This window comes from Methanoculleus sp. (genome assembly GCF_030019085.1).
GTDB lineage: Archaea > Halobacteriota > Methanomicrobia > Methanomicrobiales > Methanoculleaceae > Methanoculleus.
In genome coordinates this window covers 57,672-112,239 of the sequence record NZ_JASEFJ010000005.1, presented here as the reverse complement: position 1 = coordinate 112,239, position 54,568 = coordinate 57,672, and the positions used below count along the sequence as shown (strand labels likewise).

60 protein-coding genes and 2 tRNA genes (2 of these 62 only partly in view) are annotated in these 54,568 nt (G+C 58.9%); 26 read left to right on the top strand and 36 right to left on the bottom strand.

The window, feature by feature from the left end; all coding sequences use genetic code 11:
• The 11 genes from lon to QMC91_RS04210 form a co-directional block, all read right to left on the bottom strand.
• Positions 1–2,046 carry the 5' portion of an endopeptidase La gene (gene lon, locus QMC91_RS04260; RefSeq protein ID WP_300235798.1) on the bottom strand. Its footprint begins 336 nt before the window's first position, so the window shows 2,046 of its 2,382 coding nt (coding positions 1–2,046); its start codon is at positions 2,044–2,046; the stop codon falls past the left edge of the window.
• 55 nt (positions 2,047–2,101) lie between these two features.
• A complete protein-coding gene (locus tag QMC91_RS04255) occupies positions 2,102–2,521 on the bottom strand; it encodes a MarR family winged helix-turn-helix transcriptional regulator (RefSeq protein WP_300235795.1) in 420 nt (139 codons plus the stop codon).
• A gap of 333 nt (positions 2,522–2,854) precedes the next feature.
• Positions 2,855–3,958, bottom strand: coding sequence for an ATP-NAD kinase family protein (locus tag QMC91_RS04250; RefSeq protein WP_366944370.1), 1,104 nt, complete (start codon positions 3,956–3,958; stop codon positions 2,855–2,857).
• Positions 3,959–3,985: 27 nt separating this feature from the next.
• On the bottom strand, positions 3,986–4,792 hold the full coding sequence (trpA, locus tag QMC91_RS04245; RefSeq protein ID WP_300235792.1) for a tryptophan synthase subunit alpha: 807 nt from the start codon (positions 4,790–4,792) through the stop codon (positions 3,986–3,988).
• Positions 4,789–5,964, bottom strand: a complete 1,176-nt coding sequence (gene trpB, locus QMC91_RS04240) for a tryptophan synthase subunit beta (RefSeq protein WP_300235789.1) — start codon at positions 5,962–5,964, stop codon at positions 4,789–4,791. The genes trpA and trpB overlap by 4 nt, the downstream gene beginning before the upstream one ends.
• A complete protein-coding gene (locus QMC91_RS04235) occupies positions 5,961–6,518 on the bottom strand; it encodes a phosphoribosylanthranilate isomerase (RefSeq protein ID WP_300235786.1) in 558 nt (185 codons plus the stop codon). Before QMC91_RS04235 ends, trpB begins: the two co-directional genes overlap by 4 nt.
• 11 nt (positions 6,519–6,529) lie before the next feature.
• Complete coding sequence (locus tag QMC91_RS04230) at positions 6,530–7,288, bottom strand: indole-3-glycerol-phosphate synthase (RefSeq protein WP_300235783.1); 759 nt, start codon at positions 7,286–7,288, stop codon at positions 6,530–6,532.
• Positions 7,285–8,301, bottom strand: a complete 1,017-nt coding sequence (gene trpD / locus QMC91_RS04225; protein ID WP_300235780.1) for an anthranilate phosphoribosyltransferase — start codon at positions 8,299–8,301, stop codon at positions 7,285–7,287. The genes QMC91_RS04230 and trpD overlap by 4 nt, the downstream gene beginning before the upstream one ends.
• Positions 8,298–8,879, bottom strand: coding sequence for an aminodeoxychorismate/anthranilate synthase component II (locus QMC91_RS04220; protein ID WP_300235777.1), 582 nt, complete (start codon positions 8,877–8,879; stop codon positions 8,298–8,300). The genes trpD and QMC91_RS04220 overlap by 4 nt, the downstream gene beginning before the upstream one ends.
• Entirely contained in the window at positions 8,879–10,300 is a 1,422-nt protein-coding gene (locus tag QMC91_RS04215; protein WP_300235774.1) for a chorismate-binding protein, read from the bottom strand. Before QMC91_RS04215 ends, QMC91_RS04220 begins: the two co-directional genes overlap by 1 nt.
• Positions 10,301–10,379: 79 nt before the next feature.
• Complete coding sequence (locus QMC91_RS04210; protein WP_300235772.1) at positions 10,380–11,738, bottom strand: TrpB-like pyridoxal phosphate-dependent enzyme; 1,359 nt, start codon at positions 11,736–11,738, stop codon at positions 10,380–10,382.
• 255 nt (positions 11,739–11,993) lie between these two features.
• On the opposite strand from QMC91_RS04210, the gene QMC91_RS04205 reads away from it, so the two are divergent.
• From QMC91_RS04205 to QMC91_RS04195, 3 genes are read left to right on the top strand one after another with little or no spacing between them, the layout of a single operon-like run.
• A complete protein-coding gene (locus QMC91_RS04205; protein WP_300235769.1) occupies positions 11,994–12,437 on the top strand; it encodes a spore germination protein GerW family protein in 444 nt (147 codons plus the stop codon).
• 20 nt (positions 12,438–12,457) lie between these two features.
• Positions 12,458–13,132 (top strand): DUF2953 domain-containing protein, encoded by a 675-nt coding sequence (locus tag QMC91_RS04200; protein ID WP_300235766.1) that lies wholly within the window; start codon positions 12,458–12,460, stop codon positions 13,130–13,132.
• On the top strand, positions 13,125–13,379 hold the full coding sequence (locus QMC91_RS04195; RefSeq protein ID WP_300235763.1) for a hypothetical protein: 255 nt from the start codon (positions 13,125–13,127) through the stop codon (positions 13,377–13,379). Before QMC91_RS04200 ends, QMC91_RS04195 begins: the two co-directional genes overlap by 8 nt.
• Before the next feature lie 4 nt (positions 13,380–13,383).
• Here QMC91_RS04195 and QMC91_RS04190 read toward each other — a convergent pair whose 3' ends face one another.
• The 5 genes from QMC91_RS04190 to radC all read right to left on the bottom strand — a co-directional run bounded on the left by QMC91_RS04190 (position 13,384) and on the right by radC (position 17,879).
• Positions 13,384–14,529: an ABC transporter permease gene (locus QMC91_RS04190; RefSeq protein WP_300235760.1), complete on the bottom strand. Its 1,146-nt coding sequence runs from the start codon at positions 14,527–14,529 to the stop codon at positions 13,384–13,386.
• Complete coding sequence (locus QMC91_RS04185) at positions 14,526–15,197, bottom strand: ABC transporter ATP-binding protein (RefSeq protein WP_300235758.1); 672 nt, start codon at positions 15,195–15,197, stop codon at positions 14,526–14,528. The genes QMC91_RS04190 and QMC91_RS04185 overlap by 4 nt, the downstream gene beginning before the upstream one ends.
• A 5-nt stretch (positions 15,198–15,202) precedes the next feature.
• Entirely contained in the window at positions 15,203–16,339 is a 1,137-nt protein-coding gene (locus QMC91_RS04180) for a hypothetical protein (RefSeq protein WP_300235755.1), read from the bottom strand.
• Between the two features lie 2 nt (positions 16,340–16,341).
• Positions 16,342–16,998, bottom strand: coding sequence for a Yip1 family protein (locus QMC91_RS04175; RefSeq protein ID WP_300235752.1), 657 nt, complete (start codon positions 16,996–16,998; stop codon positions 16,342–16,344).
• A 209-nt stretch (positions 16,999–17,207) separates the two neighbouring features.
• A complete protein-coding gene (radC, locus tag QMC91_RS04170; protein WP_300235750.1) occupies positions 17,208–17,879 on the bottom strand; it encodes a DNA repair protein RadC in 672 nt (223 codons plus the stop codon).
• A 192-nt stretch (positions 17,880–18,071) separates the two neighbouring features.
• On the opposite strand from radC, the gene QMC91_RS04165 reads away from it, so the two are divergent.
• Positions 18,072–19,724, top strand: coding sequence for a tetratricopeptide repeat protein (locus QMC91_RS04165; protein WP_300235746.1), 1,653 nt, complete (start codon positions 18,072–18,074; stop codon positions 19,722–19,724).
• A 125-nt stretch (positions 19,725–19,849) separates the two neighbouring features.
• Here QMC91_RS04165 and QMC91_RS04160 read toward each other — a convergent pair whose 3' ends face one another.
• Genes QMC91_RS04160 through QMC91_RS04145 form a run of 4 tightly spaced genes read right to left on the bottom strand, consistent with a single transcriptional unit; the run spans position 19,850 to position 23,029 of the window.
• On the bottom strand, positions 19,850–20,980 hold the full coding sequence (locus tag QMC91_RS04160) for a pyridoxal phosphate-dependent aminotransferase (protein ID WP_300235743.1): 1,131 nt from the start codon (positions 20,978–20,980) through the stop codon (positions 19,850–19,852).
• Complete coding sequence (ribH, locus tag QMC91_RS04155; protein ID WP_300235740.1) at positions 20,977–21,384, bottom strand: 6,7-dimethyl-8-ribityllumazine synthase; 408 nt, start codon at positions 21,382–21,384, stop codon at positions 20,977–20,979. The genes QMC91_RS04160 and ribH overlap by 4 nt, the downstream gene beginning before the upstream one ends.
• A 56-nt stretch (positions 21,385–21,440) precedes the next feature.
• Positions 21,441–21,902 (bottom strand): riboflavin synthase, encoded by a 462-nt coding sequence (gene ribC, locus QMC91_RS04150; RefSeq protein WP_300235737.1) that lies wholly within the window; start codon positions 21,900–21,902, stop codon positions 21,441–21,443.
• Positions 21,899–23,029, bottom strand: a complete 1,131-nt coding sequence (locus tag QMC91_RS04145) for an alanine--glyoxylate aminotransferase family protein (RefSeq protein WP_300235734.1) — start codon at positions 23,027–23,029, stop codon at positions 21,899–21,901. The genes ribC and QMC91_RS04145 overlap by 4 nt, the downstream gene beginning before the upstream one ends.
• A gap of 134 nt (positions 23,030–23,163) precedes the next feature.
• On the opposite strand from QMC91_RS04145, the gene purE reads away from it, so the two are divergent.
• Positions 23,164–23,556, top strand: coding sequence for a 5-(carboxyamino)imidazole ribonucleotide mutase (gene purE, locus QMC91_RS04140; RefSeq protein WP_300235731.1), 393 nt, complete (start codon positions 23,164–23,166; stop codon positions 23,554–23,556).
• A 103-nt stretch (positions 23,557–23,659) separates the two neighbouring features.
• On the opposite strand, the gene QMC91_RS04135 is transcribed toward purE, so the two are convergent.
• The gene (locus QMC91_RS04135) at positions 23,660–23,854 is read right to left on the bottom strand and encodes a CxxC-x17-CxxC domain-containing protein (RefSeq protein ID WP_300235728.1); all 195 of its coding nucleotides are present in this window, start codon (positions 23,852–23,854) and stop codon (positions 23,660–23,662) included.
• A 636-nt stretch (positions 23,855–24,490) separates the two neighbouring features.
• Positions 24,491–25,783, bottom strand: coding sequence for a response regulator (locus QMC91_RS04130; protein ID WP_300235725.1), 1,293 nt, complete (start codon positions 25,781–25,783; stop codon positions 24,491–24,493).
• A gap of 413 nt (positions 25,784–26,196) precedes the next feature.
• Here QMC91_RS04130 and QMC91_RS04125 point away from each other — a divergent pair, with 413 nt between their 5' ends.
• The 3 genes from QMC91_RS04125 to QMC91_RS04115 all read left to right on the top strand — a co-directional run bounded on the left by QMC91_RS04125 (position 26,197) and on the right by QMC91_RS04115 (position 28,292).
• The gene (locus QMC91_RS04125) at positions 26,197–27,300 is read left to right on the top strand and encodes a DUF362 domain-containing protein (RefSeq protein WP_300235722.1); all 1,104 of its coding nucleotides are present in this window, start codon (positions 26,197–26,199) and stop codon (positions 27,298–27,300) included.
• A gap of 2 nt (positions 27,301–27,302) precedes the next feature.
• The gene (locus QMC91_RS04120) at positions 27,303–27,872 is read left to right on the top strand and encodes a flavodoxin family protein (RefSeq protein WP_300235719.1); all 570 of its coding nucleotides are present in this window, start codon (positions 27,303–27,305) and stop codon (positions 27,870–27,872) included.
• 72 nt (positions 27,873–27,944) lie between these two features.
• On the top strand, positions 27,945–28,292 hold the full coding sequence (locus QMC91_RS04115; protein ID WP_300235716.1) for a 4a-hydroxytetrahydrobiopterin dehydratase: 348 nt from the start codon (positions 27,945–27,947) through the stop codon (positions 28,290–28,292).
• Here QMC91_RS04115 and trxA read toward each other — a convergent pair.
• The gene (gene trxA, locus QMC91_RS04110) at positions 28,289–28,705 is read right to left on the bottom strand and encodes a thioredoxin (protein ID WP_300235713.1); all 417 of its coding nucleotides are present in this window, start codon (positions 28,703–28,705) and stop codon (positions 28,289–28,291) included. The two genes, QMC91_RS04115 and trxA, sit on opposite strands and share 4 nt — an antisense overlap.
• Positions 28,706–28,828: 123 nt before the next feature.
• On the opposite strand from trxA, the gene QMC91_RS04105 reads away from it, so the two are divergent.
• Positions 28,829–28,903, top strand: a tRNA-Met gene (locus tag QMC91_RS04105).
• Between the two features lie 125 nt (positions 28,904–29,028).
• Here the strand turns inward: QMC91_RS04105 and purF are convergent.
• Genes purF through QMC91_RS04090 form a run of 3 tightly spaced genes read right to left on the bottom strand, consistent with a single transcriptional unit; the run spans position 29,029 to position 30,900 of the window.
• Positions 29,029–30,465 carry an amidophosphoribosyltransferase gene (gene purF / locus QMC91_RS04100; RefSeq protein WP_300235710.1) on the bottom strand — a complete coding sequence of 479 codons (1,437 nt, stop codon included), beginning with the start codon at positions 30,463–30,465 and terminating at the stop codon, positions 29,029–29,031.
• A 9-nt stretch (positions 30,466–30,474) separates the two neighbouring features.
• Positions 30,475–30,657, bottom strand: a complete 183-nt coding sequence (locus QMC91_RS04095; RefSeq protein ID WP_214022822.1) for a 50S ribosomal protein L37e — start codon at positions 30,655–30,657, stop codon at positions 30,475–30,477.
• A 15-nt stretch (positions 30,658–30,672) separates the two neighbouring features.
• Complete coding sequence (locus tag QMC91_RS04090) at positions 30,673–30,900, bottom strand: LSM domain-containing protein (RefSeq protein WP_214022823.1); 228 nt, start codon at positions 30,898–30,900, stop codon at positions 30,673–30,675.
• Between the two features lie 99 nt (positions 30,901–30,999).
• Here QMC91_RS04090 and QMC91_RS04085 point away from each other — a divergent pair, with 99 nt between their 5' ends.
• The 3 genes from QMC91_RS04085 to QMC91_RS04075 are packed head-to-tail and all read left to right on the top strand — an operon-like array spanning position 31,000 to position 32,454.
• Entirely contained in the window at positions 31,000–31,497 is a 498-nt protein-coding gene (locus QMC91_RS04085; protein ID WP_300235811.1) for an RNA-binding protein, read from the top strand.
• 51 nt (positions 31,498–31,548) lie between these two features.
• Positions 31,549–31,926, top strand: a complete 378-nt coding sequence (gene sepF, locus QMC91_RS04080; RefSeq protein WP_300235704.1) for a cell division protein SepF — start codon at positions 31,549–31,551, stop codon at positions 31,924–31,926.
• Positions 31,927–32,454: a ZPR1 zinc finger domain-containing protein gene (locus tag QMC91_RS04075; RefSeq protein WP_300235701.1), complete on the top strand. Its 528-nt coding sequence runs from the start codon at positions 31,927–31,929 to the stop codon at positions 32,452–32,454.
• 164 nt (positions 32,455–32,618) lie between these two features.
• On the opposite strand, the gene purM is transcribed toward QMC91_RS04075, so the two are convergent.
• Positions 32,619–33,611, bottom strand: a complete 993-nt coding sequence (gene purM / locus QMC91_RS04070) for a phosphoribosylformylglycinamidine cyclo-ligase (RefSeq protein ID WP_300235698.1) — start codon at positions 33,609–33,611, stop codon at positions 32,619–32,621.
• The gene (locus tag QMC91_RS04065; RefSeq protein ID WP_300235695.1) at positions 33,589–35,049 is read right to left on the bottom strand and encodes an aspartate kinase; all 1,461 of its coding nucleotides are present in this window, start codon (positions 35,047–35,049) and stop codon (positions 33,589–33,591) included. Before QMC91_RS04065 ends, purM begins: the two co-directional genes overlap by 23 nt.
• A 72-nt stretch (positions 35,050–35,121) precedes the next feature.
• Here QMC91_RS04065 and tfrA point away from each other — a divergent pair, with 72 nt between their 5' ends.
• The gene (gene tfrA, locus QMC91_RS04060) at positions 35,122–36,753 is read left to right on the top strand and encodes a fumarate reductase (CoM/CoB) subunit TfrA (RefSeq protein WP_300235693.1); all 1,632 of its coding nucleotides are present in this window, start codon (positions 35,122–35,124) and stop codon (positions 36,751–36,753) included.
• A complete protein-coding gene (gene tfrB / locus QMC91_RS04055; RefSeq protein WP_300235690.1) occupies positions 36,750–38,213 on the top strand; it encodes a fumarate reductase (CoM/CoB) subunit TfrB in 1,464 nt (487 codons plus the stop codon). Before tfrA ends, tfrB begins: the two co-directional genes overlap by 4 nt.
• A 436-nt stretch (positions 38,214–38,649) precedes the next feature.
• On the opposite strand, the gene QMC91_RS04050 is transcribed toward tfrB, so the two are convergent.
• Positions 38,650–38,724: transfer RNA gene (locus QMC91_RS04050), tRNA-Ile, on the bottom strand.
• A gap of 105 nt (positions 38,725–38,829) precedes the next feature.
• Between QMC91_RS04050 and QMC91_RS04045 the strand changes: the two genes are divergently transcribed.
• The gene (locus tag QMC91_RS04045; RefSeq protein ID WP_300235687.1) at positions 38,830–39,669 is read left to right on the top strand and encodes a class I SAM-dependent methyltransferase; all 840 of its coding nucleotides are present in this window, start codon (positions 38,830–38,832) and stop codon (positions 39,667–39,669) included.
• Between the two features lie 12 nt (positions 39,670–39,681).
• On the opposite strand, the gene QMC91_RS04040 is transcribed toward QMC91_RS04045, so the two are convergent.
• The gene (locus tag QMC91_RS04040) at positions 39,682–40,683 is read right to left on the bottom strand and encodes a phosphate uptake regulator PhoU (RefSeq protein ID WP_300235684.1); all 1,002 of its coding nucleotides are present in this window, start codon (positions 40,681–40,683) and stop codon (positions 39,682–39,684) included.
• A gap of 133 nt (positions 40,684–40,816) precedes the next feature.
• Here QMC91_RS04040 and QMC91_RS04035 point away from each other — a divergent pair, with 133 nt between their 5' ends.
• From QMC91_RS04035 to QMC91_RS04010, 6 genes are read left to right on the top strand one after another with little or no spacing between them, the layout of a single operon-like run.
• A complete protein-coding gene (locus tag QMC91_RS04035) occupies positions 40,817–41,680 on the top strand; it encodes a phosphate ABC transporter substrate-binding protein (RefSeq protein WP_300235681.1) in 864 nt (287 codons plus the stop codon).
• A 38-nt stretch (positions 41,681–41,718) separates the two neighbouring features.
• Entirely contained in the window at positions 41,719–43,620 is a 1,902-nt protein-coding gene (pstA, locus tag QMC91_RS04030) for a phosphate ABC transporter permease PstA (RefSeq protein WP_300235678.1), read from the top strand.
• A gap of 2 nt (positions 43,621–43,622) precedes the next feature.
• Positions 43,623–44,384 carry a phosphate ABC transporter ATP-binding protein PstB gene (gene pstB / locus QMC91_RS04025; RefSeq protein ID WP_300235676.1) on the top strand — a complete coding sequence of 254 codons (762 nt, stop codon included), beginning with the start codon at positions 43,623–43,625 and terminating at the stop codon, positions 44,382–44,384.
• Between the two features lie 7 nt (positions 44,385–44,391).
• Positions 44,392–45,042: a phosphate signaling complex protein PhoU gene (gene phoU / locus QMC91_RS04020; protein ID WP_300235673.1), complete on the top strand. Its 651-nt coding sequence runs from the start codon at positions 44,392–44,394 to the stop codon at positions 45,040–45,042.
• A 40-nt stretch (positions 45,043–45,082) separates the two neighbouring features.
• Positions 45,083–45,412, top strand: coding sequence for a hypothetical protein (locus tag QMC91_RS04015; protein ID WP_300235670.1), 330 nt, complete (start codon positions 45,083–45,085; stop codon positions 45,410–45,412).
• An 18-nt stretch (positions 45,413–45,430) separates the two neighbouring features.
• Complete coding sequence (locus tag QMC91_RS04010; RefSeq protein WP_300235667.1) at positions 45,431–46,900, top strand: RNB domain-containing ribonuclease; 1,470 nt, start codon at positions 45,431–45,433, stop codon at positions 46,898–46,900.
• Positions 46,901–47,074: 174 nt separating this feature from the next.
• On the opposite strand, the gene QMC91_RS04005 is transcribed toward QMC91_RS04010, so the two are convergent.
• The gene (locus tag QMC91_RS04005; protein ID WP_300235664.1) at positions 47,075–47,428 is read right to left on the bottom strand and encodes a glutamine synthetase; all 354 of its coding nucleotides are present in this window, start codon (positions 47,426–47,428) and stop codon (positions 47,075–47,077) included.
• A gap of 330 nt (positions 47,429–47,758) precedes the next feature.
• Between QMC91_RS04005 and QMC91_RS04000 the strand changes: the two genes are divergently transcribed.
• Positions 47,759–48,199, top strand: a complete 441-nt coding sequence (locus QMC91_RS04000; protein WP_300235662.1) for a DUF61 family protein — start codon at positions 47,759–47,761, stop codon at positions 48,197–48,199.
• 37 nt (positions 48,200–48,236) lie between these two features.
• Here QMC91_RS04000 and QMC91_RS03995 read toward each other — a convergent pair whose 3' ends face one another.
• On the bottom strand, positions 48,237–48,812 hold the full coding sequence (locus tag QMC91_RS03995; RefSeq protein ID WP_300235659.1) for a hypothetical protein: 576 nt from the start codon (positions 48,810–48,812) through the stop codon (positions 48,237–48,239).
• Between the two features lie 130 nt (positions 48,813–48,942).
• On the opposite strand from QMC91_RS03995, the gene QMC91_RS03990 reads away from it, so the two are divergent.
• Positions 48,943–49,629, top strand: a complete 687-nt coding sequence (locus QMC91_RS03990; protein ID WP_300235657.1) for a SprT family zinc-dependent metalloprotease — start codon at positions 48,943–48,945, stop codon at positions 49,627–49,629.
• 214 nt (positions 49,630–49,843) lie between these two features.
• Here the strand turns inward: QMC91_RS03990 and QMC91_RS03985 are convergent, their stop codons facing one another.
• The 4 genes from QMC91_RS03985 to QMC91_RS03970 form a co-directional block, all read right to left on the bottom strand.
• A complete protein-coding gene (locus QMC91_RS03985; RefSeq protein WP_300235654.1) occupies positions 49,844–50,524 on the bottom strand; it encodes a small multi-drug export protein in 681 nt (226 codons plus the stop codon).
• A gap of 39 nt (positions 50,525–50,563) precedes the next feature.
• Positions 50,564–51,016 carry an FAD synthase gene (locus QMC91_RS03980; protein ID WP_300235651.1) on the bottom strand — a complete coding sequence of 151 codons (453 nt, stop codon included), beginning with the start codon at positions 51,014–51,016 and terminating at the stop codon, positions 50,564–50,566.
• A complete protein-coding gene (locus QMC91_RS03975) occupies positions 51,013–51,384 on the bottom strand; it encodes a Mov34/MPN/PAD-1 family protein (protein WP_300235648.1) in 372 nt (123 codons plus the stop codon). Before QMC91_RS03975 ends, QMC91_RS03980 begins: the two co-directional genes overlap by 4 nt.
• 78 nt (positions 51,385–51,462) lie before the next feature.
• On the bottom strand, positions 51,463–52,887 hold the full coding sequence (locus QMC91_RS03970; protein WP_300235645.1) for a dihydropteroate synthase-like protein: 1,425 nt from the start codon (positions 52,885–52,887) through the stop codon (positions 51,463–51,465).
• Positions 52,888–52,930: 43 nt separating this feature from the next.
• Between QMC91_RS03970 and QMC91_RS03965 the strand changes: the two genes are divergently transcribed.
• From QMC91_RS03965 to QMC91_RS03955, 3 genes are all read left to right on the top strand, one after another.
• Complete coding sequence (locus tag QMC91_RS03965; protein WP_300235642.1) at positions 52,931–53,596, top strand: PHP domain-containing protein; 666 nt, start codon at positions 52,931–52,933, stop codon at positions 53,594–53,596.
• Complete coding sequence (gene truA / locus QMC91_RS03960; protein ID WP_300235639.1) at positions 53,593–54,396, top strand: tRNA pseudouridine(38-40) synthase TruA; 804 nt, start codon at positions 53,593–53,595, stop codon at positions 54,394–54,396. Before QMC91_RS03965 ends, truA begins: the two co-directional genes overlap by 4 nt.
• A gap of 76 nt (positions 54,397–54,472) precedes the next feature.
• On the top strand, positions 54,473–54,568 hold the beginning of the coding sequence (locus QMC91_RS03955) for a thiamine pyrophosphate-dependent enzyme (RefSeq protein WP_300235636.1). The gene runs 819 nt beyond the window's last position; 96 of the gene's 915 nt are visible here — the first part of the coding sequence; it begins with the start codon at positions 54,473–54,475; its stop codon lies beyond the right edge, outside the window.

The following is a 54,568-nucleotide window of genomic DNA, read 5'->3' as shown; positions in this document are numbered from 1 at the left end:
GGTCACCCCGGCCGATGGCCCGTCCTTCGGGGTTGCCCCCGACGGCACGTGGATGTGGATATCGCTTGCGAAGAAGTCAAACCGGCTCGGCATGCCAGCCAGCCTTGAGCGGATCAGGCTGAGCGAGATCTGGGCAGACTCCTTCATCACGTCCCCTAACTGGCCGGTAAGCGTCAATTTCCCCTTTCCGGGCATGAACGTCCCCTCGATGAAGAGGATCTCTCCGCCGACCGGCGTCCAGGCCAGCCCTGTCACAACGCCAGGCGGGTTCTCCTTCCTTGCCGCATCCTGTCGGACGATCTCTCTTCCCAGGATCTCAGGCAACTTCTCAGGTGTCACGACGATCGGCAGGTCGACCGTCCCGGAGACTACCTTCGCGGATACAAACCGCGCAATCCTGGCCAGCTGTTTCTTCAGACCCCGCACACCCGCTTCCCGTGTGTAGCGGTCGATGATCGCCTCGATGGCGCCGTCATCGATCTGGAGTTTGTCCTCATCCAGACCATGCTCCACCTGCGTCTCCGGCAGCAGGTGGTCTTTTGCAATCGCGATCTTCTCGTTCTTCGTGTAGCCCGAGATCTCGATCACCTCCATCCGGTCGAGGAGCGGTGCCGGGATGGTAGAGAGTGTGTTCGCCGTCGCGATGAAGAAGACATCCGAGAGGTCGTAAGGAACCTCCAGGTAGTGGTCTGAGAACGTGTTGTTCTGTTCGGGGTCGAGAACCTCCAGAAGGGCGCTTGCCGGGTCTCCCATGTACGAAGAACTGACCTTGTCGACCTCGTCGAGGACAAAAACCGGGTTTTTCGTCCCGGCCCGTTTCATCCCCTGGATGATCCGGCCTGGCAGCGCCCCGACATACGTCCGCCGGTGACCCCTGATCTCAGCCTCGTCCCTTATACCACCTAGACTGATCCTGACATACTTCCGGCCCAGCGCGTCCGCAATGCTCCGTCCGAGGCTTGTCTTGCCCGTGCCTGGCGGGCCCACCAGAAGGAGGATCGAGCCCTGTTTCTCCTTTTTGAGTTTCATTACCGCCAGGTGCTGGATTATCCGCTCTTTAACCTTCTCGAGGCCGTTGTGGTTGCTGTCCAGGACGCGGCGAGCCTCCTCGATATCGATCTCCTTTCTCTCCTCAACAGTCCAGGGCAGGTCGAGCAGGAGGTCAAGGTAGTTCCTTATCCCCTGGCTCTCATGGTGCTGGCTCCCCCCCATCTCCAGTTTTTTTAGTTCGACAAGTGCCTTCTTCCGCACCTCATCTGGCATCGTCGAGCGCTCGATCCGCTCCCGATAGTCCCCATCGCCGGAGGAGCCCTCGCCCTCGTTGAGTTCTTCCTGGATCACGCGGAGCTGCTCCCGGAGCAAAGCCTCGCGATTCGCCTTACCAACATTCTCGGAAGCCTTCCTTGTAACCTCGATCCGGAGGTTAAGCCGCTCGCTAAAGTCCACCAGTAAACGGAGGAACGCGGTGTAGCGCTCTCTTACGGACACGGTCTCAAGCAGCGACTGCTTGGTCGCAACGTCCATCGGCATAAAGGGCATGACGAAAGCCATGATCTGGTCGACAGACTCCATACTGTCAACGGGGCGGGTGAACTGCTCGGAGCCCTGGAAGTTGCTGCTGATCTCGTGGATGGCCGCCCTGACATCGCGAAGCATCTCTTCTCGGCCTGTCTCATCCAGGTCATCTATGTCCGGGAGCTGCTCGCAGGAAGCGTAATACACTCCATCGATCTCCGAGAGTGTCACGGCCCGCACACGGGATGTTGCATGCGCAAAAACGATGTAACCCTCGTCTGCAGGCTGCACGCGCACGATGGACAGGAGTGTCCCGATCGTGTAGAGCAGATCGGCCGGGTTTTCCCCTGCCTCCGCGTCGCTCTTTGCGGTCAGCCCGACCGCAGATGCCGACCCATAACTCTTTACTGCACTGATAAGAGCCTCCCCAACGGTTTTCCCGACCAGGACCTTCGTCCGGGTCTCCGGGTAGACCACGATATCCGGGAGCGGTATGACAATGTGCTCTTTGCTGGTTTCTTGTGAGTACATGATTATTTTTTCCTGATGATCTGGTTCTGAATTACTTTACATGGAGGGCGACTGATTACCCAACCTTGCTGAGGATCTCCACCAGGAGGTCCACCTCGTTCTCATCGAGCGTCTGCATCATCCTCTCGACCAACCTATACAGCGCGTTACGGTCGGCGTTCGCCAGCATCCGCCCCTTCTCGGTCAGACGGATGTAGGTCACTCTTCCGTCTTCGGGTGACCTCTGCCGGTATACGCACTCCATCCTGACGAACCTGTCGACCATCTCCGAGACGGTGGGCTTTGAATTTCTGGTAATCTCCGCAAGCCTGCTGAAAGTCACATCACCGTGCCCGTCGATGACTTTCAGGTAAGCAATCTGTTTCGCCGTCACATCGCCGAGGCCGCACTCGGAGAGGATCTCGCAGGAACATTCATCCCTGATGGCGAAGAGGCGTTCAAGCACCTCAAACAGACTGTCCGTTCCTGCTGACATATCAGATGTTTAGTTAGTTTGTGTATACCTAACTATAAAGATTGTTATAGGGGCGGATGAATCCGGCTTGTTCCCACAGTATTTCGGATTTGAGCGGATTGCGCGGAGTAAAGACTTCTAGAGGGGTTGCTCCCTGGCGAGATTATGAATGCAGCATCCTTTTCTCCGTCTCACTGATCTTGCGCAAACATCCCTTCTAACCAGAACTGAGAGGAGACTCATTATTGAGCGAGACGGCTGCTTCGAGACGCAGTAGCCTCACACGACAGGTCAGCTGTCGTCTACAAATCGGTTCCCTGGATCAGATCATCCAGTCTAAAAACGACTCCCACCTCACCCGGGGTGGACAACCCGTTTCCGTTGTGCTATCCGGTAACCGGAGATGACCAGAAGAGAATCCCCGACCTCCCGGTCGAGCGCCGGATCCCCGGAATCGACGTATAGAAGAGGGGTGGCGGCAAGTTTTCCCGGTGTGGCCACCACGATCAGGTTGGATAACCCGACCTTCCGGAGGACTGTCGGGCTGATCTGCTGGTTTCCCCGACCGAGGACGAACCCCTGGGCACCGATGGGGCTGAGGATGACCTTAGCCCGCGGGTATTCGTCGAGGAGGGAAAGGAGCGTTCGTTCGTCGGCGTCGCGGGCGACGACCTCCCCGTTCCTGACGGCGTCGACACCGAGCAGCGTCGGTGAGAGGCCAAGCCGCTCCATGATCCGCGCCGTCGTGCTCCCCGCGCCGATGATGTAGAGCGTCTCGGGGAGCATCACCTCGCTTATAAATGCCGCAATATCATCCTTTGCCCGCCCCTCGTCCTGCTGCTCGAAGACCTGTTTCCCGCCCTGTGTCCGCTCCGGGATGAAAGGAACGTGAGCGTAGCCGTATAGACGGACGGCGAGACGACCAGAACGGTAGGCCTCCTCATCGACGTCCATCACCTCGGAGTCCCGGCACGGGATCTCCCCTGCCTGCCGGATCAGGTCCGCCGCGGCCGCCGGGTTGACCGCAAATACCGCCGAATACATCTTCACACCGGCCGGTATCCCAAGGATCGGAACCTCCCGGCCAACGGCATCCAGAACGTCCCGGGCCGTCCCGTCACCGCCACAGAAGACGATGAGGTCGACCCCGGCCGCAAGAAACACCCGGCACGCCGCCCGTGTATCAGCGGCAGTGGTCGGGGTGCCGGGGTGGTAGAGAACAGTGCAGCGCTCGATCCCCGCCGCCGCGAGGACGTCCTCGCCCATCGGCGCCGCAGAGGTGTACCACCGGATCTCCTCACCGCGGAGATGGAAGAGTGTCTGGACAGCCCGGCCTGCAGCACGCGGAACTGCACCCCGGCGGAACGCTTCATCGACCTGACCGTCCGTCCCCGCGAGACCAACCGCCCCGCCCATCCCGGCAACCGGGTTAACCAGGAACCCTATACACCGCATCATCCATGTAATCTTTCACGTAAGGGCATATCAGGTTCGGGATGAGGACGAAAACCCGTCTCGCAGTGAGACTATTGCTGCCCGGAGCGCCTCGCGCATCCCTGGCCCATCGTCCATATGCTCCTCTATCAGCCGGACGAGCGCACTCCCCACGATGACACCGTCCGCCCCCGCATCCAGAACCGTCCGGACGTGTTCAGGGCGCGAGACACCGAACCCGACGGCAATCGGGAGATCGGTCTTCTCCCGCACAGCGCTGACCAGCCCGGCGAGACCGGATGGAAGGTGGTCGCGCTCGCCGGTCACACCCTCAAGCGAGATCAGGTAGGCAAAACCCGATGCCTCCTGGAGTATGGCGCGCTGCCGTTCCGGCGAGGTCGTCGGGGCGATGAGGGGAATCCTCTCGATCCCGTGCCGCCGGGCAGAGGGCACGACCTCCTCTGACTCCTCGACGGGAAGATCGACTATGAGGACACCGTCTGCGCCGGCGGCCGTTGCCTCAGAGAAGAAACGGTCGACTCCACGGCGGTAGACGATGTTGTAGTAGGTGAAGAGGATTAAGGGGAGATCGGGTGCATAATCCCGGATCTTCAGGAGAAGGAGAAAGACATCTACGGGCCTGATCCCGGCCATCAGGGCACGGTGGTGCGCCCGCTCAATCACTGGGCCGTCGGCAACCGGGTCAGAATAGGGGACGGCGATCTCGAGTATATCCGCTCCCGCATCGATCATGGCCGTTGCCGCACTGAACGATCTACCCATATCCGGGTCACCGGCAACGGTAAACCCGATGAAGACCGGACGACCCCGGAAAAAGGCCCCTGCAATCCGGCTCATTCCACACCCCCGTTATGCTTCGCGACCTCAACAACATCCTTGTCGCCCCTCCCTGAAAGGTTGATCACCAGTATCCCATCACGGTCAAGTTCATCCGCCGCGCGGAGGGCAAAGGCTACGGCGTGGGCCGACTCGAGCGCCGGGATGATCCCCTCGGTACGGGAGAGGTAGCGGAAGGCCTGGAGCGCCTCGGCATCGGTGACCATCTCATACCTTACCCTGCCGGAATCCTTCAGCATGGCATGTTCCGGCCCGACGGAGGGGTGGTCGAGCCCGGCGGCGATCGAGTGTGTCTCGAGGGTCTGTCCGTCGTCGTCCTGGAGCAGGTAGGAGAGAGCACCCTGAAAGACCCCTACCGAACCCCGCGAGAGCGAGGCCCCGTGCTGGCAGGACTCCGGCCCCTCACCGCCTGCCTCCACGCCCACCAGAGCAACACCGGCATCACCCACAAACGGGTAGAATATACCGATTGCGTTCGATCCCCCGCCGACACAGGCGACTATCATGTCCGGGAGACTCCCCTCCCGCTCCAGGATCTGTCGCCGCGTCTCCACCCCGATCACCGACTGGAAGTCCCGGACTATCATGGGGAATGGGTGCGGGCCGACGCAGGAGCCTAGCAGGTAGTGGGTGTCCCGGAGGTTTGCCACCCAGTCCCGCATCGCCGCGTTGATGGCGTCTTTGAGCGTCCGCGTCCCGGCGGTGACAGGGATGACCCTGGCGCCAAGGAGTTCCATCCGGAAGACGTTTAGCGCCTGGCGCCGGGTATCCACCTCTCCCATGTAGACATCAACGGAAAGCCCGAGAACGGCCCCCGCGATCGCGGTCGCGACACCGTGCTGCCCGGCACCGGTCTCGGCGATAAGCCGGCTCTTTCCCATGTAGTTTGCCATGAGCGCCTGGCCCAGGGTGTTGTTCAGTTTGTGGGCACCCCCGTGAAGGAGGTCTTCCCGTTTCAGGTAGACACGGCAGCCAAGGTCGCGGGAGAGGTTCTCGCAGAATGTGAGCGGGGTCTCCCGACCGGCGTACTCGTGAAGATACCAGGATAACCGGCTGGAAAAATCCGGATCCTCCCTGACCCTGGTGTAGGTCTCCTCAAGTTCGATCAGCGCACTCATCAGCGTCTCGGGCACGTACTGCCCACCGTATATACCGTATCGTCCTGCTTTCATGGGTCCATCATCCTGCATGCCTTCACAAACGCCCGCACAAGCCGCCCGTCCTTCATACCCGGCGTCGCCTCGACGCCCGAACAGACGTCGACGGCATACGGCCGCACCGCCCGGATGGCCGCTGTCACGTTCCCGGGGTTCAGGCCGCCCGCCAGGATTACAGGGACGCTGGAGGTGGCCACGCAACTCCGGGCATAATCGAGGTCAAACGCCCCCCCTCTCCCATGGCTTGCATCGATTATCACAGCGTCACAATCATCCCGCATAGGGTCGCCGGGGGCAAGCATCCGGATGACATGGACACCCGCATGGGAGGGCAACTCCAGGTCAACCGGCACCTGGACGGCGTCCGGGTGCAGGGAGAGGATCGCCGGGAGGTCTTCTGCTCTCCCGGTCGAGGTGACGGCGACGGTGGTCACAGACGGCTGGACGGCCGCAAATATCTCACGGGCATCTTCCGGCGTCACAGAGCGGGGGGACGGGCTCGCGAGCACCACACCGATCGCGTCAGCTCCGGCCTCAACGGCGACGAGTGCGTCGCGAACGTTCGTCATCCCGCAGATCTTTACGCGAATACAAACCCCTCCAGCCGTTTCTGCCGATCTTTTGCCGACATAAGTGCCGAACCGATCAGAAAGGCGTCACAGTGTCGCGATAGACGCCTGACGTCGCAGGGCCAGGCGATCCCGCTCTCAGAGACCACGAGTCGCCCGGCATTCCTGGCAATCCCCGCCAGTCGGACGGTCGTCGAGAGATCGATCGTCATCGTCTCAAGGTTGCGGTTGTTGATCCCGATCAGGCTTGCATCTGTCGCAAGAGCACGCTCCATCTCATTCCGGTTGTGAACCTCGACAAGGGGCTCAAGCCCGATCTCAAGCGCCGCATCGACAAACGTAGATAGCCTGTCGCGGAGCAGACGGGCTATCAGGAGGACAGCGTCGGCACCAAGTGCCCGGGTCTCGGCGACCTGACGCTCGTCGATGATGAAGTCCTTGCGAAGGATGGGGAGTGAGACCGCACCCCGCACCCGGGCAAGGTTCTTGATACTCCCCCCAAAGTAGGTGGGTTCGGTGAGCACCGAGAGCGCTACAGCCCCGCCGTCGGCAAACTCCCGGGCGATCGCCCCAGGCGCGGCACCGTCGTGGATCCTCCCACGTGATGGGGAGGCGTACTTGACCTCGGCGATGATCGCGTGCCGCTCCCGACAGGAACGGATGGCCGCTTCGAGGCTCCGGTGAGGCATTCCGCTGGTATCGATGACCTTCGCCTGATCGAGACCTGCCAGGCGTTCCCCTGCCGCACGGACAATATCGTCGAGTATCATGCCCCGCTCCCACTCACCCTGACCAGCCTGTGGAGTCGGTCAAGCGCCGCCCCTGAGTCGATCGAAGCCTCCGCACACTCTATACCCCCGGCAAGGTCTTCGGCCTTCCCGCCAAGGTAGATCGCCGCACCGGCGTTCAGGAGGACGATATCCCTCGCAGCGCCCTTCTCCCCCGACAGAACGGAGAGGAGGATCCTGGCGTTCTCCTCCGGGCCGCCACCCCTGATAGCGGCAGGCGGCGAGTGCGGGATACCAAACTTCGTGCAGTCGAGCGTATACGAGACCACCTCCCCGTCCCGGAGTTCGGCTACCGTCGTCGACCCGGTCGTGGTGATCTCATCGAGTCCCTCACCGTGGACCACCATCGCCCGCCGAACCCCGAGGTCGCCGAGAACCCTGGCGAGCGGGACGACAAGATGGGGGTCGTAGACCCCCAGGAGCTGACCTCCCGCACCCGCCGGGTTGGTTAGAGGACCAAGGAGGTTGAAGACAGTCCGGATCCCGATCTCCTGGCGGGCCGCCCGGGCATACTGCATCGCCGGGTGGTAGGCCGGAGCGAAGAGGAAGACGATCCCCGCGGCAGAGAGGACGGCCTCCACCCGGTCTGGCGGGATCTCGACGGCGACGCCGAGCGCCTCGAGGACGTCGGCCGAACCGCACCTGCTCGATACCCCCCGGTTCCCGTGCTTCACGATGGGGACACCCGCTCCTGCCGCCACAAAAGCAGCCGCGGTGCTTATGTTAAACGTCCCCGCGCCATCGCCCCCCGTGCCGCAGGTATCCACCCGCGTCCCTGTGTGGGGGAGGGTGATCGGGACGGCCGCCGCTCGCATCACACGGGCAAAAGCCGCGATCTCCGCAACGGTCTCTCCCTTCATCCTTAGCGCTGTGAGGAAACCTCCGATCTGGGCAGGAGTTGCGGCGCCACGCATGATCTCATCCATCACCCCTTCCGCCTCGACCGGCGGGAGGTCACTGCCCGAGGAGACGCAGGCAATCGCCTCGCGGATCATGCCACACCACCTCTCCCATAGAGGAAGTTTGCAATCAACCGGTCTCCCTCAGGGGTGAGGATACTCTCCGGGTGGAACTGCACTCCCTCGATCGGGAACTCACGGTGCCGGACACCCATGATCGCCCCATCATCGTCGCTTCTTGCCGTCACAAGAAGGGAGTCCGGGACGGTGTCGGGATCGATAAGGAGCGAGTGGTAACGGGTAGCGATGATCGGGTCGGGCACCCCTTCGTAGATCCAGGCACCGTCGTGGTGGACTACCGACCGCTTCCCGTGCATCAACCGCTCCGCCCGGACTACATTTGCGCCGAATGCAAGGCCGATCGCCTGGTGACCGAGACAGACCCCAAGCGTCGGAACAGTCCGGCTGATTCTCTCGATCACCTCCCGATAGAGGCTAAAGCCGGCCGGGTGCCCGGGTCCCGGCGAGAGGACGACGCGGTCGAATCTCAGCGACCGGATCCTCTCAAACGGCGTGTCGCTCTTCACCACGACCGGTTCGGCCCCGAGCATCCCGATCTGCTGACATAGGTTGAAGGTGAAACTATCATAGGCATCGACCACAAGCACCCGCATCAGCCCATCTCCTCCTCTGCGCCGAGCGCCGCAAGCATCGCCCTGGCCTTGCTGGCGGTCTCAACCCACTCGCGACCGGGGTCGGAGTCGGCCACAATACCCGCCCCAACCTGAACGGAGGCTATACCGTCCCGGACGACGACCGTCCGAATGGCTATCGCGAGGTCCATCGTGCCGGAGAACGCAAGATACCCGATAGCCCCCGCGTAGATCCCGCGCCGGAGGCCCTCCACCTCGCCGAGGATCTGCATCGCCCTTACCTTCGGCGCGCCAGAGACGGTTCCAGCCGGGAAGCATGACCGGAGAGCGTCAAAACGGTCGTAGCCATCCCGGAGCCTCCCCGAGACGGTCGAGACGATGTGCTGGACGTGCGAGAACCGCTCGATACTCATGAAGTCAGTCACCGAGACGCTACCATAGGCTGAGACCGCCCCGATATCGTTCCTCGCCAGGTCAACGAGCATGACGTGCTCCGCGCGCTCCTTCTCGTCTGCCAGGAGTTCGGCCGCGAGCCGATCGTCCTCTGCCACAGTCCGCCCACGGGGTCTGGTGCCGGCGATCGGGACGGTCGTAACCTGGCCGTCCTCCACCCGTAGCAGCATCTCGGGACTGCTCCCGGCAATCACCACGTCACCAAAATCCAGGTAGTAGATGTAGGGGCCGGGATTTATCTCACGGAGTCGCCGGTAGACCCCAAACGGTTCGCCCTCGATCCAGCAGGCAAGACGCCTGGACAGAACTGCCTGGAATATGTCACCCGCCGCTATATGCTCCTTGATCCTTAAAACAGCGGCCGAAAACTCTTCCTGCGTGCAGGACGACGTCACGGCACCGGCACGGACAGGCACGACAGGAGACGGGTCGGGGAGGTGGTTGAGCCTGGCGATCCGGGTTGTTATCGCAGCACGGGCGCGGAGGTACTCCTCCTCCAGGTCGGCCTCGTCGGTGAGAAGGAGGTTCTCGATCACCGCGACTCGGCCCCGCCGTTGGTCGAAGGCAAGGCAATCCTGCGCCAGCATGAACCGGGCGACGGGGTCTTCGGTCTCCTCCACCGGGGATACAGGATAGAGAGACGAGACCAGGTCGTATGAGAAGTAGCCGGCAAGCCCACCGGAAAACCGCGGTAGCGTGGATGGCACGACCCGGAACCGCCCCATGAACTTGCGAACGGCATCGAGCGGGTCATCGACCTCGATTCCGGCGGCAACCTCGCGGATACGTGGATCGCCGGAGACGATCAGCGTCCCATCCGGGGCCACGGCGACCGTCGCGGCCGGAGAGGTGCAGATAAAAGAGTAGCGTGCGATCTTCTCGCTCCCCTCAAGCGACTCCAGCAGGAAACCCGGGCCGTCCCGGATGGTGGCGTAGATCTCTGCCGGAGAAAAAGAGGGGAGAGGGACCTCAACAAATACCGGGACCACGAGAGGCCGGTCGGTCGCGGCCTCCTCGAATCCCTGAATTAGGGTCAGCTCTCTTCGAGCGCAGTCCAGTCCACCGGCATCACCCCCTCACCGGCAGCCTGGAGAGAGACTCTTTGATCAACTCCAGGGGGTATTCGTAGTCGGAAAGTTTTCCCATAAGGTAGGCCTCGTAGGCGGAGAAATCGAAGTTGCCGTGACCCGAGTTGTTGAAGAGTATAACCTTCTCTTCGCCGGTCTTACGACAGAGGAGCGCCTGGTCGATCGCGGCCTTCACCGCGTGGGCGGCCTCGGGCGCGACGATGATACCCTCCGTCCTGGCGAACGTCAGGGCTGCCTCAAAGACCTCGTTCTGATGGTAGGCAACCGCCCGGACCACGCCGTCATGGACGAGCCTCGATACCAGGGGAGATGCCCCGTGGTAGCGGAGCCCCCCGGCGTGGATCGCCGGCGGGACGAAGTCATGCCCGAGAGTGAACATCCGCATGAGAGGCGTCAGCCCTGCAACGTCCCCGAAGTCGTAGGTGTAAAGCCCTTTCGTCAGGGTTGGGCAGGCGGCAGGCTCCACCGCAATAATATCGGTATCCGGGTGCTTCCCGGTCAACTTCTCGCCCGCGAATGGGAAAGAAAGCCCCGCAAAGTTGGATCCGCCACCGACACAGGCGATCACCACGTCCGGGTAAGCGTCTGCAACCGCTAGCTGCTCCTCTGCCTCCTGACCGATGACCGTCTGGTGGAGGCAGACATGGTTGAGGACGGAACCTAGCGAGTAGTTGGTGTTATCGTGGTTTGCGGCGTCCTCGACCGCCTCGGATATGGCGATACCAAGGGAACCAGGCGTCTCCGGGTCGCGGGCGAGCACCGCTCTACCGGATTGTGTCCTGTCAGAAGGGCTCGGGATGCACTCTGCACCGTAGACCTGCATCATGCTCTTGCGGTAAGGTTTCTGGTCGTAGGAGGCCCGGACCATGTAGACGGTGCACTCCATGTCAAAGAGACTCGTTGCGAACGCAAGTGCCGAACCCCACTGCCCCGCACCGGTCTCGGTTGCAAGCCGCTCGATCCCCTCCTCCCGGTTATAATAGGCCTGGGCGATGGCGGTGTTGGGCTTGTGCGAACCCGGCGGGCTCACGCCCTCCCACTTGTAGTATATCTTCGCCGGTGTTTTCAAAGCCACCTCAAGCCTTCTTGCCCGGTAGAGAGGGCTCGGCCTCCAGAGGGTGAGGATGTCCCGGACCTCGCCAGGGATGTCGATGTAGCGCTCCGTGCTCATCTCCTGCCGGATCAGTTCCATGGGGAAGATGTGACGGAGGTCGTCCGGGGTCGCCGGTTTTCCCGTAACCGGGTGAAGGGGCGGGTCCATCGGCGTCGGGAGATCCGCCTGGATGTTGTACCACCGCTTAGGCATCTCTCCTTCGTCAAGGAGGATCTTGGTCTGCATAGATGAACATGGTCTTTGCACACATATATACATTATTATACATTATTGATCTGCGATGATCCAATATTATCCTGAAACTGACCAGAGTGGCAGAAGACAGACCTATACCCATTACGGCACCCGTCCCAGCGCTCTACCTTCCTTTGCTGGATGGTCATGAACAGTTGTATCCTGTTTTTAGGCTACCTAAAACCAATCATTATATACAGAGCCTCGATAGAGGATGACCTGGTGAACCTTTTGTCAGGAGAAACAATGCTTAAGCTAACCGTCGAACAACTTGCACGAACACTATGCGCGAACGCCGTCCTCGGTTCCCCTGTCGATGTCGGCGACCGGGTCATCATACCAGTCGCCGAGTTTGGATTCGGGTTCGGTGGCGCGGAAGGTGCCAGAGGGGATAAAGAGGGGGGCAGCCAGCATGGTGGTGCCGGGACCGGCGGCGGCGGTGGCGTATCGGCTGTTGCTGTGATCATCATCACAAAAGACGTCCCGGGTCCCGACGGTATCCAGGTGGTCTCGCTGAAGAAGAAGAGCCAGCTGGCAGAGGTCATCACGACCCTCGGGGAGACGGTTGGCCCACACGTCGCACATGCTTTCGAGAAGGGCACGGATATGATGATACAGCGCAAAAGCAAAGAGCCGCAGGCAACAGCAGAGGGGACCGATATCCCGGTCAGTGCCGAAGAGGAGACCTAAACCTCTCTTCGCCCCCCTCCATGACCGCGACACCCCTCTTTTTGATCCTGCTCGCCGTCGCCCATCTCCTCCTGCTTATCCTGCTTGCCCTCTACCTGGCGCCGGCAACCATCGAGATGGTTGCCATCTTCTGTCGGGAAAGAGCATGGGCGACCGCAACCCTGACCTGGGGCTTCGCGGTGGTTGGGGTCAGAGTCTCCGACGGGGTGCAGGTGCTTGAGGTCTTCCTCGCCGGCCACCGCGTCGTTACCCGGGATCTCCGGGATATGATAGCGGCAAACCCCCGATCGGGGGAGAGAGGAGAGGGACAAAAATCGGCCCGAGAGTTGCGAGATTACATCGAGATCACCGAAGACCTCTGGCCACATCTCAGGAGGATTCTCGAAACCATCTACAGATCTATCCACATTGAGACTCTCCAGGGAGATATCACCCTCGGCCTCGAGAGCCCCGCTGACACGGGTGTCGTTTACGGTTACTGCACCGCCGTCCGCTACGCACTCTGGCCGGCGGAGGAAGTCGAGTTCGTGGTGACCCCGGTCTTCGACCGCGAGGTCTTCGAAGGCACCCTCACACTCCGGATGCGACTATACCGCCCCCTCCTGATCCTCATCGCGGTCACAGGGGCTCTTCTAAAAAAACCGGTGCGAGACCGGCTCTGCCAGAAGTCTGTAAGAGGGGCTCCAGGTGTCTGAGGGTAGCGATCTCATCGTCGGAGGAGGCCGCAGGGTCGAAGGGCGATGCATCATCCCAATCGTCAGGGCCGTCGCCATCCACGGGCGAGAGAGCGCCGTGGTCAGTCTGACCCCGGTCGCCCTGATCGTCGCCGAAGGGGAGAACGAGTATCTCGCTCTTCTCCCTGGCGTGGCACCGGACGTCAGGGACGTTATCGACACGCTCCGCGACGATATCAAGCGTCAAAAAGAGGAGTGCGCCGGATAAGTAATCACTCGTAGCGCAGCGCTTCGATCGGGTTTAGTTGCGCCGCCTTCCAGGCCGGATAGAGACCGGAGGCCACGCTTGTGAAGACCCCGAACGCCATCCCAAAGAGAATGTAGAGGAGGCTTTTGGGATGGAAGAGGTAATCGGGGTTTCCGACAAAGACTGCCGTCGTCACATACCCGGCGCAGAAACTGAGCACCCCACCTATGGCGGCGCCAACAAGCCCCAGGATGAGCGCCTCGTAGATGAACATCCGCATCACCTCCTTTCGCCGGGTACCGATGCTCCGCAGTATACCGATCTCCTTCGTCCGCTCGGTGACCGACATCAGCATCACGTTAAGGATAGAGACACCGGCGACAACGAGCGAGACCGCGCCGATCCCGGCTAAAAAGACCGTGATAGCGTCGGTAGCCGCAAAAATACTCTCCAGGATACCCCGTGTATCCATGACGTTGACGACTTCCTCCCGACGGTTCATCTTCTGTTCGATTGCCGCCTTGACCGCATCCAGGTCGTTGACGTCCCGGACCTTAACGATCACCTGGTCGTAGTCGTCCTCATCGTAGTGGTTCGAGTACCAGGAATAGGGCACAATGATGGCATAATCGGGGTTGATATCAAACCCGAGCCCCCGCTCTTTGAGCACCCCTACAACACGGAGGGTATCGCCGCCAATACTTGCCCTGGCACCAAGTTTCAGGCCGTTATCCCGGCTGTTTGCGGCAACCTGGCTTCCGATCATGCATCCGCCGCCGGTATCACGGGGGTAATTCCCAGATTCTTTCTCTAGGAGGAGAGGGATATCTTCGGCAGGGATAGCATAGATCATCACCACACTCTCTTTTTCACCCACAGAGACCTTATCGGCGGTGGTCGAGAAGGGTATGACCACGTTTGACCCAACCGCCCTCCTGATATCTGTCACCTGCCGGTCGGTGAGTTTCCCGCCGCCAACCCCTGCCGCCGGCGAGACGATCAGGGTGTCACCGACATCGGTGACCATGTCGCTGAACATCAGACCGATGCTGTTACCCATGATACCCAGGGTGGCGATAGCGATGACGCCGATGACGATCCCTATTACCGCAAGCGACGACCTGAGCCAGTGACGCTTGATGTTCCTGACGGCGAGATCAAAGAAGGTCATACCACCACCCTCCCGTCCTCGAGTTGTATAGTGCGATCGGCATACTCGGTCATCCTGATGTCATGAGTGACCATGACGATCGTCTTACCCTCGTCGCGGTTCATGCGGGAGAGGAGATCCATGATTGCAGTTCCGGTCTTTGAGTCAAGGTTCCCGGTCGGTTCGTCGCAGAGGAGGAAGTCCGGGTCGTTCACGAGAGCGCGGGCGATCGCCACACGCTGCTGCTGCCCTCCTGAGAGTTCGCCGGGCTTGTGACTGAAGTGGGTCTCTGCGATCCCGACCGCCATCAGAACTTCTTTTGCCCGGTTCCTGGCAATGTTCTGCCGTCCTTTCAGGATAAGCGGGTACTCGACGTTTTCCACAACCGAGAGCAGCGGGATCAGATTGAACTGCTGAAAGACGAAACCGATATGGTCACGCCGCAACAGCGTCAGGTCGTCGTCGTCCATCCCACTGATCTTTCTCCCGGCGATGGTGACCTCGCCCGAGGTCGGGACGTCGAGCGACCCCATGATGTTTAAGAGGGTCGACTTCCCCGACCCCGACGGCCCCATGATCAGGACAAACTCACCCTCATCAATGGCGATATCGACACCGTCAAGCGCCACAACGTCACCCGCCGGGAGGGGATAGACCTTGGTGACGTTCTCGAAACTTATGACCGGCATCCTCGTTACGTCCGCTTCCAGGAGTGGTAGATTGCCCCTGCAACACCAAGCGCGATCAGGATGACGAGCACAACCCCTAGAACAGGGAAACCGCCGCTCCCCCCCTCCTTAACCGGCGTCATCACTGTGCTGCCAAGCCCCACAGGTGTCGTGCTGGTGTAGAGGTTTCCATCGTCGTCCCGGTACTCGACGAAAAGCGGAACCTCGTCCACGCCGGCATCAGCCCGGAACGTCACTTCAAACGAGGAGATGTCATCGGGATCGAGCGTCCCGACAACATAGACCCGGAACGGGTCGATCGGGACCGCGGGCGAACCCGGGGTGATCATCACCGACCGCGCAGACTCAAGTCCCGCGTTCATGACATCCCCCACGATCCGGTAACCGCCGGTGATGGGTGTGACCTCAACGTTGGTGATGACGGGGTTGGCCCGTTTCTTGTCCTCGCCAAACGTGACCGGCAGCACCAGATCCGTTGTGTGGGTGTTTATCCCATTGCGCCAGACCACCCTGAACGTGACGTCCGTCTCCGTCTCCGGCGCCAGGTTGAATGTAACGCTCCCGGACGCATCAGGCTCCAGTCCCCCGATAAAACCGGTCGTGGGGGTGACGGAAAAACCCGTCCCCTCCGGAACCACCTGGACACCGGAGGCGGCGTTCGGTCGAGGGTTGCCGACCATGACAGTTATCCCGGCCGTCCGGCCTTCGGAAAAGGCATCCGGCTTTTCAACCATGGATATGCTGAGCGGGGTGTCCTCGACCTGGATAGCGACCGGATGGCGTAAACTGCCCCCTTCACGGAAGTCAAGGACAAAAGTGGGATAAAAAGTCCCCTCTCCACCGTCCGCCCGGATGGTGAAGGTGAACGTCTTGGTGTTCCCGCCACCGATCTCCCCTACCGAGAGGTATGGATCCGTTGTTGGCACAACACCTTTGCCGTAGAGCCTGGCGCTCTGGATTGCGACCGGTTCGGCACCGTTGTTCTGGATAACGATCGTGAGCGTCCCTGTATCCCCGCTCATCATGACCTGTGGATCGAGAGAGGAAGAGACGACGGTGATATCCGCAGGGGCGGCAGTGATCGGTGAGACGAGCGCCAGTGCAGCACAGAGCGCCAGTACGAGAAATTTTAGATCTTTCATCTTTACAGCCATCCGATAAGGGTTATGATCAGGTAGATGACATAGATGCCCACCGGTATCCCTACGGTGAGGGTCGCATCTCTCGTTGAGAGGTTCCTTGCGTATTTCATGCCGAATATCCAGATGTTTGCACTCCAGATCAGGAAGAGGATGCTCACGATACCTGCAACCTGCGCCAGCGGGTCAGTTGTAAGGACGGTCACCAGGTACTCGGAGAACGCCGCAATCTCTTCAGCGCTGCTCATGGCCGGGACTGTCAGGCCCGAGAGGAGGTAGTATGAAAAGATAGATCCTATAATGCCACCAAAGACCTGGGGTATCAGACCATAACCCGTGACCTCCAGCGTTCGATTGAGCGATCCCTGACCCTTGAATACCATAGAGATGATGTGAAAGATAAAACCGTAGATGATCCAGGCAAGGAACCCACCGACAAAGGCGACGGCGGTTGAAAAGACTACCATGAGCGTGCCCAACCCCCCCATCTCGGCGGGGAGCATGGCAGTAGTTACATCTGCCATAATTAAGGCCGATACCGCACCAATCAGCCCGCATATCAGCGCTATAAGCGCCGGTACCTTAAGGCTCGGCTCATCCCGTATGCGGGCTTCAAAAAACCGCGCCGGATTGAGAAGCACCTGAAGAAACCCTGTTTCCATGAAAACTACACCTGTATACTTCTGGTCAAAGTAAAGCGATAAACTTTTTTCGAGAACCTGGTGCCGCGATCACCATCATCCCCGGTTTCGCCGTTGGGGACCCAGACGTTTGCGGGTTTTAAGGGGGATGCTACCAGACGTCATCGCTTCAAGCGATATATGCATATAACACCATGTAAAAAAAACATAACGTTTCCGCCCCGGTGACGCTACAGGTGACCGAGTTCCTTCAAACTCGCATACCCATTCTTTGTGACAATAATATGATCGAGCACCCGGATACCCAGGATCGACCCGGCCTCGACGAGCTGCCGGGTGATCCCGAGATCCTGCGTGGAGGGCTCAAGGCTGCCTGACGGGTGGTTGTGGACCAGGATGACGGAAGCCGCACGGTCGGTGATCGCATCGGCAAACACCTCCCGGGGGTGGACCAGGCTCTGGTTCAGGATTCCAACGGTGATGACCCGGCGCTCGATAACCTCACCGGCACCGTTGAGGGTGATACAGATGAAGTACTCCTGCTTTTTGCTCCGCCACTCCGCAACCATAGGGAGGACATCCTCAGGAGAAAGGACACGCTGCCCGGCAACGCCATCGTCCACGAGATAACGGCGCCCGAGTTCGAAACAGGCCATAATCTCACAGGCCTTCGCGCAACCTATACCCTCTATCTCCAGAAGGTCGCTGTAGGACGGAGCACCACCGACGCCCTTCAGGTAATTCTTGACATCGGCTGCAACCTGCCAGACATCCCGCCCTTTTGTGCCACGCCCGAGAAGGAGGGCGATCAGTTCGGCGTCGCTGAGCGCCTGCGGCCCACGACTTGCCAGTTTTTCTCGCGGGCGATCGTGGTTGGGGGTCTCACGCATCCTCTTTCTCATGCTCATCCTGCCAGATCGGGGTTTTTCTGTACCTTGATCTGGTTGAAGGAACATGTATACGTTGCCAAACGATCTGCTGGATGTCTCAGGTTCGATTCCGGCCTGGGGAACGGATCCCATCTTTCCGGAGATGGAGATCAAACGTATTCTATCGAAATCCTTTTCAAGGGGTGATCGATATCCATTAGCAGGATGGAGCTTCCCTGGAAGAGTGCCAAGGCCTGGTGCAGGAAGGGGCGCGCATACGCCAGGCAGGGGCAGTATGACCTGGCGGTCTCGTGCTACGATAAAGCGATCCGTCATGACGGCGAGAGTTCCATCCTCTGGTACTACAAGGGACTTGCTCTGGCTGCAGCCGGGCGACACCGGGAAGCAGTAGAGTGTTTCGACCATGCCATCAGGATCGATCCGACCTGCGCCAGGTTCTGGCAAGCCAGGGGACAGGCGATGTACAACCTCGGGAAGTACGGGGAGGCGGCAGGTTCCGCCGGTCAGGCGGTGGAGCTCGCACCTGACTGCACAGACGCCTGGCTCATCCGCGGCCACGCCCTGCGAAGGATCGGCCGAGCACTCGATGCAATGGAGTGCTATGACCGCGTCTTAAAGATCGAACCCGACCGTGTTGATGCCTGGCTCGCCCGTGGAACCGCGCTTGCTTCCGAACGCCGCTACGATGCCGCGATAGAGTGCTATGACCGCGTCCTCACGCTCGATCCGGGAAACGTAAACGCCTGGTATGCAAAGGGGGCGGTCCAGATCCTCCTCTCCCGTTACGAAGACGCACTCGTCTCTTTTGACCGGGCTGTTGCCGCCAGTCCCGGACACGCGGACGCCTGGTATGCCCGGGGCTGCACACTTGCAGCCCTCCATCGCTACGAAGGGGCAGTCGCCTCCTTTGACCGCGCACTCGCCATCAGGCCAGATGACGCCGAGGCCTGGCATAACCGTGGTCTGGCGCTCCAGAACCTGGAGCGCTATGAGGAGGCGCTCGAGAGTTTCGAACGCACTTTCAGGATCAACCCCGATTTCGCCGGGATCTGGTACCGCAAGGCCATCGTCCTTAAAAACCTGAAACGCTACGACCTTGCACTTGCCTGCTTTGACCGGGCGATCAGGGAGAATGCCATCGATGCGGAGATCTGGTACCAGAAAGGAATGGTCTACGTTCTCCTGAAACGCCACGAGGATGCAATAGAGTGTTTCGACCAGGCTCTCAAACTCAAACCCGATCATCTGGAAGCCGAATACTACCGCGGCGAGAGTTACTACGCCATGGGGGACTATGAGTCAGCGATAGAGTGCTACCGCACCGTGGTCGAGAATGACCCAAAGAACGTCATCGCCTGGAACAACTACGGCAACGCCCTATATCACCTCGAACGTTACGAGGAGGCGCTCATCTGCTACGAGCGTGCCCTGGAGATTGAACCCGATAACCTCAGGGTCTGGAACAACAAAGCGAGCGTTCTCTCCGTCCTCTCACACTACGACAAAGCGCTTGTCTGCTACGACAGGGAACTGCGGGCCCACCCCCAGAACGCTGACGCCTGGTACAACAAGGCCCTCGCGCTCTTCATCCTTGGACGCTACAGTGAGGCGGCCACCTGCTGCTCCCACGCGCTGGAGATCGATCCCACAAGACTCGCGGTCTGGAAAACGAAGGGTAACGCTCTCGTGCTCATGGAACGCTACGAGGAGGCAATCGAGTGTTACGACAGGGTTCTGGAGGTGAACCCTGACGACACCGAAGCGCTCAAAGGTAAGGCAGCGGCTCTTGTCAACCTGGACCAACCTGTCGAGGCGGCCAAATGCTACATGAGGTTGCAGCGGTTGCAGCGGGGTTAACATGTGCTACCCTGTGGGGAGGGCGCCCCGGCAACCGATTCCGGGACTTCTCAGTCAAACGATCGCAGATTGATCCACTGCGAAGTCTCCTTGAATAAGAACCCACAGAAAGAGAGGTGGGAACATTAGATCCGCACGATCCGCGCAACCGCTTCCTTGAGGTTCTCCATCGAGGTCGCGTAGGAGAGTCTGATCCAGCCAGGTGTGCCAAACGCGGTGCCGGGGGTGACGGCCAGGTGCGCGTCCTGAAGCCACGACCGGGCGACCGCCATATCGTCGCCGCCCACATTGATGTAGGCATAGAACGCCCCATCCGCGGGGGCAGTTGTATAGCCAATGTCCTGCAGCGCCGGCACAATGTAATCTCGCCGGCGCTCAAACTCGCGGCGCATCGTCTCCACGCAGTCCTGACTGCCCTGGAGGGCAGCGAGGGCGCCGTACATCGCAAACGTTGTTGGATGCGATACGGTGTGCTGCTGCACCTTCTCCATCTGCCGGATGATCGGCCTGGGGGCGACCGCGTAGCCTATCCGCCAGCCGGTCATCGCGTAGGCCTTCGAGAACCCGTTGACCGTGATCGTCCGCTCCGTCATACCAGGAAGGGAGGCGAGAGATATGTGCTCCTTTCCGTAGACCAGTTTCTCGTAGATCTCATCGGAGAGCGCATAGAGGTCATGATCACTGCAGATATCGGCGACGAGCCTGAGCGAGTCTGCGTCAAGAACCGCGCCCGAAGGGTTAGAGGGGGAGTTGACAACGATCATCTTTGTCCGGGGACCGACAGCCTCAAGGAGCGTGTCGTCGACCTGGAAGGCCACGCTGTCAAGCGCGTGGTGCCGGACGCTGGCGCCAGCAAGCCTTGCGCAGGGCTCATAGGAGACCCAGGAGGGGTCCAGTATGAGCACCTCATCCTCGGGGTTCAGCACGGCCTCCATCGCCTGGTGGATGGCATCTTTTGCCCCACAGGTTACCAGCACCTCGTCCTGAGATGCGGAAAAACCGTTCTCGGCGGAGATTTTCCTGGCTATCGCGGCCGTCAACTCAGGGATACCGGTGCTCGGGGCGTAGTGGGTCTCGCCACGACGGAGGGCATCGATACAGGCCTCCTTGATGTGTTCCGGGGTATCAAAGTCCGGTTCCCCGATCGAGAGGCTGATGACGTCGATACCCTCCGCGGCCATCCGCTTTGCGGCGTTCGATATCTCGATCGTTGCAGAGGGAGCTATACCCGCAATCTTCTCCGATAGGCTCCTCATGCCAATCGCTGGACCATCTTCACGGCCGACTCAACGGCGCGCTTTGCATAATCGATCCGCTCGGTTGCTTCCATACGGGTCATCCCCGGCCCGGAGATGCCAAGGGAGACAGGTTTATCGAACTCGAGAGAGAGGTCAATGATCTTTCGCGCCGCATGCTGGACAACGATCTCGTCGTGCTGGGTGGCGCCCTCGATGACACAACCGATGGTGACGACCGCGTCGATATCGCTGCGCTTGAGCAACTTCTTGATCGCAAGCGGCATGTCATAGGCACCAGGGACGTAGATCGTATCCATGACCTCTGCCTCAAGGAATCTTGCATGCTCTCTGGCCTCGATCTCCATCATATAGGTGATGTCACGGTTGAACTCCGCGACGACAAATCCAAGTTTTACTGTCATCTCAATCTTCCTGCTTTAGTGTTTTAGCACCGGTTCGTGATAACTCCTCTTTTCCATCATGGACGTGCTGGCCCAACATCCTCAAACCCCTGTCGCTGACCGGTCCCGGCAAGTTTCTCGAGTTCTTTCGGGCGGAGAGCAAGCCGGACGGCGTTCACTGCATGCTCTCTCGTCCGCTGCTCCATCAGCCATGCAAGTTCCTTTGCGTCTTTTGCCTCGTCCTCATGGACGAAGACCTCGATGATGTGTTTGTTCGTCAACAGCTGGCATAGAATGAGACCCTGGGAGGCCTCGTGAGCACAGACCCTGTCCTTCTCCGCACTGCCGGGCATCCCAAGCGCCATCACCAGGTCGCACCCACGCTCCTCGATCAGTTTCTTGCAGGCCACCGGCAGGTCCTTGATCCCGGGGACGACGTATCGCTCAATCCCGACGCTTGCGTGTTTCCGGATCTCTTCTATGGCGATGCCGCCCATATCCACCCGGGCAAACGTGGTATCGGCGATCCCGATCTTCATCCGAGCAGCACCCCGGCAGCCGCTTCCACCCCATCACCTGCCTCAAACCCTGATTTTCGGAGGGCAAACTGAACGGCAGCAAGGGTTGCAAGGATCTCCTGTGCCCCGACACCGCCCATGGTGCCTATACGGAAGATCTTGCCCTTGAGATGATCCTGGCCCCCGGCGATCTCAATGCCGAACTTCTTGACCGTGCCCCGGAGATCTCTGTCCGTGACGCCTTCAGGGACCCGGAGAGCGGTGGCGGTGTTAGAGTAGGCGTGGTGTTCGTCTATCTTCGGGAAGAGCTCGACGCCCCAGCACCTTGCCGCGGCACGGACGGCGTCGGCCATCCGGCGGTGGCGGGCAATACGTGCAGGGATACCTTCCTCCTCTATCATCTTACATGCCTCAGCGAGCGCAAGGAATAGCGGGACGGCCGGGGTGTAGGGGGTCTCCATGGGGGTGGCCTTCCCGCTCTTGCGATAGGCCGCCATATCCAGATAGAACGGTCTCTTATCCGAGATGCGTTCCCACGCGCGGTCGCTCACGGCGATGGCGGCAAGACCCGCCGGGGCAGCTAAACATTTCTGCGACCCTACAACCGCGATGTCAATACCCCATTCATCCATCCTGACGTCATCGCCACCGATGGAGGTTATGCCATCCATGATAAAGAGGGCGTCGTGTTTCCGGGCGAGTCTGCCAACCTCGGGGGCGGGATTCTTGATCCCGGCGCTCGTCTCGTTGTGAACCATCGTAACAACCTCAGCACCGGCCTCAAGCTCCCCCTCGAGGGCCGTGAGGTCTAGCGGCGTCCCCCATTCTGACTCGAGAGTGGTCACGGTGCTGTAACGCTGCCCGATCTTTGCGAAACGGTCACCGAACTTACCGTTGACAAGCGAGACTATCTTTCTATCCCGCGCAAAGTTTGCAACACCAGCTTCCATCGCGGCGGTTCCAGAACCGCTGATGATGTAGAGGTCGTTTGCGGTGCCAAAGAGGTTCTTTAACACGCGGACAGTATCCGCATACGCCGCCCCGAACTCGGGGCCGCGGTGGTTGATGGCCTGCCGCGTCATTGCGGCGCGTACCCGCTGCGGGACGGGCACCGGCCCGGGGATCATAAGGAGTGGTTCTTGTTCCATGAGATATCAGTCCGTATTGTCTCGTTCTGGACAGAAGCTGTTCCTGCAAGGAACTTGGATGTGGTTTCATATCAAACTCACCACACTGGCGGTATCGACAGAGAGAAATGGATGGAAGAGTATAATGGAGAGAGATGGTTGATGTTGCGGTTATCTGCGGTTCTGCTTCGGATGCTCCCGTAGCGGAGAAGGTGATCTCAACCCTGAAGGAAAACGGTGTCTCCTACGACTACGAGGTGATCTCGGCCCACCGTGACCCCCAGAGGCTTGATGAATACCTGAAGGCGAGCACCGCCAGGGTCTTCATCGCTATCGCCGGACTCTCGGCTGCCCTGCCTGGTGTGATAGCATCAAAGACCGATCACCCGGTGGTCGGAGTACCCGTGAGCGGAAAACTACTGGGTCTTGATGCCCTCTTCTCGATCGTCCAGATGCCAAAAGGCGTCCCTGTGGCCTGCGTCGGCGTGGACAACGGTGAGAACGCCGCCCTTCTCGCGATCCGGATCCTCAAAGCCGGGCGCGCCTGAGAATATCTTTTTCAGCAGGGGCGTGGGCCCGCCATATACCATAGAGCGACGCGGTTACGGCGATCCGGGAAGGATGTTCTTATGAAAAAGGAGTGGAGCCGGTTTAGAACCGGGGCTTCCTGTGTTTCGGGAGACAGTCCCGACAGTACACAGGTCTTCCTTCGGTCGGCTTGAAGGGAACTTCGCACTCCTTCCCGCAATCCGAGCAAGTGGCTTTCGTCATTTCACGGGGCCCGCCAAAGTTCCTGGGACCGCCAAAATTTCTGTTTCCTCTGTTATAATCCATTGGATGTCTCATGCAGGTAGAAACGCTGCATGTACATATCTGAGCGGATTGTATATAATGCAGATGCACCGCCCATCAACCGTTTCGCCTACACGTCGCCCAAAAGACAGTGAGCAGGTCATGGAAACGCGAATGCCAAAGAACTTTTGGATACAGGTGACCGGAAACCACGCATACGCCGGAGAAGGGGGGACTGGTGTGGAGACACTCAAACCAGTAACGTCAGGCTGTGCCCTGGTTTGATAAGTCGCTCCAGGAACGGCCCGGGGAGGCCCTGGTCGATGAGAGAGGGTCGCCGGGTAACACGCGAGAGACAGGATGTGGGCAGGCGTGACATTCCATCCCCCCGCCCGGAGCCAAAGGGATCCGCATCATCAGGTTCCCGACGAGAAAATTTCCTGAAATCTCATCCTCCTGGATAAGGCTTGTATGGAACAATCGCCATGCGGGGCCCGCTCCCTCGAAGTGGGAGGAAAGCCGGGCTGCAAGTCCCCGCGCGCACTACCGGCAAAAGGTGGCAAGTTTACATCTCAGATTGGTGATGTGATGCCCTCCGGTTACCGCACGTAGAGAGTGGCGTTATTGCCTGTTTCAGGCGCTTTCCCGCGTTAAACGCGGTTGTGATATTCGCGGATCGAGAGACAACGCTCACCCTGTCCGCGACAGCGGTGCGTGGATCATGTCTGGGGGGCAGAGTATCTCAAACCGCGCCCCTACCCCCGGGTTCCCGGTCTCCCTGATAGTTATCCCGGTTATGCCAAGGATCTCACGCGAGAGGAAGAGGCCAAGACCGGTGTTTTTGCCGTAGGCGTAGGAGAAAATCTTCTCCTTCTCATCGACCGGAACACCAACACCATCGTCCTCGCAGACGATGATACAGGAATCTTCCCCCCGTTTCAGGCTAAAAGAGATCCTGGTGACCTTCTCCCCGTGGCGCAGCGCGTTATCGATCAGGTTTGTAAAGACCTTCTCTATGAGGGGGTCGGCGAAGACCTCCACCCCTGGCGGGATTTTGTTCTCAAGGGTGACCGTGCCAAGCGGGACGTAACTGACCGCAGCCTCCACAAGAGACCGGATCTCCTGCCAGGCGGGAGCCACTGTCCCAACCTTCTGGTACTCGGCCGTGAACTGGAGAGTGTTGTTGATCCGTTTCACCATCTCAACGGCGTTCTCAACGTGGCGCCAGGCGTTCGCCTGGTCTGTCTCACGCAGTTCCAGCGCAAGGTCGAGATGCCCCCAGAGCACCGATAACTGGTTTAAGAGGTCGTGGCGGGTGATGCTCGCCATAAGCTGGAGTTTCCTGCTGGCCTCAGCGAGCGCCTTCTCAGCACGTCGGCGGTTCAGGTTCTCCTCAGCGAGATCCTCATTGCTCTTCGAGACCTCATCGACGGCCAGGCGGAGTCGATCGTTTAAAGATCTCAACTGCGCCTGTACCTTGTGGAGCTCAGCGTTCTTCGCCACCGCGATCGTGTAGGTTGAAAGAAGGGTATTTAAGATCTGGATTTTCCCAGCTTTGATGGTGTAGGTATTGCCGTTGAAAGTTATTTCCAGTTCTTCAGCACCCTCCCGGGCACCGGTCATCCCCTGCACCCTCATTACGCCCTCGATCTGGGAGCAAACATGTTCCGGGCTCGGAGGCTTGACGATAAAACTGTCAGCACCGGCCGCAAGTCCTTTCAGCACGTCAGCAGGGTCAAATAGGACGGTGACCATTATGACAGGGAGATCCGGGTTCTGCTGCTTTATACGACGACAGAGTTCGTAACCATCAATCCCCGGCATCAGGATGTCGGTCAGAACAACATCCGGTCTCGCGGTCTCCACCTGCTTTATCGCCTCGGCACCGTTGCCCGCCACCATGACGTTGTAGCCCGCAGTCTCAAGGATCTGGCGGAGAAACTCGGCCTGCGTCCTGCTATCCTCCACCACAAGTATATTCACCGCTCTCGCCTTCCTTTCGCTTCCATAACGCCCCCCCACCCTCGCAACACCACCTACCAATTATCCAGAAAACCCTAATCCTGCCTCTGATCGGAACTGGGTGATCTTATCCACCCGCTAAGACCGAGCTCACGAATCCAGGCCATCCACCGCTGATCTCAATCTGAAATGACCTTTATCGAACTAATGCTGCATAATATTTGTGATAAAAGTTACTCCGCAATCAGGTCGTCTCGATTCGCCTTCCAGGGTTAGTGGAACCACCGTCAGCTGCAGCGTAATGATGCCGCTGATCACACCCATTCACACCCTCGCAGCAGGAGGCCCCCTGAGACTCCCGTTCTCGACAAGACACAACGCTTATCCCCGGCCTCTCCAGAACTTACCCGGAGAGACGCAGGAGTCGATAACGAATGGCAGACGTCTATTTCGCAAACCTCAGGGCACGAAGTCCCGGGGAGAGCAAGATCGAGAAGATACGCCATCTCTTCGATGCGGCCGGGTTTGACCGTGTGGTCAGGCATGATGACCTTACGGCCATCAAACTGCATTTCGGAGAGCGTGGTTGCGACACCTACCTGAACCCGCTCTTCATCAGGCAGGTGGTCGATAAGGTAAAAGAGCGAGGTGCGCAGCCCTTCATCACAGATACCGCCACACTCTACGCTGGAAGCAGGGCCGACGCAGTCAGGCACACCGTCACCGCCATCGAGCACGGTTTTGACTACGCCATCACCTCCGCGCCGGTGATCATCGCCGACGGCCTCCGTGGTGGATACTGGAGGGAGGTTCCAGTCAAAGGAAAGCACTTCAAATCTGTCAGGATTGCCGGAAACGTCCTTGACGCAGACAGTATGATCGCCCTCTCCCACGTAAAAGGCCATGACCTTGCCGGGTTTGGGGGTGCGATCAAGAACCTTGCCATGGGGTGCGCCCCGCCGTCAGGAAAAGCTGCGCAACACGCCGCCAGACCCTGCGTAGATATCGAACGGTGCATCGGTTGTGGGAGTTGCACGAAGGTCTGCCCGCAGTCAGCGATTGACCTCTCTGAGGGGGTGGCACATCTCAACCGTGAGCACTGCGTCGGTTGCGGCGACTGCATGCGGGCCTGCCCCGAGGGAGCGATCGAGTTTGACTGGATGACAGAGGTCCTGCCGTTCATCGAACGGCTTTGCGAGTACGCTCTCGGCGCCGTCTGTAGCAGACCAGGGAGGACTGGCTACATCAACTTCCTCCTCAACATCACGCCGGATTGTGACTGTGTTCCCTGGAGCGACGCACCTATTGTCCCCGATATCGGGATCCTGGCCTCCACAGACCCGGTATCGATCGACCATGCGAGCCTCGATCTCATAGACAGCCAGCAGGGGTTTTTGCATACACTGCTTGAGAGGAATCTGGCCCCGGGTGAAGACAAGTTTAAAGGTGTCCGGGACTATACAGAGGGTCGATACCAGATCGCCTACGCCACCCGAATCGGCCTCGGAGACGGGGCATACCATCTGGTCGAGGTCTGAAGATGTCAACCGGAAAAGTTGTGTTGCTCTGCGGGAGTCCCAGACGGAGGGGAAACACCGAACTCGTGCTCAGCGAGTGCGCAAATCTACTCGAACGCGAGGGGCTAAAGACCAGGATCATTACCCTTGCAGACAAACAGATCCTTTCCTGCACCGCATGCGGCCTCTGCACGGAGGGGGAATGTGCTCTCGACGATGACTTAAACGAGATCATCGAAGAGATCAGGGAGGCCGACGGCTTCATCGTGGGTGCCCCCGTCTATTTCGGCACCGCCCGCGGTGACGTCACAGCAGCCCTTCAACGGATAGGGATGGTCTCGATGGCCTCGGACTCCTTCCTCTCGCGGAAGGTCGGCGGACCTATCGCTGTGGCCAGGCGCGGCGGGCATACCGCAACGCTCCAGGAACTGTTGATGTTTTACCTGATCAACGACATGATCGTGCCCGGTTCAACATACTGGAACATGGTCTTCGGGGAAGCGCCGGGCGAGGCGCTGGCCGATGAAGAGGGGATGAGAACGGTGCGGCGATTCGCCGAGAACGTGGCTTACCTGATAAAGAGACTTCGGTGAGGTTGATCGACCCAACAGGAACGATCCCGTTGTAGAACCACCAGAAACAATCAAGTTGGGAGAATAAAGAGCATGGATCTTTCGTCTGAGGCGATCAGGCCGGATGTCGCGAACACGGCACCGCTGACCCGGCGGGAGATCACCGAACTCCTGCCCGAGGTGAGGGGCTGGTCACTCAAGGAGGGGCGCCTCACCGCCCGATTTGGATTCAAGGGGTTTGTTGAGGCCCTGGCATTCCTGAACAGGGTCGCTGAATTTGCCGCGCGGGAGAACCACTTCCCTGATCTCAGCATCCAGGAGGGGAGGTATGTTGAGGTCACCTGGTACACCCACGCCATCGGCGGACTCTCCAGGAACGACTTCATCATGGCCGCACGGCTATCGGAGCGACTACGAAACCGGCGTGCCGGGATCGTCTAATCGGAACCGAACGCACGCATAACGCGTGCTTTAATAGCCTCTTTAGGTAGAGCGCCGACCACACGGTCAACAAGTTTCCCATTAGCAAAGAAGAGCAACGTCGGTATCGCAGTTATGCCGAAACTGGACGCAATGAGCGGGTTTTCGTCGACATTGCACTTCCCGAAGGTTATCCTGCCAGCTAAATCGTGTGAGAGGTCCTCGATCACCGGCGCCACCATCCGGCAGGGACCGCACCATTCTGCCCAGACATCGATTACAAGACGGGGATGTTTACGGAGAACCTCTCCAAAGGTCGCATCGGTAATCTCAATGACACCACCAGACCTGCCGGTGAACCGCTCCTCCATCTTCCGGAGGCGCTCTTCCCGCAGGCGCTGAAGTTCATCGTCAAGCGGTCTCTCTCCTACCATACAGCGAATTTATGCCTTCACTACCTATAAATGATTGGCCATGCACTGCGTGCGTAACGGAGAGGCAGGCCTGCAAAAGGTATATAACAGCCGAGAACGAATGTGTATATCCCACAGGGACGAAGCGAGGTGGGGTAGTCAGGAAATCCCGACGGGCTCATAACCCGTAGACCGATGGTTCAAATCCATCCCTCGCTATGATCGGTTCTCCTGCGTTTCAAAAAGTTTTTTTATTCCGGCATTCTTTCACCTAAACCGGCCCCAAAAGGGAGATTTCTGTCGCACTGTTTCAAGGAGAGTACGGTTAGAGAGGGATGAGAGACCTACGCCTCTTCCTTTCCTGAACCGAATGTCGAGAGATCCGACTGAAGTGTCCCGCCCCTATAACTCACGACGCAGCGAGAGTTCTTCTCCCCATCAATCTCCACGGGGTAACACCCGGTCAGGCAACCGGTACAGAGGTCCTGCTCCCCAAACCCTGTCGCCTCCACCAGTTCCTCTAGCGGGATGTATACGAGTGATGCCGCGCCAACGCTCTCACGAACCGCATCCACCTCCCTGCCGCTTGCGATCAGTTCTGCACGGGTGGGCATATCCACCCCGAGATAGCAGGGAGCAATTATAGGCGGGGAACCAACGCGGAGATGAACCTCCTCTGCCCCCGCCTCACGGATCATGTTCACAATCCATCTGGAGGTTGTCCCGCGGACGACGCTGTCATCAACGAGGATCACACGTTTGTCCTTGAGGTTACCACGGACGGTATTGAGCTTGATCCTGACTGCTCGATCCCGCTGCTTTTGAGTCGGCATGATGAAAGTCCTGCCCATATAACGGTTCTTCATCAACCCCTCAAGGAATGGGATCCCTGATCTTTCTGCGTAACCGGCGGCATAGGCCGTCCCTGAATCAGGAACAGGAGATACCAGATCCGCATCAGTTGGTCTTGCTTCGTAGAGTTTTTGTCCGATCTGGCGCCTGACATCGTAGACCAGTTTGCCGTCCATCACCGAGTCGGCGCGGGCAAAGTAGATGTACTCGAAGATGCAGTGTGCCTTACGGTTCGCGGTAGCGATCTGGGTAGAAGATAGTCCTGACTCATCGATGCGGACGAGTTCGCCAGGGCACACGTCGCGGATGAAAGTGCCATCCAGTGCGTCGATCGCCACGCTCTCCGATGCAACGATGTAGCCCTGGTCAAGTTTACCGATACAAAGCGGTTTGATCCCGAGTGGGTCGCGAAAAGCGTAGATGGTATCATTAAGGAGCGCAACCGTGGCGTAAGACCCGCGCAACCGGCGCATGCATAGCAGGACGGCATCCTCCATGCTCTTTGACGCCCGGAGTGCGTCGGCTATGATGCTACCGATTATCTCGGTATCGGTGGTGGTGCAGAAGATCTGTCCCCGACGCTCGTAATCATCCCGGAGTTCGGTCGTATTGACCAGATTACCGTTATGGGCGATCGAGAGAGTCAGTCCGCGGTACTTGAAGTTAAAGGGCTGGACGTTCTCGGGGATCTTCGACCCGGTTGTAGGGTATCGAACGTGCCCGATTCCAGCGTTCCCCCGCAGTTCCTGCAGGGTATGCCTGTTGAAGACCTCGGCGACAAGTCCCTGCGCCTTATGCGTGTAGAGGGTTGTGCCTTCAAAAGTAGAGATCCCGGCGCTCTCCTGCCCACGGTGCTGGAGAGCGTAGAGGGCATAATACAACTGAAATGAGACACCGCCAGCATCGACGATGCCAACGATACCACACATGATACAACTCTAGTGCGTTGGTACCTTTGGTTTCTTCTCAGTCCATCTATAACTCCGGATCTTCCGGCTCCTGCCGAAACCACAGGCCGAACAGACCTTGTGACGCGCGTGGAACGAGATCTTGCCGCACCGCCTGCAGGCGATGTGGGTGTGTTTCTGCCTCTTGCCCATTGAAGGTGTGCCTTTTGACATTCTCACTCACCAGGTTTATTCGATTGATGGGGTAATGTAGATCACATTATCACCGCGGACGATCAGCGTGCCGAGTTTCTGCGTCACACCGTCCACTTCTTCTTCTGCCCTGTCCAGTACCAGATTCATGTGAACATCGTATCCCTGGAGGATCCCCCGGATCTCTCTTCCACCTTTTAGGCTGATGATGACGGGCTGACGATTCAGTACCTGATCTAAAATATCCAACGGTCTTGGCGTCATATGATTACCCTTTGCCGTCCATTCTGGAGTAATATATTTGAGTGAGGAACCTACTTAAATATAACCGCACTGGTTGCACCCAGCATGAGGTCCCGAAAGATGCCACAGATCACCGTAAAGAAACGTCATGTCATCCGGAAGTCACAGGTAGCCGAACTTATGAAGCACCTCGGCGAGGAGATCGGGGCATCCGCCGACCTCTTCAGGTCTGAACGGATCGAGCGGGTTGAAACCGATTTTCCATTCGAGATCTACCTGGTCGAGAGAAAACCGCTCCTTATGGGCACGGCAGACTGGGCCTTTCCGAGCCTTCGGGGGCTCGTCGAGCGGCCGATACCCGAGCGGAGGGTGGTGGTCGATTCCGGCGCGGTCAGGTTTATCGTTAACGGCGCGGATATCATGCGCCCGGGGATAGTCTCGGTCACCTCTGACGTCCGTGCAGGGCACCCGGTTCAGGTCGTCGATGAAAGGCACTCCAAACCGCTTGCTGTGGGGATTGCGCTCTTTGATGCAGCGGATATGGAAAAAAAGGAGAAGGGTAAATCTGTTAAAAACATCCACCACGTCGGTGACGATCTCTGGAATCTTGAGGTCTGAGAGCGATAATAATGGATACTATTAAATAAAACTCATTCCTCAATTTTTTCTATGGTTAAAAATATCTTCGACAGCATCCTCGGTAAAAGCCCGGCACGGAGTGAGGAGGACTATATGGAACTCGATCTCGCCGCCTACGAGGTATCGAGTGAAGACGAGCCGGCATCGATGTACGTCAAGATCGCCACCATATCTGACCTCAAGGACACACCCCGCGTTAAGGACGAGGTCTACAATGGAAACATCGTCATCGTCGATATGGGGCGATTGAAGATGGACAAGGTAACGTTTGAACGGGTCATAAAAGACCTGCGCGACGTGGCAAAGGACGTTAACGGCGACATTGTCGGCCTCGGCGAACAGAAGTACGTCATCATCACACCGATGTCGGTCAAGATCTCACGCGAGAAGATCGGCGGTGGCATCTGAGTGCGGGAATCATACTCTGGAACCTGTCCCGCCTGCGGAGGTGAGATCCAGATTACCCATCACCGTCTGGAGATTCCGCATTTCCCTGACCTGCTACTGGTCTCGATCGCGTGCGAGGCCTGCGGCTACCGGCATACGGACACCATCATACTGGGGGAGGGTGACCCCGTCCGCTGGACGGTGCAGGTGGAGGGGCCCGAAGATCTATCCATACGGGTAGTCAGGAGCACGACAGGAACTATCAGAATCCCGGAACTCGGCCTTACGATCGAGCCCGGTACCGCCTGCGAAGGGTTCGTCACAAACATCGAAGGTGTTCTCTCACGATTTGAACAGGCGGTGGAGGCGATCCTGGCAAGCCCGGAGAGCGAGGACGAGCAAGAGGCCGCGCTCAGGGTAAAGGAGACACTCACAGCCGCACGGGATGCGGCATTCCCGTTCACCGTCATCCTGGAGGATCCGGCTGGAAACAGCATGCTCGTCAGCGATAAGGCCAAGAAGGTTCTCCTCGAAGAAGGGGAGACCTGACCTTTTTTCCAAACCCGGCCGATCCGGTGACGCAAAGGTCACAGATGCTTTATCCGAAAGGAGTGGCGGTTTTTTCTACCGTCTGGTTGCGGTGGCCTGATTAGAAGTTGGAGAACTGCGGGCAACCATCCCCCCTGATATCCCTCAAATAAGAGAGATACCAATCACCTGATCTCCACGCCCTTCAACCGCACACCCGGTTCCTCCGTCACCTCGCCGACCACCCGGGCATCGGGGAATATAGACTGGATAGTGGCCACGCTCCCGGCAGGGGCGATGAAAGCGTAGCCCATACCCATGTTGAACGTCCGATAGATCTCGACCGTCCCGATACCACCGGCCTCCTGCAACCACTCGAATATGAGAGGGGGCTCAAGAGGGTTCGTGATCGAGAAACCATACTTTGAGAGCCGTTTCAGGTTCAGGAGACCACCCCCTGTGATGTGACACATCCCGTGGATGGTGCAGCCCTCCGTCACCTTGAGCACCCCGGCGTAGATCCTGGTAGGGGTCAGGAGGTCCTCACCCAGGGTCTTACCGTTCGGGAGACGGGTATCATAGGAGGCACATTCATCCACGATCTTCCGGGCGAGGGTCAGGCCGTTGCTGTGAATACCGCTTGAGGGGACGCCGACTATCACGTCGCCGGGAACGATCGCCTCCCCGGTTATGACCTTCCCCTTCTTCTGGACGCCAAGACCTGTCCCGGCAAGATCCAGGCCTCTCACAAGGCCCCTGAGAGTAGCGGTCTCGCCGCCGACTATGTTCATGTTAGCCTGGCGGGCACCCTCGTTCAATCCCTCACCGATCTGGGCCATCTTCTCCGGCGAAAGTGAGTCGGTCGCGATGTAATCCACGAACGCAACGGGCTCGAGGTTCATCACATAGAGATCGTTCACGTTCATCGCGACACAGTCGATCCCTACCGTCCGCCAGTCCTGCAGCGCATCAGCGACGAGCATTTTGGTACCGACACCGTCTACCGCGAGTGCAAGGACGTATGGCCCGCAGTCGATCAGCCCGGCAAAATGCCCGACCTCCCCCAGCATTGAGAACGCACCGGTTCTGCGGTAGGTGAGTTTATCGATCAGCGCCCTCACCGCCCGGGCCTCAAGGTCTATGTCGACACCGGCATCACGGTAGGTATGTTCTGGCATCTCCGAAGCCTCCATTTTGTACCTGAGGGGACGGTACAGGGACATCCTCAGTCTCATCCGAGTTTTTTGATAGGCGGAACTCGTCGTGCAGCACCCGGAGGGCGTGCTTGCCATCCCAGGCCTTCACAACGAAGGAGACGTTCACCTCACTTGAGCCCTGCGAGATCATCATTACGTTGATCCCGGCACGGCCGAGCGCGGAGAAGATCCGCCCACCTGTTCCGGGGGATCCGGCCATCCCGGCACCCACAACCGCCAGTGCAACCACATCACGGTCATGAGTGACCTCGCGCACGATCCCCTGCTTCACGATGGGGGTAAGGGCAGCGAGAGCGGCGTCGAGGTGCGACTCATCGATGATGAGGGATATGTTTGCCTCGCTTGAGCCCTGCGAGATCATCATGATGTTCACCTCCCGATCCGCGAGCGCTCCAAAGATCATCTTTGCAACCCCGGGACGGCCGATCATCTGGGCACCGTTGACATTGATCAGGGCCACCTTCTCGATCAGGGCTATGGCCTTGACCACCCGCTTCTCCTGATGCCTGTCCCGGCGGATAAGGGTGCCGGGGAGTTCTGGCCTGAAAGAGTTCTTGACCCGGATCGAGATATCCTTCTGCATCGCGGGTTCGATTGAGCGGGGGTGGAGCACCTTTGCACCGAAGTAGGAGAGCTCCATCACCTCCAGGTAAGAGATCTCGTCGAGCACCCGTGCGTCCTGGATGATACGGGGGTCAGAGGTCATCACGCCGTCGACGTCTGTCCAGATCCAGATCTCGTCAGCATCGATACCGGCGCCGATGATGGCGGCCGAGTAGTCGGAACCGCTCCGACCCAGTGTGGTGATAACACCCTGCTCCGTTGCCCCCATGAACCCCATGATAACAGGAACGCCCTCTCCGAGCAGGGGGACGACCCGGGCCCGGATCCTCTCCTCGCTCACCGGGAGAGCACGGGCATCACCGTGGTTTGCAGTCGTGACGATCCCGGCTTCAGCGCCGTCAAGAACGACTGAAGGTATGCCACGCTGCCTGATAGCAGCGCTCAAAATAGGGGCGGAGAGTCTTTCCCCGAAGGAGATGATGTAATCACGAGAGCGAGGAGTCAGTTCCTTCAGGGTATGCACCGCGGTGAGTATGTTCTGTAACCGGAACAGCAGGTCGTCGATTATCCCCGTCACTTCAATGGTGTATTCCGGGGCTGTTGCCTCCAGGAGCCTGATATGGCGCTCCCGCATCGCTGAGATGAATTCATCGATCGCTGGCGCTTCACTGCTCGTAGCTGCCTCATCGGCAGCCGCGATGATCCGGTCGGTGATACCGGAGCATGCTGACACTACTACCGCAACCTCATCTCCTGCCGCATGATGTGATTCAACTATATCTGCGACCCGCTGGATACATGCCGCTTCCCCGACAGAGGTGCCGCCAAATTTCATCAAAAGCCTCATTCTGGCTCACTTATCCCCTGCAATTACTTTATGATAGTATACAACGCATCGACTAATAAGATGCTTGTAGATGAGATTGTGGACACGCACGTGCTGGTTGTCGGGAGTGGCGGCGCTGGTATCCGGGCTGCCATCGAGGCGTCCCGCTACGGCGATGTTGTCCTGGTCTCCAAGACAATCGCCGGCAAGGGTGGGTGCACGACGATGGCAGAGGGTGGATACAACGCTGTGCTGCGCGACCAGGACTCGATTGATGTCCACCGGGAGGATACCCTGGCGGGCGGCGCATATCTCAACGATCCAGAACTCGTGGACATCCTGGTTCACGAGGCCCCTGAGCGGATGGACGACCTCATCCGCTGGGGCGCGGTCTTCGATGTAACTACCGAGTGTCAGGTTGCACAGCGGCCGTTTGGCGGACAGCGGTTTCCCAGAACGTGTTATGCCGGCGACCGGACGGGGCATGAGATCATAATGACCCTACTCGAACGTCTTGATGCAACAGATACGCACATCTACCAGGAGGTCACCGTAATCGACCTTCTAACAGACGAGAACGGTGCGGTCGCAGGGGTGATCGCCCTCGATCGTGACGGTGAGGTTGTGCTCTTCCGGGCCGACGCGACGGTGCTTGCAACCGGGGGAGGGACGCAGGTCTACGACATATCCACAAACTCCGCCGCCGGTACCGGGGACGGGTTCGCCATGGCCTACCGTGCAGGGGCGGAACTGATCGATATGGAGATGGTCCAGTTCCACCCAACAGGCGCAGTCTACCCCTACGACGCACGGGGGCGCCTTGTGACGGAGGCCGTCCGGGGAGAGGGTGGTCTCCTCATGAACGCCCGGCGTGAGCGGTTCATGAGACGATACGATCCCGAGCGAATGGAACTCTCCACCCGGGACGTGGTTGCAAGGGCTATCGCAACCGAGGTGCTGGAAGGGCGCGGGACGGCCCGCGGTGGGGTTTACCTGGACGTTACCCACCTTCCAGCAGAGACGATCGAGACCCGTCTCCCGGTGATGCTTGAACAGTTCCTCGCATTCGGCGTGGATATCAGGCGGGAACCGATGGAAGTGGCGCCCACCGCCCACCACATCATGGGCGGGCTCCGGATCACCGCCGAGTGCCGGACAACCCTGCCAGGCCTCTTTGCATGCGGGGAGGTTGCCGGCGGGGTGCACGGTGCAAACCGCCTGGGCGGGAACGCGCTTGCCGAGACACAGGTCTTCGGGAAACGTGCAGGCGAGTTCGCCGGGATGTCTGCGGCACGGAGCGGCCGGATCGATGAGGCAAGAGTCCATGATATCTTCAAGATGCTCGACGGTTTCTATGACGGGGTGGTAAAGCCGGCGGATGTTCGGAAAGACCTGAAACTCACGATGTGGAACCAGGCCGGGATCTTTCGAAACGCCGCTGACCTCCGGACTGCCCTTATGCAGGTCCGCCGTCTCTCGGATCGGCGGCTATACGCAGCATCGAGCGATAACCTTGCCGAGTGCTGTATTGTCCGGAACATGTGCACCACCGCCTCCCTGATAATCCGCTGCGCCATGTTGAGACCGGAGAGTCGTGGAGCCCACATGAGGCTGGACGCCGAGGTCGCGACCGAACCGGCGAAGTCACCGTTTGGACATACATACATCTCTCTCACCCGGGATGGGATCGAGCGACGGGAAGTGGCAGCATGAAAAAGATCAGAATAAAGGTCTCGCGTTTCAACCCCGCGGTAGACGCGGAACCGCACCTTGAGGAATATACCGTCGAGGTCAATGAGGGCGCGAGGGTGCTCCACGCTCTTCATGCCGTCCACGACGACCACGACCCGACGCTTGCCTACCGTTACTGCTGCGGGGCAGGACAGTGTGGAACATGCGCCGTCAGGGTTAACGGGGAACCCGTCCTTGCCTGCATGGAGGAGGCACGCGACGGGATGACGGTCGAACCGCTGGTGCTCCCCGTCCTTAAGGACCTGGTGATCGATATGGAACCGGTGATCGCCAAGATCGCCAGGATCTGCCCGAGACCAGACGCGGAACTCCCGCCAAAGGAGGTGATCGAGGAGATAAAACCGCTCCGGGACTGCATCGAGTGCCTCTGCTGCGTCTCTGCCTGTCCGGCGCTCCTGGTGACAGAGTTCGCCGGACCGACGGTGCTCCGTCAGGAGATGCGACTTGCCCTCGACCCCAGGGATTCCGGCGACCGGATCACCGATGCCATCAAGAAAGGGCTCTTCTACTGCACAACCTGCAAGCGCTGCGTGGAGGTCTGTCCGAAGGATATCGATACCCCCGGAAAGGCGATCGAGAAACTCCGGGAACTCGCGAACCGGCGCGGGCTGACCCTCCCGCGACACCAGGAGGTGGCCCGACTGGTGCAGGAGACGGGACGGAGCGTCGAGCGGACGAAGGTCACGTTCCTTGAGCAGGTGCCGGAGGTGATAGAGCCAGATGGACCGGTCCGCGGAGAGGTAGGGTTCTTTGTCGGCTGTATGTTCAACGGCCGGGTGCCGCAGACGGCGCTTGACGCGATGGAGGTCATGAAACGTAACGGGATCAGGGTGATCATCCCCCACGAGCAGGTCTGCTGCGGGTCGCCGCTGATCAGGACGGGACAGACATCGTTTGTGGACGACCTGAAAGAGCGGAACATCGAGGCGTTCACAAGCCGGGGGATAAAGACCGTGATGACGATCTGTGCCGGCTGCGGGGCGACGCTGAAGAACGATTACGAGACCCCGTTCGTGGTCAAAGACGTCACCGAGGTCCTGACGGATTACGGGATCGAGCCCCCGGCGAGACTCGATATACGGGCGACCTACCACGACCCCTGCCACCTCCTGCGGGGCCAGGGGATCCGCGAACAGCCGCGGGAACTCCTCCGGCAGACTGTGAGGGAGTTCGTGGAGATGCCGGCGCAGTGTTGCGGTGCCGGTGGTGGCGTCCGGTCGGGGGTGCCGGAGGAGGCGATGGCCCTCGGGGCTATGCGCGGCGAGGCGGTGAGGGCGACCGGTGCGGACGTGGTGGTGACGGTCTGCCCGTTCTGCGAGTTCCATATCGCCGACTGCACGGATGTTCCGGTGAAGAACCTGACTACGATCCTGCTTGAGGGCTACAGGAAGAAAGACGCGGAGCAGGAGCCATCCGGGTGAGCGATTCCGGGGTTCAACCCGGGTAGTTGCCACAACACAATGGTAATCGCAAAAATTCCGGCCTGTATACGATCCCCACACGGCCGGATGGAGAGTGGATGATGGTTGCTGGAAAGCCGTGCCCCGGCCAGGAGACCGGACTTTCAGAACGATTCTAACCTGAGTGTAGTCGGAAGTTCTCCCGCAAAACCCGGTCCCGGGTATACAGGATTGGAAACGGCTCCTCGGCGATTCCACACCCTGAAGAGAGGGCGGTATGAGAATTGCGGCAGATGCCTGAAGCCTTTCTACCCGTCCTCAGTAGAAGGGGGCCCTTCTTCATGCACCTACAGATTTCAGATCTCCCATGCAGGTTCTGCAAGTCCATAGACGAAGGAGTTGGACAAAAAAATGTCACAGACGGGTTTGCACCTTCAGGGAGACCCCGATCAAATAATGGGCCCGGAGGGATTTGAACCCACGACCGCTCGGTTATGAGCCGAGCGCTCTAACCAGACTAAGCTACGGGCCCGGCAATTTTCTGTATATAAACATCAGTCTGTGACGATAAATACGTTGTGCGCACCACACCGAAGGATGCGGACAGTATATACAATCGCAGAACGAGCAAAACAGTATGCACCGGATCATCGACTGGAACGAACTCTGGAAAGCAATCCACATAAGTTCACCCGAACGGCTCGCAAAGAGCCGTGATCCCGCCGCCGCCTGGGACAGACGTGCATCTGCCTACAGACGGGTCACCCGCGGTGAGAAGGAAGCAACCAGACTGGAACTCGAGATCATCAACCTCCAGGGCGGGGAGACCGTGCTTGACGTTGGTGCAGGCACAGGTAGACTTGCGGTGCCGATTGCGAGGACCGCAGTCCACGTAACAGCCCTCGACCCCTCCGAAGGCATGCTCAACGTCCTGCGCGAGCGGATGGCAGCTGAAGGACTCACGAACTACTCCTGCGTTAAGATGCGCTGGGAGGATGTCGTGATCGGGAGAGATATCGAGCCCCACGAGATCGCCATCGCGGCTTTCTCGCTCGGGTTCTACGACCTTGCTGCCGCCCTGGAAAAACTAGACGCCGCTGCAACCCGGGCGGTCTACCTCTTCTGGCACGCAGGCGAGTGGCGTGGCCCCGAGGAGATGGCACTATATCGTGCAGTCTTTGGAGAAGAAGCGATAATGAGGAAAGGCTACCCCGACTACATCTTCCCCGTAAACATCCTCCACGATGCCGGTATCTACCCGAACGTCAGGATCTATAACGCCGTCTGGGAGACCGTCTACGAATCTCCAGAAGAGGCCGCCCGAACATGGGTGGCGATGCACAACCCGGGCATGGAGGATCTCTCTCCGGTCAGGGACTACTTTGCCAGGGTGCTTTACAGAGACGAGGCCGGGAAGTATGTCGAGACAACACGAAGGCCCACAGCAGCGGTCTGGTGGGAGAAAGAGGAGAGTTAGGCGGATAGACCTTCAATCCCGGATGATCTGGTTGATGATCGCCTCAGAGATGTCGGCGGAATACTCCCCCGCCCGCCGGATGCTCTCAGCGATGTAGCCGATCGAGAGGACAACCTCGCCAGACTTTTCGTGCGCAAGGGCGCTGATACCATCCGTCATCCTGGCAAGGTCTCCAACCATCTCGATCGTCCGGTTGGCATCGACCATATCTGATGAGAAGAGAGCCCGCATGCTTGAATCCAATATGGACATTGCGGTCTCCGTGGCTGCTTTAATCCCGTTGACGACTTCACCATCGACCTCGTGCTCGATCAGAACGGGGACATGAGATGCAATCCTGACACCGTGGTCGCCGATTCGCTCAAGGCTTCTACTGACCGTATAATAACTGGATGCCCCTTCAACGGTCACGTGGAGTTTCTCCGGAAGCGTCGCGTCTCTGAACATTAGATGATACTGGCGCGAGATCAGCCACTGGAGTTTGTCCACCTCCACATCCCTTTTGATGACATCCTCCGCCAGAACGGTGTCTCGTGACTCGAGTGCGACCATAGCATCGTTATACATCGTCCCAATTATCACAAACATCCGTCTGATGCTGTTCTCAAACGGCATCTCCACCGGGTTCAGGATGTCCCGCATGAGGATGGATGAGTCGGTCTCCTCGACGATCTGCTGGCCGATGGTCATCATACTGAAGTCACGTACAGCTTTGCGGATGGCAGGGGGGAGTCTGGTGGACGCAGATATGCGGATGGCCGTATACCCGGCGATGTAGGAGCCCACAAGACACCGGAAGAGGAAAACGGGATCCCGGATAGAGTCGACCTGGAACTCCTTTTCCCTGGACTGTTTCTCCTCTGAGGGACGGGGCAGGATGAGAAGGCTTCCATCGGCCTGGACCTTCACCGGAAGGGGCTCGTTCTTCTTGATGTTCATAGACTGAACCCATTCCTTTGGAAGAGAGATGACATACGAAGACCCACCGGTTCTCTGGACCTTCCGAAACTCCATAAGAGACGTGTTTCTATAGGAGTAGAAATAATTAACTGTTGCAACAATATTGAATATACTGGTATTTATTGTATGGATTTGACTATATTTAATGTCGAAAATAACTATACCTTTTTACCATCCATTTATTATCATGACAGGAAAACGTCTGTCGGGTGTGACGGCGGTTGCTCTCGCCGGCATACTTATGGTAGTTCTGATGGCAGCCGGGTGTCTCGGCAGCCAGCCGTCCGGGTCACCGGCATCACCGTCACAACAGATCACGGTAACCGGATCGACAACGGTGCTCCCCATCGCCGAGAAAGCAAGGGAAACCTTCGAGGACAGGTATCCCTCCACCAGTGTTCTGGTGAGCGGCGGCGGTTCAAGCGTCGGTGTCAGGGCCGTGGGTGAGGGGACAGCAGATATAGGGATGTCCTCGCGTGACCTGAAGCCCGAGGAGACCGGGATGTATCCAGGTCTTGTCCTGCACCACATCGCAGATGATGCTATACTTCTAATCGTCCACCCTGAAAACAGCATCGAGAGTCTAACCCTGGACCAGGTGCGCGGCATATACAACGGCACCTACACAAACTGGAACCAGGTTGGGGGGCCAGACCTGGAGATAGTCGTCATCGGTAGAGACAGTGCATCAGGAACCCGTGAGTTCTTTGGCGAGTATGTGATGAAGAAAGAAGACTTCATCAGGTCTCAGGAAGAGTTCAACTCAAACGGCGGCATCCAGCAGAAGGTCTCCCGCACCCCCGGTGCGATAGGTTACGTGGGCCTGGGTTACACTGAAGGCGTGAAGCAGCTAAACATTGAGGTCGACGGAAACACTATAGAGCCCACACTTGAGAACATCAACAGCAAGAAGTATCCGATCACCCGGCCGCTATACATGCTGACGAACGGTGAGCCCGAAGGTGCTGTAAAAGAGTTCCTGGAGTTCATCATGAGCGAGGAAGGGCAGCAGATCGTGGCGAGCGTCGATTACATACCGCTGCAGGGGTAACCCCCCACATTTCTTTTATAACGCAACCCTGAGCGAACATGAAGAAAGAAGAAGCGGCAGCAGTTCAATCCGGCTATCCCGGGTGGTCAGGACATTTCCGGAGAGAACCTGAAGTTCCATTCGCCAGGAGAGGCCGGCACCTCACCGATCTCATCGTCGGCAAACTCCTTTTCATCGTCGCGCTGCTCGCGATCCTCATCGTCTTCTTCATCATCGGTTTCCTGCTTCGCGACGGCTACCAGATAGTTCTTGAGATCGGCCTCTGGAACTTCCTGGCCGGCATGGACTGGAACCCCGCCGGGCCGACGCCATCGTTCGGGATACTCCCGCTCATCGTCGGCACACTTCTGGTGACGGCGCTCGCGATGGCGATAGCCGTCCCGCTCAGCATGGCCACTGCCATCTACATCGCCGAGATTGCCGGTCCCCGGACGAAAGAGGTCATCAAACCGGCTGTCGAGTTGCTGGCAGGTATACCCTCGGTCGTCTACGGGTTCTTCGGGCTGATACTCCTGACAGAGTGGATCCGGATCCTCTTTGACCGACCATCCGGCTCCAGCTGGCTTGCGGGCTCGATCCTGCTTGCTATCATGGCCATCCCGACCATCACAAGCGTCGCGGAGGACGCCCTCAGTTCTGTCCCCCGGGAGTTCAGAGAGGGCAGCCTTGCACTCGGGGCAACCCGGTGGCAGACAATCAGGAGAGTCGTTGTGCCCGGCGCTCTCTCCGGGATCACTGCGGCGGTCATCCTGGGGATGGGGCGTGCCATCGGCGAGACTATGGCGGTGCTCATGGTCACAGGGAACGCCGCTATCATTCCTGAACCGATAACCAACGTCTTCTCCCCGGTGCGGACGCTCACAGGGACGCTCGGGATAGAGATGGGCGAAGTGGCGTTCGGGAGCATGCACTACCACGCGCTCTTCGGCGTAGCGGTTGTCCTGCTGGTGATCACACTCGCCGTCAACGGCCTGGCGAGGTTCATCATACACCGGATCCAGATGACCCCGGCACGTTCGAGGGCATCAGGGGCGTTCATGCAGTCCGTCCACAACCTCATACCGGTCTCCCTTCCTCGCCAGGCCAAAAGGAGGGTCATTCACCCGCGAACCACACAGAGGTTCGCGTTTCTACTGATCTCACTCGGGGTCGTGATCGTGCTTGCGGCTCTGGGGGTGATCCTGCTTGAGATCATCGTCAACGGGGCCGGGGCGATCAGTCTGGAGTTTTTGACCGCCCCACCGAGCAACCTCGGGAGAGAGGGGGGGATATTCCCCGCAATCGTCGGGACACTCTACCTGGTTGCGGGGGCGCTGGCAGTAGCGCTCCCCATCGGCATCGCGACCGCCATATACCTGATCGAGTATACGGCCGATACCCGGCTGACGCGGGGGATCCGCGCTGCGGTCGATCTGCTGAACGGAACACCATCCATCGTATTCGGGCTGTTCGGGTTTGCGTTCCTGGTCCTCTTCCTGAACTTCGGGGTCTCTCTTATCGCCGGGCAGATAACTCTGGGTCTGATGATCCTCCCCACCATAATAAGGACGACCGAAGAGTCGCTCCGGTCGATCCCAAAATCCCTCCGGGAAGGCAGTTATGCACTCGGAGCCTCGAAATGGCAGACTATCTGGCGCGTGGTGCTTCCTCCTGCACTCCCCGGCATCATTACCGGAGCGATCCTCTCGATTGGTCGCGCCGCCGGGGAGACCGCGCCCATAATGTTCACCGCGGTGGTCTTCAGCAGCAGATATCTTCCGTCATCACTCTCTGAACCGGTAATGGCGCTCCCCTACCACCTCTTCATCCTCACGACGAGCGTACCCGGAGCGGACAACCAGAAGTTCGGGACGGCCCTTGTGCTCCTGATGATGGTACTCTCGATATACCTCGTTGCAATACTCGTCCGCCGGAGATACAACCGGGCAACGGTGATGTAGACATGGATGACTCAACGATTCTAGAAACAAGAGACCTCAACCTATGGTATGGGCCTAAACAGGCCCTCCTCAATATCTCGATACGCGTCCCTAAGAACACGGTCACGGCGCTGATCGGCCCCTCGGGATGTGGTAAATCGACCCTTCTCCGGTGTTTCAACCGGATGAACGACCTCATCGACTCGGCACGAATCACCGGCCAGATCCTCTTTGAGGGGGACGACATATACGCTGATCGCACGGACGTATACACGATCCGAGAGAAGATCGGCATGGTGTTCCAGAAACCAAACCCCTTCCCAAAGAGCATCTACGAAAACGTCGCCTACGGCCCCAGGATCCACGGGGAGCGGCACAAAGAGATGCTCGACGATATCGTCGAGACCAGCTTGAGACGTGCCGCGCTCTGGGATGAGGTGAAAGACCGGCTCCACGAACCAGCACTCGCCCTCTCCGGTGGGCAACAGCAGAGGCTCTGCATCGCCCGGTCGCTTGCGGTCGAACCCCGGGTCATCCTGATGGATGAACCCTGTTCCGCCCTCGACCCCATAGCCACAGCAAAGATTGAGGACCTTATCATCAGGCTCGCCCGGGACTACACCGTCATCATAGTCACGCATAACATGCAACAGGCGGCGCGGGCCAGCGAGTATACCGGGTTCATGTATATGGGCAGGTTGGTCGAGTTTGATAGGACACAGCAGATCTTTGAGGACCCGGCAGAAGAACTGACGGAAAACTACATCACCGGGCGGTTCGGGTAGGAAGACCATGGTTGAGAAGTTTCACGGCGAACTTAGGTCTCTGAAAAGAGATGTCCTTGAGATGGGGTATCTCGCACGGGATATGCTCCAGCGGGCGGTAAAAGCGCTGGAGACCAGGGATGTGAGTATGGTCGAGTCGTTTGACCGCGACAAGAAGAGACTCGCAGATCAGGATCACGAGATAGAGCAGAAATGCCTCAGGCTCATCGCACTGTATCAGCCTGTGGCAAAGGATCTGCGAACGATCGCGACCGCGCTTAAGATGAACACCTACCTCTACCGCGTCGGCCGGTATGGAAAAGATATCGCCGTCCTGGTACCCGATCTCGTCGATACCCGGGATTCAGGCCGCCTTGCTGATATCCCGCTGATGGCAGATCTCACCATCGGAATGATCACCGATGCACTGACGGCGTTCGAGCGTGAAGACCTCTCCGTGATACAGGATATCCTGGAGAGGGAGGAGAAGGTTGATGCCCTCAGGTATGACATCCTCCGCGAGTCTCTCGACTGCATGAAGGATGACGGCGGTAGTATCACATGGTGCACGGACTGTATCATGATAGCCCGCTACCTCGAACGCTGCGGCGACCACGCCTGCAAGATCGCCGAGAAGGTGCATTACATGGTGACCGGCGAGCGGATCGAGATCCGGTAAACCACCATCCCCATCAGGTGGGTCGTGAGGGAGGATAGTCATGGGAAAGCCGTGCCAGGGGGCGGGAACAGAATTTCACAGAGAGGTTGGAGATGCACTCTGGGACACGGTATCGCTGGAGATTCGCCATTTGAGGGACGATACGTTCCCCCTCCCCTCTCTCGCGTGTCACGAATACTATCTCTCGCAAAACCCCGCCCACCTCGAGATACGGGGGGAAGAGAGAGCGGCAGCGATGCAGGACCTCCTGGAATTTCCTCCATCGTGGGATCATCTGACCACGGTAGAGCCGGAAGAAACCGGTTGGATAGCCTACTACCATAACAAACGCGGTTTGCGAGAATTTTACAGGCCATTATTTATACCCTGAGACGAATCTCTCAGAGAGATGCAGGATCAACAGCCCGTTAACCTCAAAAGCATCGCCTGGGCGGCGATGCAGCAGTACGGTTTCGTTCCGGCCTTCCCCCCATCCGTCCTCCGCGAGGTCGAGAGGCTTAAACCAAAGGTCTTCGCAGCGACCCTTGATGACCCTCGTGACCTCAGATCGCTCCTTTGGTCGTCGATCGACAATTACGATTCTAAAGACCTTGACCAGATCGAGGTCTGTGAAGAGGGGGCCGGCGGAGAGATCCGGGTTATGGTCGCGATAGCGGATGTCGACGCCTACGTCCCGAAGGGATCGGAGACCGACCACCATGCCGCCAGAAACGGGACTGCGGTCTACACTGGCGTTACGACCTTTCCGATGCTGCCCGACCGCCTCTCTGAGGGCCTGACGTCACTCCTTCCCGGCCAGGAACGTCTGGCGGTGGTCATCGAGTATACCGTTCTCCCCGACGGGGACGTTGTGCCCGGCGACGTCTACCGGGCAGTAGTTGCAAACCAGGCAAAACTCGTCTACGAGGAGATCGGCGACTGGCTGGAAGGGAGCGGCCCCGCGCCAGATATGATCCAGGAGAGACCAGACCTCATGAAACAGATCCTCCTCCAGGACAGGGCCGCAACACGGATGAAGAGTTACCGGACGGAGAGAGGGGCACTTGTCCTTGAGACCATCGAACCCGAACCGCTCGTGGAGGGTGAACGGGTGCTTGGTCTTGTCATCCAGCGGCAGAACCGCGCCCGCTGTCTGATCGAGGAGTTCATGGTCGCGGCGAACAGGACGCTGACATCGTTTCTGAACAACGCCGGTCTCCCGATGATCCACAGGGTCGTCCGCAAACCAAAGTACTGGGAGGAGATCATGGCCGTGGCGGCGGAGCGCGGGACGGCACTACCCGAAGAACCCGACGCAGAGGCTCTCACCCGTTTCCTCATACGGCAAAAAGCGGCCGACCCCGAGCGTTTCCCTGACCTCTCACTTACCGTCATAAAACTCATGGGAGCAGGTGAGTACGTGACGTTTCGGCCCGGGGAAGAACCTATCGGTCACTTCGCCCTCGCTGTCACTGACTACACCCACGGCACCGCACCAAACCGGCGTTACGTCGATATCGTCATTCAGCGGCTGGTAAAATCCGTGCTCACCGGTGAACTCGAACCGCCCTACACCCCGGAAGAACTCGACGAACTCGCTGCCTGGCTTACTGGCCGGGACAAGGCAGCTCAGAAGGTCGAGCGCTTCGTCCGGAAGGCAGCAGCGGCGGTCCTCCTCAGGGAACGGATCGGTGAGACCTTTGAGGCGTTTGTCACCGGTGCCTCGGATAAGGGGACTTATGTCCGGCTGATCGACCCGCCGGCCGAAGGAAAGGTTGTCCTCGGGGAACGGGGCCTGCGGGTCGGCCAGAGGATACGTGTCCGCCTGCTGGCAGTCGACCCCTATAAGGGTTACATCGATTTCGGGTATATCCGGTAAAAGAAAATGGGGTTTATCTTGCGGGGAGGGTGAAAGGGGCAGAGCGAGAAGCCCCCCTTCGGGGAGGTAGTTCACGTCGCCCTGTCCAGATGGACGTCCACCTGCGGGAATGGGATCTCTATACCAGCGTTCCTGAAAGCCCCGAGAATCCCACGGGTTAGATCCCACTTCACTCTAGAAAGAACAGAGGATCTCAAGCGTCGGCACTTCGGCAAACGGGCTCATGAACGCTGTGCGGTAACGGGGGATCACGTAGAGGTCGCTGCTCCCGGCCTCTATAAAAGAGAAGAGGTTACTGCCGTCTACGCGCTCACCGTCAGAGAGGATGGTATCGAGGTGCTCACGCGAGGTGATGACAAAGTTGAGGGTCTTGAGTTTGCCATCCTCTGCAGCATACCGGAAGTTGATCATCTCAACACCGTTCGCCTCGCAAAAACAGATGATATCCTCTTTTGTAAATTCAGCTGGATCTTTCTTGAGAAAGCGTACCAGCATGTTCGGGTTCATAATGACCTCAGAATCTTTCATCTTTTGTATCGTTGTATTTGACCGTATAAAAAGAAATATCTTCACGCTCCGTTACCGCGGTCATCCGGGTTAAACCCCTGTTCTGGGCTTTAAAGGCAATTACAAGGGTTATATCCCGGCTTGCGCCTGCCACGAGCAGGACAGGATACCTCACGTGAACAGCGGCGGGATCACGTCGCCGAGGAGTGCCAGAACCAAAGTTCAGGCCCGGGGCCTCTCATTCATGGAAGCCCGCGGATTTATCCTGTCGGGAAGAGAGGGCGAGTTATATATCAGATGAGATGAGAGGGCTTATCAGTAGAACCGGATGAGCGAACACTCAGAGGGAGCATGATACTGATGCCCGGGCGACCGTCATCTGGCGAGGAGTCGACACTCCTACGATGGATGCGCTTTGAGATCGGCAGGATCAACAACGGCGTTGCTGCGGAACGTAAACACCTCTCAACCCTGCTCTCAGAGGATAAACCATCGTCCGTCACAAAAGGAGGAGACCTTTATGAGTTCGACCGCGACGTCCTTCTCAGACTGGAAAAGGCGCTCCCCGCCGAACTGCAGCGTAGGCTCAGGCTCCCGATCCTCTTCTACTTCGACTCAACAGTTCCTGACAGTCTCTTTCTTGCAGACGATGCTGCGGTAGAGGCACTCCAGCATCTGGGGGAGATCAGCCATCTCCGGCGGATGCATGAGGGCCGGGTATGGATCGCAAAACCCCTTGTCTATGCCATAGTGGGTAGGTATCCAACGGTAATACAGATCGTGATGAGATAGCAGCAGGCAAACGCCAACCGGACGAACCATCCCGGGATCACTCCCCTTTTTTCGTGACCCGCCTCCGGAACCTCTCGACCAGCGGGCGGGTCAAATCGTCCATCTGCCGGTCGAAGTAGTCCACCCATTCTGCAACCAGTGCAAGGTGCCTCTTCTGTTCAGAGAGTCGTTCCTCCAGATCATCGATGGCTTTCCGGAGTTGAGCGGTCTCGCTGGCCCTCTCCTGGCGTTCACGATCGAGTTCCTCAGCCAGGCGCGCGATCCGGCGTTCCTGCATGGCAAGCGTATCCCGCATCACCCCGAGATCTATGACCACCTCGGGGGGGAGCGAGGCGGCGGCAGGACCGATCTCTTCTGTCGGCCCTTCTTCCGGTGCGGCCGATCTCTTCCCGGACTTTACCTCCTGCGTGATCTCCTCCGGTGAAAGCCCTTTCCCGGATAGTTCCGCCAGTTCCCTGACGATCTTGACCGCTCTTTGAGGAAACAGCCTGACCCGGCCTATCGTCCGGTAGGTAAAGAGACTCTCGTAGGTCTGAATTAGGCTCCGGACGTCCTGCTCCGTGAGCCCAGTAAGTTGAGCTATATCGCCGATCTTGAGTTCCTTCTCGTTCATGGTCGCTACCGTCCTTCCGCAACCCGCCCGCATCTTCGAGCGGGAAACCCCATGTAGCTCTTTGTCATCATCAGGTATAGGTACGTGCCGGATCAGGTTTTTTCCCTCCAGACATCCCAATAACGCCTGCATGAAACGGAAAGAGGAGGGAAGCATCCCCGGGGGAGATGTGACCGTCGTTCGCAAAAGGGTACGCGCAGCTCGCCTCCAGGTGCAGCCAGACGGAAACCTGCGCGTTGTCGCACCGCCGTCGTTTGACGTCGATGGGTTCCTGCAGCGTAATGCCAGCTGGATCGAGAGGCGGCGCGAAGAACTCGACCGACTGGCCGCAGAAGGGTGCGGGCGGGAGGAACTGCTTCTCCTCCACGGACGGTTCCACCACCTGCTCGCTGGCGCGCGGTTCGCAATCGAGACCACCGGGGAGACCGTCACCTGCCCGTCCATACGGGATCTGAGGCAAAACCTCACCTCGCTCCTGATGGAGGAGGTCACAGAGAGGATTGAGGCCCATCCGGACTCCCTCAGCCATAAGGTTGGCCGGATCACGATCAAGATGCAGAGAACGCGGTGGGGGAGCTGCTCGACGCTCAACAACCTGAACTTCAACCTCCGGGTAATAGCCCTCCCGGATTCGCTGCGCGACTACATTGTCATCCACGAGGTTGCCCACCTGCGCGAGCAGAACCACTCGCAGAGGTTCTGGCGTCTGGTCGCAGACAGCTACCCCGACTATCGGGAGGCGGAAGCCGAACTGCGACGTTACTGGGTCATCATCGAGCGGAACGGGGTCTGGAAGAGGTTGCAGGATAGCGTCTAACTCGACCGATCTTTCTCCGCTTCTCGATCGGAGACCGTCAAACCAATACCTTCAGGCCCCTCCCCGATCCGTATCCGGGAGTGCATCTCCGGCGTCCGGGTGAAATCGCGTCTACGCCATGGCACGGTTCTCTCTCACTCCCCGCCATCGGTGAACGGGTTTGCAAGAAGAGCCTGTCACCATTTCTGCGAGATCTCGAGCCGGGGGGCCGCACTCAGGCTTCCGCCTCCGGCCTTTGATAGTAGTTCCGGTAGGCCACAAGAAGCGTGGCCCCGATCAGAAGGAAGACGGCAATCGAGACCAGAAACCCGGCTCCTGGCGGGATCAGGTTTACAACCCAGTCAATGCCGAGAGCGATTGCATAACTCCCGATAACAGCGCCGATGACGATACAGGAGAGGACCTCCGCCTTGGTCATCCCGAGCATCCGCCCAACAACGGATCCAACTATACTCCCCGAACCGTCAAAGGGAAGCGCCACAAAAGCTATGAGCCCGACAAAGTAGAGCCTCTCAAGCCATGGCTTCCTGTCAAGAAACGACCTCCCCGCCTCCACAAACCGACTGATCCAGGGGCCGACACGAGGTATGCGCAGGACCAGCGGGAAGTTCCAGGCCATGAAAAGCCCGCCGGCGAAGTCCAGGAAGACGATGGTGAACGCAGTCAGCCACCAGGGGATCCCCCCCAGGATACAGAGAGGTATGATCGACTCGCGACCAAGCGGCGGGACAACATAGGCGACCATCATAACGAAGAGAAAGAACCAGCCTTCAACCGGTAGTAAGAACCAGACGACAACGAGAAAGAGACCGCAGAGCAGGAACGGAACCAGGACTCTCAACACGTTCGTCCGCTCATCGGCATCGTCATCGCCCAATATCTCAATCTGTCGCATGAACCGACGTCACCTGCTGGTGCTCTCTCGAAGGCGGGATCACCCCTCCCTGCCATGACACCCCGGGTCGCTGCTCAAATACCGGGTGTTCAGGATACGCTCGATTATCTTTGATGAACTGGCAAGCGAGCCAGAATAAGCGGATATCCGGACTACTTCGGCATCGAGTCCACGCTCCCGCAGGTTCTGGCGGAGACGTTTCTCATCGAAGTGCTGGTTAAACCCGAGCGTGATAATATCTGGCCGGATCTCCGCTATCGGCCTGAACATGTCATGCAGATCGCCAGGGACCGCATGATCCACCGGTTTCAGTGCCGCAACCATCCGGAGTCTCTGGTCCTCCGGGATGATCGGTTTTGGCTTATGCTTAACGTTCGCATCCCGCGCCACTATCACATAGAGTTCGTCGCCGAGTTTCCGGGACTCCTCCAGGTAGTAGAGGTGTCCGGGATGGAGGATGTCAAAAGTCCCGGTCGCGACCACACGGATCATCCAACCACCTCCAGGTCCGCAACGCTCCCGTCCGCGCGGTAACACCGCCAGTCTGCCTGGGTGTAGGGGTGGCCGATGATGATATGGTAGCGTCCCACCGAGGGGAAGAACCTGAGATCCGCCGATGAGGGGGATAGGACGCCGTTCGGGTGGCTGTGGGCGCTGCCGGCCTGATGGGTATCCAGCGGAAGCATATCGATGAAGAACGAGGCGCTCTCCCCCCCAACGATGGTGCCGGGCACAAGATCGAGATCGCTGATTACACCGTTCCGCTCCCGCAAAACCGCAAGAAACTCGTTTGGATGGTGTTGCCGCCCGAGTTCAAAGAGTATCGCAAGCAGATCCCTGCTGATCCCGCGTATGGCCATTCTTACAGACTGGTGGGAATGGAGGGAACATAAGCCCTCGCGTCAGGCATAGATACCCCGATCTGCCCTCTCACCATTTCAGAACGGCCCGTCCTGTTCGAAACTCCGGCCAAACCTGATGGCAAGTTCCGCTTTATAAAGTTCTTTACCGAGGTATGCGGCGTGGTCAAGTCGGGAGAGACTCCCGTTTAAGAGTAGCGTGTAGAAGACGTCCTCCCAGCACTCCCCCCTCACGGCGCGGCCCCGGTGAACTGCGACGATGGAGTCACCCTCGACCCCGATCCGGATACACCCCAGCGGGTCGTAGACTGTCTCATCCGGCGCAGAAACCGCGTCCACGAAGCTCTCATATTCCAGCGGCGGTTCTCGGCGGCGGCGTTTCTCTTTCAAGATGAGGAGATCGAGTCCCAGATCTTTCGGATACGGCCGGTCGGTCATAAGAGCCATCATCTCAGTCGCCCGGCGCATCTCCGCCACAGAACCCTGCGTCTTGTCGCTATGCTCACTTGTAAAGATGACCGCGGCCCCAATCTCGCGCGCCATCCCGGCGAGCAGAGCGTTTGCTCCCGGGGAATCGGCATCCAGCAGCTCCACAACGTTTCCAGCCCCGAAAAAGAGAGGACGAGGGGCATCAGAGAATCTGGCGAGCGATCCTGTCAGTCCCGAACCCACAGGCTGGAGCAGGGGGTCGGCGATCAGGTAACGGATCCCGGCCTCCCTCGCGGCAGAAAGGTTCTCCGCGAGCGTTCGCTCACGCGGCACCACAACCGCGGCCGCTCCGGCATCCGCAACCGCCCCCCCGATGAGGGGTATGTTTCCCTCGTGCAGGGAGAGAACCATGTCGGCACGGTTGAGCGCCGCCTTGATGAGATCCGGATCCTGCGTGTCTACCGCCAGCGGGGCTTCAACCCCGGCAAGGGACGAGAAACACCGCCGGACATCCTCTGCCGTCGCATCGAAACCAAACCCCAGGTCGACGATATCCGCCCCGGCCGCAAAGAACCGCAGGACGTCTGCTAAAAGGTTGTCACGCCTGTGCGCGTCCATGATCTCCGCAAGCACCTTCATCCTCGAATTGCCGCCGATCTTCAGACCGCGGATGACGAAATCCGGTTCCGCCTCCGCTTCGAGGCGCGCCACATGCCGGTAGGCTTCCTCACGCCGCCTCTCAGCCAGGAACTCATCGGCGGGCAGAGTCCGGGAGAGGGTGATCGTATCAAGTAACGGGAGGATCAGCCCCAGATCGGCCGCGTGTCGCGGCCCACGGTATATGGGTACACCGGTCTCGCGCTCGATATCGGCAAACGAGGCGGTGCACATCCCGGAGACAATAACCATATCGTAGTCACCACCGGCAAGCAGTCTCCGGAGATCTCCGGGGGATAGGAACGCCGCAATCTCACCGGTGACCACCACATCCATCTCGTGGCGGCCGGCAAACCGCTCGGCCGCCACTTTCACAATCCCGGCTGTTGCCGCACCGGTAGGGAGGAGAATGCGCATACACTTCAATTATTATTCCGGGGGTGACAAATAATCTGATCTCATGCTGCGGTGCGATCTGCATATCCACACCCGGTTCTCCAGGGACGGAGAGAGCAGTGTGGAAGAAATCCTCCAGCAGGCGGAGAGGATTGGTCTTGATGCCGTCGCGATCACAGACCACGACACGGTGGAAGGCGCTCTCTACGCCATGGAGTGCGACACGCCTCTGACCGTGATACCCGGCACCGAGATCTCGACTCAACAAGGTCACCTCCTCGCCCTGGGCATCACAGAACCCCCTCCCGCAGGGCGCGACTTCTTCGAGACCGTTGCCCTGGCCCGTTCGAGGGGGGCTCTCCTGATCCTCCCGCACCCATACCACCGCTGGCGCCACGGAGTCGGGAGGAGACTTGCAGCAGGTGTAGAGGCGGTTGACGCGGTGGAGGTCTTCAACAGCCGCTACATAACGGGCTCGGCAAACCGAAAAGCCGCCCTCATAGCACGGCAGTTCGGGAAACCCGGCGTTGCAGGGAGCGACGCCCACAACGCCCGTTATGTTGGATTTGGGGTCACCTATGTAGTGGCCGAACCGGATGCGGCCTCCATCATCTCCGCGATCCGGGAGGGACGGACAATGGCGAGCGGCAGGATGACACCGCTCCACACCTACACCCGCCAGTCTCTCAAAGGTGCTATCCGCAAAATTCGGCGGACGGTATACCGATGATCTACCTGGCACTGCGGTTCTCATACTTCGGTGACCGCTTCTCTGGTTCGCAGATGCAGCCCGGTATTCGGACTGTGGAGGGAGAGTTCATCGATGCCTGCAGGCGTATCCAGGTCTTCGACGACTGGCGTGAGGCAGGATTCGCAACCGCCGGGAGGACCGACCGGGGGGTGCACGCCAGGTCTCAGGTCTGCTCCTTTATGACGGATCTTCCGGAACGCGCGATCCAGGTGCTGAACCGGGTGCTCCCGGGGGACATCTGGTGTACCGGCTGGGCAGAGCCACCTGAGGGGTTCCACCCGCGATACAGCGCCAGATCCCGGACATACCGTTACTACTTCTTCCCTGCCCCGGAGATGATCAGCGCCATGCACGATGCCGCGCAGGTCTTCATCGGGCGTCACAACTTCTCGTCGTTTGCCCGGTCAAGCGACCGCGAACCTGAGCGAAAAATCCTTGCGGCACGGGTCTTTCCGGAGGGAGGTTTCGCGGTCTTTGAGGTTACAGGTGAGAGTTTCCTCTGGAACATGGTCCGGCGCATGGCAACGGTGCTTGAACGGGTGGGAAACGGCGAGTCCGATGCCGGGGAGATCGAACGGCTCCTTGCAGAACCGGCCGAACAGCGGGTCGCTGCTGCTCCGCCATGGGGGCTTATACTCTGGGATATCGACTACGGTATGACGTTTACCCCCCTCCCGATCGACGGAAAGAGCGAGCGCTACCTGGCCTCCCGCCTCCGTTACCACGCCGTCATGGCGGGGGTTGCCGACCGCCTTTCGCCGGTCGACAGGGCGGTATAACGCTCAATAGAGAGCTCACGATTTCACCACTCAACCTCTGCCAGGGAACGAGGCGCAAAAACCCTCATTACAATTGATGACAGATATAAGCAGGAGGAGTGTAACCAACTTGTCAGCGATTCCAAAGGAGGAGTACATCTACAAATGCACGTCCGCCTGTGCGGGCTGCAGC

What these genes read in the sequence shown, in the direction of transcription:
- QMC91_RS03970 (WP_300235645.1), bottom strand. Translation starts at nt 52,887, where the DNA reads ATGCGCATTCTCCTCCCTACCGGTGCGGCAACAGCCGGGATTGTGAAA.
- QMC91_RS03995 (WP_300235659.1), bottom strand. Translation starts at nt 48,812, where the DNA reads ATGAACGAGAAGGAACTCAAGATCGGCGATATAGCTCAACTTACTGGG.
- purM (WP_300235698.1), bottom strand. Translation starts at nt 33,611, where the DNA reads ATGCCAGAACATACCTACCGTGATGCCGGTGTCGACATAGACCTTGAG.
- QMC91_RS03965 (WP_300235642.1), top strand. Translation starts at nt 52,931, where the DNA reads ATGCTGCGGTGCGATCTGCATATCCACACCCGGTTCTCCAGGGACGGA.
- QMC91_RS04065 (WP_300235695.1), bottom strand. Translation starts at nt 35,049, where the DNA reads ATGAAATTTGGCGGCACCTCTGTCGGGGAAGCGGCATGTATCCAGCGG.
- QMC91_RS04035 (WP_300235681.1), top strand. Translation starts at nt 40,817, where the DNA reads ATGACAGGAAAACGTCTGTCGGGTGTGACGGCGGTTGCTCTCGCCGGC.
- QMC91_RS04165 (WP_300235746.1), top strand. Translation starts at nt 18,072, where the DNA reads ATGGAGCTTCCCTGGAAGAGTGCCAAGGCCTGGTGCAGGAAGGGGCGC.
- sepF (WP_300235704.1), top strand. Translation starts at nt 31,549, where the DNA reads ATGGTTAAAAATATCTTCGACAGCATCCTCGGTAAAAGCCCGGCACGG.
- pstB (WP_300235676.1), top strand. Translation starts at nt 43,623, where the DNA reads ATGGATGACTCAACGATTCTAGAAACAAGAGACCTCAACCTATGGTAT.
- QMC91_RS04090 (WP_214022823.1), bottom strand. Translation starts at nt 30,900, where the DNA reads ATGACGCCAAGACCGTTGGATATTTTAGATCAGGTACTGAATCGTCAG.
- QMC91_RS04115 (WP_300235716.1), top strand. Translation starts at nt 27,945, where the DNA reads ATGGATCTTTCGTCTGAGGCGATCAGGCCGGATGTCGCGAACACGGCA.
- QMC91_RS04145 (WP_300235734.1), bottom strand. Translation starts at nt 23,029, where the DNA reads ATGGAACAAGAACCACTCCTTATGATCCCCGGGCCGGTGCCCGTCCCG.
- QMC91_RS04220 (WP_300235777.1), bottom strand. Translation starts at nt 8,879, where the DNA reads ATGCGGGTGCTTGTGGTCGATGCCTATGATAGTTTCACCTTCAACCTA.
- QMC91_RS04250 (WP_366944370.1), bottom strand. Translation starts at nt 3,958, where the DNA reads ATGATGCGGTGTATAGGGTTCCTGGTTAACCCGGTTGCCGGGATGGGC.
- QMC91_RS04135 (WP_300235728.1), bottom strand. Translation starts at nt 23,854, where the DNA reads ATGAGACATCCAATGGATTATAACAGAGGAAACAGAAATTTTGGCGGT.
- phoU (WP_300235673.1), top strand. Translation starts at nt 44,392, where the DNA reads ATGGTTGAGAAGTTTCACGGCGAACTTAGGTCTCTGAAAAGAGATGTC.
- QMC91_RS04205 (WP_300235769.1), top strand. Translation starts at nt 11,994, where the DNA reads ATGCTTAAGCTAACCGTCGAACAACTTGCACGAACACTATGCGCGAAC.
- QMC91_RS04185 (WP_300235758.1), bottom strand. Translation starts at nt 15,197, where the DNA reads ATGCCGGTCATAAGTTTCGAGAACGTCACCAAGGTCTATCCCCTCCCG.
- pstA (WP_300235678.1), top strand. Translation starts at nt 41,719, where the DNA reads ATGAAGAAAGAAGAAGCGGCAGCAGTTCAATCCGGCTATCCCGGGTGG.
- truA (WP_300235639.1), top strand. Translation starts at nt 53,593, where the DNA reads ATGATCTACCTGGCACTGCGGTTCTCATACTTCGGTGACCGCTTCTCT.
- QMC91_RS04235 (WP_300235786.1), bottom strand. Translation starts at nt 6,518, where the DNA reads ATGACGAACGTTCGCGACGCACTCGTCGCCGTTGAGGCCGGAGCTGAC.
- QMC91_RS03985 (WP_300235654.1), bottom strand. Translation starts at nt 50,524, where the DNA reads ATGCGACAGATTGAGATATTGGGCGATGACGATGCCGATGAGCGGACG.
- QMC91_RS03990 (WP_300235657.1), top strand. Translation starts at nt 48,943, where the DNA reads ATGAAACGGAAAGAGGAGGGAAGCATCCCCGGGGGAGATGTGACCGTC.
- QMC91_RS04005 (WP_300235664.1), bottom strand. Translation starts at nt 47,428, where the DNA reads ATGAAAGATTCTGAGGTCATTATGAACCCGAACATGCTGGTACGCTTT.
- ribH (WP_300235740.1), bottom strand. Translation starts at nt 21,384, where the DNA reads ATGACAGTAAAACTTGGATTTGTCGTCGCGGAGTTCAACCGTGACATC.
- trxA (WP_300235713.1), bottom strand. Translation starts at nt 28,705, where the DNA reads ATGGTAGGAGAGAGACCGCTTGACGATGAACTTCAGCGCCTGCGGGAA.
- QMC91_RS03975 (WP_300235648.1), bottom strand. Translation starts at nt 51,384, where the DNA reads ATGGCCATACGCGGGATCAGCAGGGATCTGCTTGCGATACTCTTTGAA.
- QMC91_RS04210 (WP_300235772.1), bottom strand. Translation starts at nt 11,738, where the DNA reads ATGCAGACCAAGATCCTCCTTGACGAAGGAGAGATGCCTAAGCGGTGG.
- trpA (WP_300235792.1), bottom strand. Translation starts at nt 4,792, where the DNA reads ATGAGCCGGATTGCAGGGGCCTTTTTCCGGGGTCGTCCGGTCTTCATC.
- QMC91_RS04015 (WP_300235670.1), top strand. Translation starts at nt 45,083, where the DNA reads ATGGGAAAGCCGTGCCAGGGGGCGGGAACAGAATTTCACAGAGAGGTT.
- QMC91_RS04085 (WP_300235811.1), top strand. Translation starts at nt 31,000, where the DNA reads ATGCCACAGATCACCGTAAAGAAACGTCATGTCATCCGGAAGTCACAG.
- QMC91_RS04040 (WP_300235684.1), bottom strand. Translation starts at nt 40,683, where the DNA reads ATGGAGTTTCGGAAGGTCCAGAGAACCGGTGGGTCTTCGTATGTCATC.
- QMC91_RS04180 (WP_300235755.1), bottom strand. Translation starts at nt 16,339, where the DNA reads ATGAAAGATCTAAAATTTCTCGTACTGGCGCTCTGTGCTGCACTGGCG.
- QMC91_RS04120 (WP_300235719.1), top strand. Translation starts at nt 27,303, where the DNA reads ATGTCAACCGGAAAAGTTGTGTTGCTCTGCGGGAGTCCCAGACGGAGG.
- QMC91_RS03980 (WP_300235651.1), bottom strand. Translation starts at nt 51,016, where the DNA reads ATGATCCGTGTGGTCGCGACCGGGACTTTTGACATCCTCCATCCCGGA.
- QMC91_RS04200 (WP_300235766.1), top strand. Translation starts at nt 12,458, where the DNA reads ATGACCGCGACACCCCTCTTTTTGATCCTGCTCGCCGTCGCCCATCTC.
- QMC91_RS04255 (WP_300235795.1), bottom strand. Translation starts at nt 2,521, where the DNA reads ATGTCAGCAGGAACGGACAGTCTGTTTGAGGTGCTTGAACGCCTCTTC.
- tfrB (WP_300235690.1), top strand. Translation starts at nt 36,750, where the DNA reads ATGAAAAAGATCAGAATAAAGGTCTCGCGTTTCAACCCCGCGGTAGAC.
- purF (WP_300235710.1), bottom strand. Translation starts at nt 30,465, where the DNA reads ATGTGTGGTATCGTTGGCATCGTCGATGCTGGCGGTGTCTCATTTCAG.
- QMC91_RS04000 (WP_300235662.1), top strand. Translation starts at nt 47,759, where the DNA reads ATGATACTGATGCCCGGGCGACCGTCATCTGGCGAGGAGTCGACACTC.
- QMC91_RS04190 (WP_300235760.1), bottom strand. Translation starts at nt 14,529, where the DNA reads ATGACCTTCTTTGATCTCGCCGTCAGGAACATCAAGCGTCACTGGCTC.
- QMC91_RS04160 (WP_300235743.1), bottom strand. Translation starts at nt 20,980, where the DNA reads ATGAGGAGCCTATCGGAGAAGATTGCGGGTATAGCTCCCTCTGCAACG.
- ribC (WP_300235737.1), bottom strand. Translation starts at nt 21,902, where the DNA reads ATGAAGATCGGGATCGCCGATACCACGTTTGCCCGGGTGGATATGGGC.
- QMC91_RS04230 (WP_300235783.1), bottom strand. Translation starts at nt 7,288, where the DNA reads ATGATACTCGACGATATTGTCCGTGCGGCAGGGGAACGCCTGGCAGGT.
- radC (WP_300235750.1), bottom strand. Translation starts at nt 17,879, where the DNA reads ATGAGAAAGAGGATGCGTGAGACCCCCAACCACGATCGCCCGCGAGAA.
- trpB (WP_300235789.1), bottom strand. Translation starts at nt 5,964, where the DNA reads ATGAAAGCAGGACGATACGGTATATACGGTGGGCAGTACGTGCCCGAG.
- QMC91_RS04045 (WP_300235687.1), top strand. Translation starts at nt 38,830, where the DNA reads ATGCACCGGATCATCGACTGGAACGAACTCTGGAAAGCAATCCACATA.
- QMC91_RS04010 (WP_300235667.1), top strand. Translation starts at nt 45,431, where the DNA reads ATGCAGGATCAACAGCCCGTTAACCTCAAAAGCATCGCCTGGGCGGCG.
- purE (WP_300235731.1), top strand. Translation starts at nt 23,164, where the DNA reads ATGGTTGATGTTGCGGTTATCTGCGGTTCTGCTTCGGATGCTCCCGTA.
- trpD (WP_300235780.1), bottom strand. Translation starts at nt 8,301, where the DNA reads ATGATCCGCGAGGCGATTGCCTGCGTCTCCTCGGGCAGTGACCTCCCG.
- QMC91_RS04095 (WP_214022822.1), bottom strand. Translation starts at nt 30,657, where the DNA reads ATGTCAAAAGGCACACCTTCAATGGGCAAGAGGCAGAAACACACCCAC.
- QMC91_RS04175 (WP_300235752.1), bottom strand. Translation starts at nt 16,998, where the DNA reads ATGGAAACAGGGTTTCTTCAGGTGCTTCTCAATCCGGCGCGGTTTTTT.
- tfrA (WP_300235693.1), top strand. Translation starts at nt 35,122, where the DNA reads ATGCTTGTAGATGAGATTGTGGACACGCACGTGCTGGTTGTCGGGAGT.
- QMC91_RS04125 (WP_300235722.1), top strand. Translation starts at nt 26,197, where the DNA reads ATGGCAGACGTCTATTTCGCAAACCTCAGGGCACGAAGTCCCGGGGAG.